We start from the raw sequence: 57,671 nt of genomic DNA, 5'->3' as shown, positions 1-57,671 counted from the left end.
AAGTCTGATCCCCTTTACAAGATGATTCCGTTCTATATTGATTTCGATAGCGAAATGGATATTGCTTCGGGTCTCTACTACAATAATTCCAATGACTCGACGTTCGATATGGACAGTGAGCACAGTAATTATTGGCACCGTTACAGTTACTTTGAATGTGATGGTGGCGACTTGGATGTCTTCTTTATCGCCGGTCCAACCATTAAAGACGTGGTGAAGCACTACACGGATTTGACGGGGAAGACGGCGATGATGCCCAAGTCTTCGTTGGGTTACATGGGTTCAACCATGTACTACACGGAGCTGGACAAGGATGCCGACCAAGCCATTTTAGACTTTGTCGACACCTGCAAGAAGAACGATATTCCTTGCGACGGCTTCTTCATGTCTTCCGGTTATACGACCGGGGAAGACGGCAAGCGGTACGTCTTCAATTGGAATAAGGATCGGTTCCCAGATCCCCAAGATTTCGTCAATAAATTAAAGGAAAAGGGTGTTTTACTGGCACCAAACATCAAGCCAGGGATGCTGGTAACCCACCCATTAGCCAAGGACTTTGCCGATGCTGACGCCTATATCAAGACGCCGGATGGCAAGGACGACCAGGAAGACCAGTACTGGGGTGGCGCAGCGCACTTCGTTGACTTCACCAGTGAAAAGGGTCGGGCCACTTGGTCTAAATTTATGACCAAGCAGTTATTGTCATTAGGGATCACGAGTATCTGGAATGATAACAACGAATACGAAATTAATGAAACCAATGCCAAGGTGGATGCCGATGGTGTTCACGCAACGATTGGTGAGGTTAAGCCTATCATGCCAACCATGATGGCGAAGACCGCACAGCAGGCCATTGCGGACTATGATCCTAACGTACGGCCTTATCTGATCAATCGGGCCGGGTTTGCCGGGATTCAACGGTATGCCCAGACTTGGGCGGGTGACAACCGGACCAGTTGGACGAACGTGAAATATAACATTCCAACGATCTTAGGCATGGGCCTTTCCGGGGTTGCCAACCAAGGGTGTGACATTGGCGGATTCGATGGTCCAGCGCCAGAACCAGAACTATTCGTCCGGTGGGTCCAAAACGGGATCTTCCAGCCACGGTTCTCGATTCACTCTTCTAACGATGACAATACGGTCACGGAACCGTGGATGTACCCTAGCTACACCAAGTACATTCGCGATGCCATTCAGCTGCGTTACCAGTTGATTCCGTACTTCTACTCACTGTTGCATGAAGCATCGGTTACCGGTGCGCCAATCATGCGGCCACTCGTTTACGAATTCCAGAATGATCCGAAGACTTTCGAAGAAAGCTTTGAATTCATGCTAGGTTCATCATTACTCGTGGCTAACGTGGTTGATAAGGGCCAAACGACCAAGGAAGTTTACCTGCCAAAGGGTGCCGATTGGTATGATTTAACCACTTATCACTACTACAATGGGGGTCAAACCGTTGAGGTGCCGGTCGACTTGGGGAGCATTCCGATGTTCTTACGGACGGGGAGTATCATTCCTGAAAGTAAGGGCTTGATGAATATCCACAATGATACAGTTGAGAACTTGGACGTTTTAGTTGAACCGACAACGGCAAGTGACTTCCAGTTGTATGAAGATGATGGCAAGACCATGAGCTACAAGCAAGGGGACTTCTTGACCACGGACATTTCCGTTAAGCCAAGCAAGAACCAAACGTTAATTAACTTGCATAAGCAAGGGACTTACGATTCTAAGCTGAAGCGTTACACGTTCCGTGTTTGCTGCCCAGACATTGCGCCATTGACGATTGAACTGCAAGGTCAACCGTTGGCTCAATTCTTGAAGTTTGATAAGTTTAACGCCGCCACTGAAGGCTGGTTCTTCGATGGTGAAAAGCGTCAAGTGATCATTAAATTTAATAATGTAAGCGATTCAGACATTGCGTTGAGCATTGAATCCAGTGTGAAGGATTTAATCTCAATCTAAGCTAAGTATTTGCTATATTTGCGGCATCTCACTTTTTAAAATTATCTTGGCAAAAATTGCCGGAGGTTGGAAAAATGGATACACAAAAAACAAGTATTGATCGTTCAAAGCCGTTTGGTTGGGCTGACCGTTTTGGTTACGCCTTAGGAGATGTTGGGAACAACTTCTCATTCGCTGTTGTGAATACCTTCTTGATGATCTTCTACACCAATGTGTTGGGATTGTCAGGGGTGACCGTGGGACTCTTGTTCCTGATTGCCCGGTTTATTGATGCCATTGCTGATGTCACTGTTGGTCGGTTGGTCGACAGTAGTAAATTACACAAGAGTGGACGGTTCATTCCGTGGATTGCCCGCTTCAAGTATCCGCTACTGATCGCGACAATCTTGGTTTTTGTGCCATTCGTTAAAGACTTGGCCTTTCCTATCAAGATAACGTATGTCTTCATCACTTACTTACTCTGGGGGATCTTTTACTCCACGGTTAACATTCCTTACGGTTCCATGGCTTCTGCGTTGAGTGACTCGCCTAATGATAAGACGTCCTTATCCACTTGGCGGAGCCTGGGTTCGGCAACGGGGAGTGCCATCGTTAGTTTCGTTGTCCCTATCTTCATGTACGTGGGCGCGTCACAAAGAATCGATGGTATTCGTTTCTGGTTGGTTGCCTCAGTCATGGCCATTCTCGGCTTTGGTTGCTACATCCTGACCTGCAAGTTGCCGACTGAACGGGTTCGAACCCAACGAAGTGAGTCCGTGCCTTTGGGAACGGTTCTAAAGGATATGTTCACGGATCGGGCCTTAGTCATCCTGGTCGTCTTGGATATCATCTTGGTGATTAACCAAAACCTATCTGGGACTAACATTTCCTACCTATTTAATGACTATTTCAAAAACAGTAGTGCCATGTCCATTGCCTTGATCTTTAACTTTGCCACGGTATTATTGCTAGCGCCATTCGCCCAGTACTTCACCAAGAAGTTTGGTCGAAAGGAAGTTACGACAGTTTCACTGTTCTTTGCAAGTATTGTTTACGGTATCTTGGTATTTATCCACACCAGCAGTGCCATGGTTTACCTGGTCTTTCTCTTCTTTGGGAGTCTGGGGGCCGCCATGTTTAACCTGATGGTCTGGGCATTTATCACCGACGTGATTGATAACCAACAAGTCATGACGGGAATTCGTGAAGATGGGACGATCTACGGGGTGAACTCATTTGCCCGTAAGGTTGCCCAAGCCTTAGGTGGAAGCTTTGGGGCCTTCATGCTGACCATGATTGGCTACGTTTCCTCCACTTCCGGTGGGGCGGAACAATCTCAACAGGTTATCGACCGGATCTATTACTTGGCTTCTGGCATTCCAGCGGTCTGCTGTGGACTAGCTGCCTTGGTCATGCTGTTCTTCTACCCACTAAACAAGAAGCGAGTTGAATCTAACGCCGCCATCTTACGTGAAAAGAACGCGAAGAACTAATTTGGCCACTGTCATGGGGAATCTATCGATTAGGATGGATTCCGATGGCGATCAGTCGAAGTAATTTAAAAGTAATCACCAATAATTTTTAAAAAATTAAAGGAGACCTTTGAAATGGCTTTATTGAACGAAGACTTTTTACTCACTAATGAACCAGCTAAGAAATTGTTCCACGAACACGCAGAAAAGATGCCAATCATTGACTACCATTGTCACTTGGACCCTAAGGATATCTACGAAAACAAGAACTATCCTAACATCACTCGGATCTGGTTGAACGATGGTAACGCCGGTGACCACTACAAGTGGCGTCTGGAACGGGCTAACGGTGTTCCTGAAGAATTAATCACTGGTGACGGTGACGAATACCAAAAGTTCCTGGCATGGGCTAAGACCATCAACCGGGCAATCGGGAACCCACTCTACGAATGGACCCACCTGGAACTGAAGCGCTTCTTCGGTATCGACGAAGTCTTTAATGAAAAGAGTGCGCCAGCTATCTGGAAGAAAGCCAACGCCTTACTTCAAACTGACGACTTCAAGCCACGTAACTTAATCAAGAATGCGAACGTTAAGGTGGTCTGCACCACTGATGACCCAGCTTCTGACTTGCATTACCACAAGCTGTTGAAGGCTGAAGAAAAGGAAAATGGTTTCAAAGTCTTGCCTGCAATGCGTCCTGACAACTTGGTTCGGATCAACCAAGGAAATTACGGCGAATACATGGACAAGCTTAGCGACGTTTCTGGTGTTAAGATCACTGACTTGAAGTCATTGACCAAGGCCCTCGAACAACGTTTTACCTTCTTCGCTTCAATGGGTGGTAGCCTGTCTGACCACGGGTTGAACACGTTCCACTATGCCGAAGCCACCGACGACGAATTCAACGCCATCATGGCCAAGGCTCGTCAAGATAACCAAAGTTTGACTGACGATGAAATCAACAAGTATCAAACGACGCTGTTGAAGGTCTTAATGCGGTTGAACCAAAAGTTTGGTTGGACAATGCAATACCACATCAACGTGTTGCGTAACGCTAACGGCCCAATGTTCCGTAAGCTGGGTGCTGATACGGGTTGGGACTCCATGGGTTCACAACCAGGTATTGCCGGTGAAATGATGAAGCTGTTGAGTGCCATGTCCGAAGAAGACAGTATTCCTAAGACGATTCTTTACTCCACGAACCCTAATGACTGGATGGAATTGGCTACTGGGATGCAAAGCTTCCAAGGCGACGGTGTTCAGAAGTTACAATTAGGTTGTGCATGGTGGTTCAACGATACCCGTGATGGGATGCATGATCAATTGAACATCTTGGCCCAACAAAGCTTATTGCCTAACTTCGTGGGGATGCTGACCGATTCTCGGAGCTTCTTATCCTACACGCGGCATGAATACTTCCGTCGGGTTCTTTGCAACCTGATCGGTGAATGGGTCACGACTGGTCAAGTACCAGAAGACTACGACTACCTGGGCAAGATTGTTGAAGATATTTCTTACAACAACGCTCATGATTACTTTGGTTTCTTCGACAAGAAGGACTAAGGTCGCCTAAAAAATTAAGCCTGTCAGTGTGACTGGCCTCTAAAAAGCGACGGTTACTTTCCATTACGGAAGGTGACCGTCGCTTTTTGATTTTAAATAGGAAATACGGTGAAGGTACGTTCCCAAAGGTTAGATTGGCTGGCCTCGGCGGAAGGCCTGGTGGGAGCACCAGCCGAATTATTAATGAAAAAATGAAAACGTTATACTCCCATCAGTGAAAACAAGATGCAAGGTCAAGCTTCAAAAATATTGATTCGAAATGTAAATATTTCTGCCGGTAGCCAATATTTCTCGCTATACTGTTCTCGTTACCTCGAAAGGCGTTGATTACTCGGCGTATGGGGGATGAAAATTAATTCTGGGGAGAAAATAAATGACTAATAAAATGGCGAGAAAAATGCGTTACAAAATGTATAAGAAAGGCAAAAGTTGGGTAATTGCCGGTATCGTTAGCGGGTCACTTCTGTTTACTCTGGGTGTGACGGCCCAAGCGGCTGTGGAACCGGTAGATGCTGCGGCCGCAACGTCGGCAGTAGCAACGGAGCCAACGCCGGCGGAGGAGACGCCTGCAACACCGGCGACGACCAAACCAGCTACTGGGGAAACGACGGTACCAACAACGACTACCTCAGCGGCAACGGGCGTCACGCCTGATGCTGGCGATGTGACGGATACGGTGGCCATGACCAAGCCGACTGAGGGGGCAACGCCGGTGGTGACGGCTGAACCGACTGAACCGACGCCTAACACACCATCCGTCACGACAAGTGGTGATCGTGATGTTGCTGCTACAACCAAGCCAATGGCGGATGCCACGACGGTACCAACGACTGATCCAACGACTGACACAGCAGTGACAACGGCGGTGACTGCGCCGGACGATTTGCCGGCGGAAGTAATGGCGCCTGACCTGACTGTACCAACCACGAAGCCTGCTACGGCAGTTACGCCAGTTGATCCAGTCGTCTTGCCTGATGTTGCTGCCGTTGCGACCACGCGTCCGGCCGAAATCGCGACGAGCGTGGTTGAATTACCGACTGTGACTTTGGGCGCGGACGTTGCGACGGCGGCTACAGCGTTGGTTCAAAAGGAACTGACCCGGCCAGCCACGATGAACTTAGCGCATACGAAGGAAACCGCGATGATTGACATGTGGATGCCCAATAAGCGCCTTCAACAGCTGGTCTTGTTGACGTTGCAGAAGCTACGGGGTACTGACAAGACCTGGAACAGTGTCGCCGATATCACGCAAGAGGACATGGCGTTGCTTAAAAGCTTAAGCACGTCAGGTCATAAGGGCTTGGATACTTACATTGATGGTCAGACGGCCTACTCATTGGTTGGTTTGGAATACGCGGTCAACCTGACCTCCATTTCAATGGGGGGATCATTGAACTACGCACCAGGCGCCTTTTACGGTGATATTGAAGACTTAACGCCGATTGCCAATCTCCAACAGTTGACTGAAGTTGACTTCCAACACAACCGGATTAAGGATGTTACGCCATTAGCGAACTTGCAGAATCTTAAATCAGTTTACTTGGCGTACAATGCCATTCGCGACTTTTCACCACTGAATGGTAAATTTTCTTATACCAGTAATAGCAATTTCTCCTACACGGGGCAATTTATTATCCTGGATCCCGTAATGATCAGTGACAAGGATCGGGAAGGCCATCTCCAAGTGGCTTGTACCACGATTACAGGAGAAGTGGTGCAATTGACAGCGACGGCCGCGGTTGCCCAACCGATTTTCTTTGTTAACGGGGCCCACACCTACCACATCTACTTCACGGGGGGCAATCCTAAGCCGGATGGTCAAGGGGGGATCTACTACACCAATATTCAGGATCAGAAGCCAGGCGCGACTGCATGGCCAGGAGATGCGAGTGTAAATGTTGATCCGATGAAGGACTATTACTATCTGACAGGATCATATAAGCCAAGCGGGACCGTTGACTTTGCGGTTGTCCAACCTTATGCGATTGCGCAGAGTGCGGCCAGCGTAACGGTTCATCACGTGAATGAAAATGGTGAGACTATCGCACCGGATCAGACGTTGAAGCCGGGACTGGTGGGAGAAGCGTACACGACAGAACCCGCTAAGATCCCGAATTATGTCGTACAGGTCACACCGGAAAATGCAACGGGAACTTATGGTGAGACGGCTATCGACGTGACCTACGTTTACGCGGAGGAGGATGCTGATACGCAGGAACCAGGGAACCCAACGCCACCAACTGAGCCGGGCAACCCGACACCACCAACGAGTCCAGAAAATCCAGGCTCAGGTGATGGTGGTAGCACGACGACACCGGGACCGGACAATCCGGCACCTGAAGGTCCATCGACCGGGGATGATGGCTCGGGCACGCAACCGGGTGGTCAGAATCCAGGCACTGGCGATGACGGTGTCACGGAGGGGGATGAAGCCGATACCGTCACACCAGGAACGCCTGGTGATAACACCGGAGCAGGGACGACTGGCACTGGTACTGGTAGTAATGGTGGCACGAGTACGGGACAGGCAGCGGACGTTGTCACGACGCCGGGAGAAAGCCAGGAACACCACGCGGCGACGACCGTTACTGAAAGTGAGCCTGCGGGCGACCAAGTGCTCTCTGCAGGGATTGGCGCAGCGCTGTTGCCACAGACCAATGAAGAACGCCGCAGTCCGGTGGCGTGGGGCATGGCCTTACTGGCTAGCTTATTGGGCTTAACGAGTCTGAAGCGGCGGTCAAAGAATAAGGAATAAACAATACTGGCGCAGAGAAGCTGCCAGCACAGTCTCAAAATAAGTTATGGGGAAAAAGGTCAGACCAAAAACCACAGCCGTGTCCGGGGGGACATGCTGTGGTTTTTTGGTGTTTGTGGGTCTGAAAAAAGAAAATCCGATTGGTGGGGGGGTTACCATGGCTTGAAAAAAGATGAAAATTTGACTTGGTGAGGTCCATTTTCAGTGAGTGGACCATCGTATGAGCTAATTTTGGAATAATTTTCAGGTTATGGCTGGATTTTGTGAAAATAATGCTGAAAGCAGTCGGCGATAGGGGTATGATATTAATGCTGCTGTTTTTTGAGGGTTGACCTGATGAGGATTAACGTGAACATTTTCGGCAGGATAAAAAAGAAAATATTATGAGTGGGGTATGAGTTTATGCATTATTCTTTATTCGTTCGGTGCATTGCCGAATTGATTGGGACAGCCGTGATGGTTGCCCTAGGTAACGGTTCGGTTGCCAACGTTGAGTTAAAAGGGACCAAGGGCTACCACGGTGGCTGGATCCTGATTGGTTTTGGGTATGGGATCGGTGTGATGATTCCAGCCTTGATGTTTGCCACCATTTCTGGTGCGCAGATTAATCCGGCCATGACGGTCGCTATGGCCGTCACGGGGAATTTTCCTTGGCAAGAAGTGATTCCTTACATATTTGCCCAGACCGTGGGTGCGATCATTGGGCAGCTCGTCATTGTGCTGGCTTATAAGCCATACTATGATCGGACAACGGATACGGAGGCCATTTTGGGGACGTTCTCAACGATTGACGCTGCCAATAGCCAATTGAATGGGTTTATCAACGAATTTGTTGGAACCTTCCTGTTGGTGTTGGGCGCGGTCAGCATGACCGTGGATAAGATCGATCCCCGTGCTGATTTCATCGGTTTAGGCTTCTTGGTCATGTGTTTAGTGATTTCCTTTGGTGGCCCGACTGGACCTGCTCTGAACCCCGCCAGAGATATTGGACCTCGGTTGCTACATGCTATTTGGCCATTTCCTCATAAAGGCAGATCACAGTTCGCCTACAGTTGGGTGCCCATTGTTGCGCCAACGGCTGGGGCAATTGCGGCAGCCGTGCTCTATCAACAAGTATTTTAGAAAAAGCGTCAGCAACCAGACTGCGAAAAAACCAGCAGTCTGGTTTTTATTAGGGTCAATGAAGGGTTATTTTTCGTAAAATGGAAAAGTTATAGAGACTACGAAAATATGCTATCAGGAAAACGCTGTCAAAATTGAAAACAGATGAAAACGTTAACGATTACTCTATATAGGTTAAAATAGTTGGTGTTTTATCAAAATTGGTCTTGACCGATCATCCAATTCTTGGAAGAATCAATTGATTTTTAATTAACAAAATGTTATTCAATGTCTATAAGACGAAATAAAACTGTGTCATTAGTATGTTAGTAAAATGATAAGATATCAATTAAATTTACTAAAATTGAATGCCGCGGAAAGTCTGGTAATAAATGAGGTTTATCGTTTTACCTAAATGGTAGTAGTTTAGGTCTTCACAAAAAATCAAGGGAAAACCCGGAGGACCTGTGTTAAACTAATATACAAGTAAATTGACGGCGAAATAAGGAGGTGTAGTTGAGATGCAACAAATGACGAAGAATATGCGAAATGAGGCGTACTCTGAGCTTCGCTACCGGATTATGCATAATAAGTTTATCCCGGGACAGAAAATCTCTGAGAAGACGATTTCTGAAGAATTAGGGATAGGACGGACACCGGTTCGTGAGGCCATTATCCGGATTGAGCGGGATGGGCTGATCGATGTGATTCCCCAGAGTGGGACGTATATTTCACAGATTGATATGGAAAAAGCAAAGGATGCACGCTTTGTGCGGCAAAATGTTGAAGTTGAGATTATGCTGGAAGCTACAGCTAAGATGACGGATGCGGCGTATCGTGAGCAAAAGGTGAATTTACGGGAACAAGCAGTTGCGATTCAAAAGGGCGATCCGGATACCTTTTTTGATCTCGATGAGGCCTTCCATCACAGATTTTATACGATTGCGGGTCGGGACAATATTTGGGATTGGTTGCAGACGGTTAATATGCAATTGAACCGGTTCCGGTGGATTCGGCTAAAGGTCAATGCGCTTAATTGGCAGACCATCTTGCAACAGCACGAAAGCTTGCTGGACGTGGTTTACCGTCGCGACCTGGAAGACGTGCGGTTCCAAACAACGGCTCACTTGCGACTCATGTTACAGGAGCGCAAGTACTTGCTGGATAAGTTTCCGGGATACTTTATGAACGTCAGTCCAAGTGATCAAACGGATTTGGATATTTAAGTCGTTTCTATCGCTGTTGATGGTATTGACCATTGATGGCGATTTTTTTGTGGCGAGAGTGGGGCACTAGTGACTAGCAATCGCGGTGGGAAATCACTATAATGAACACGTTAACATTTTTAAATGAATGCGTTTACACGCCAAGCACGACGGGCAAGCGTCTAACGTTGTCGCGTCGCCTACTAGGCCCTTTTTCAAGAGGCCTCACAGACTGTAATGAACGTGAAACTTGTTACAAGAAGGTCAGTCACTCATTGTAAAGCGCTTTTAAGCCTGTGATATATGAGGGGGAATTTCCGCTAGCATGTGCTAAACTGGTATGTGAGATGCATAGAGGAGAAAGAGCATTCATTAGTTGGTTAAAAACTACTATATGGAGGTAATATCATGGCATTCAATATGACCACGCAATACGCACACAGTCCCGAAGACATTGACCATTACAATACGGATCAGATGCGTGAACAATTCTTGATGGAGAAGATTTTTAGTCCTGACGATATTTTACTCACGTATACTTATAACGACCGGATGATTTTTGGTGGGGTGACCCCAGTTAACGGTCCGCTTGAAATTAAGCTGGACAAGGAACTGGGCGTTCACTACTTCCTGGAACGCCGCGAATTAGGGTTCATTAACATTGGTGGTGCCGGGACCGTGACGATTGATGGTGAAGAGAGTGCTATCGCGCCACATGACGGGTTCTACATTGGCATGGGGACGAAGCACGTGGTCTTCAATTCCATTGACCCTACCACGCCAGCTAAGTTCTACGTGGTTTCTACGCCGGCTCACAAGACGTATCCCAACAAGAAGTTAGTCTACAAGGATGCGATTGCGATGCCTAAGGGTGACCAAGAACACATGAACAAGCGGGTTATCCACAAGTACATTGATGCTTCAACGATGCAGACGTGTCAGTTACAAATGGGCTACACGGTGCTGGAACCCGGTAACTCTTGGAACACGATGCCTGCCCACACGCACGCGCGGCGGATGGAAACTTACCTCTACTGTGAATTTGGCGCAGCGGACACGCGGGTTTCTCATTTCATGGGGACCCCCGAAAACACGAAGCACATCTGGATGAAACAGGATCAGGCGGTTGTTAACCCTAGTTACTCCATTCACTGTGGGGTTGGGACAACCAACTACGCCTTCATCTGGGCGATGTGTGGTGAAAACCAGACTTATGATGACATGGATCAAGTAGCCATGAACGACTTGCGTTAATTCGGGGGCATCTTGCCCGTCCGGCGTAACGTGACTGATTGTGACTAGAAGGAGAGAACAAGAGATGGAAATGGGATTTCGCTGGTACGGCCCTGACGAAGATGCCGTTAAACTACGGGATATTCGTCAGATTCCGGGAGCCAAACAGGTTGTTGGCGCACTATTTGATGTGCCCGTCGGCGAGGTATGGCCGTTAGCCAAGATCAAGGCCTTGAAGGCGCAGATCGAAGCGGCGGGGCTGAAGTTTACGATTGTTGAATCCGTTAATATCCACGATGATATTAAGATTGGGTTGCCAACACGGGACCACTATATTGAAAATTACCAACAGACCATTCGCAACCTTGCACAAGTTGGGGTTAAAACGATTTGCTATAATTTCATGCCGATCTTTGATTGGATTCGGACCGATTTACACTTTGAATTGGCGGATGGCTCTAAGGCGTTGGCGTTTCAGGAACGCTACACGGCAGAGGATCCGCAAGCGTTGATCCAACAGATCCAAAGCGGTGACAATGGCTTTAGCCTTCCCGGTTGGGAACCAGAGCGCTTGGCCAAGGTGCAACAACTTTTCAAGGCCTATGCCGACGTTGACGCAACGCGTTTGGCAGCTAATCTCAAATACTTTTTGGATGCGATTCTCCCCGTTTGCGAGGAGTGCCACATCCAGATGGCCCTCCATCCCGATGATCCACCGATGCCGCTGTTTGGTCTACCACGGATTTTCAAAAATGCCGCTGACATGCGGGCTATCGTGGCTATGAATGCTTCTTTAGCTAATGGTTTTACCATCTGTACCGGTAGTCTGGGTGAAAATCCAGATAACGATATTCCCGCCATTATTCGAGAATTCGTGGTCCAAGGACGGGTGCCGTTTGTTCATGCCCGGAACATCAAGTTCACGGGGAACGGACGAGACTTCCGTGAGGCGGCGCATCTGTCTAGTGAAGGTTCACTAGATATGTTTGCGATTATGAAAGCTCTTCACGATACCGGATTTGATGGGGTCATCCGACCCGATCATGGTCGCGATATCTGGGGCGAGGCCGGGCGTCCAGGCTACGGTCTTTACGATCGGGCGCTGGGTCTGACGTACCTGAATGGACTGTGGGAAGCGATTGCCAAGTCCTAAGTAGGAGGTGTGAGAGATGGGTGAACTACTGACGATTGGGGAACCGATGGTGGTCTTCGAAGCTCAGGAGAGTGACGTTGATCTGGCAACGGCCCAACAATTTCAGAAATTTTCTGCTGGCGCGGAATTAAACGTGGCCATCGGGATGGCCCGTCTCGGGCACCCCGTGGACTACGTGTCGGCGGTCGGTGACGATCCCTTTGGGGTGTATCTGCGGCGAGTCTTACGGACCGATGGGGTGGCCGATGCGGCCATGCTGACGAAACCGGGGTTGCCGACGGGATTCTACCTGAAACAGCGGGTCACACAGGGTGATCCGGCCGTGGCTTACTTTCGCCAAGGCTCGGCGGCGGCGAACTATCAACCCGAGGATTTACAGACCGTGAATCTAGCGGACGTGCGGTTCGCCCATCTGTCGGGGATCTTCGCTGCGCTTTCGCCGAATTGCCTGGCGGCTTATCGCCAGCTTAACGCGGATCTGGTGTATAACCGGATTCCCGTGACGTTTGATCCCAACCTGCGGCCCACGCTCTGGCGCTCACAGGCGGAGATGATCCGGGTGACTAATGATTTGGCTCGCTATGGGACCATTGTCATGCCGGGGCTGAGCGAAGGGCGGACCTTAACGGGGTTGCAAGACCCCGCCGCCATTGCGGACTTCTACCTGCAACAAGGGGTGACGACGAAGGCCGTAATCATCAAGATGGGCGCGGCCGGGGCCTTCGCGAAGTTGGCGGATGGCCGGCAGTTTACCGTGCCTGGTTTTACCGTACCACGGGTCATTGATACTGTGGGTGCGGGGGATGGGTTCGCTGTGGGATTGATTTCCGGTTTGTTGGAAAATCAGTCGTTACCCGTTGCTTTGAAACGCGCTAATGCCATTGGTGCATTGGCTGTTCAGAGTCCGGGTGACAACGATGGTTATCCCACAAGACCACAACTAGACCAATTCTTACGAGACCATTCATAAATAGAAAATGATAAAAATCGTCGGCCGAAAACAATGTATTTGGTCGGCGGTTTTGTTATAGTAGGTTTATCAGCTGTTCAACAGATAACGTCGACACCTTAGAAAGTCCAAGGCGTGCTTAAGTTAGCCGGCACAGCTGCCAAAAAAGAGAATCGAGCAATTGATGATCGTAACAAGGAGGCAATACATTGGAAGAGGTAACGATTTTAACAATTGCTAAGCGCGCTAACGTCTCACATACCACGGTTTCACGTGCATTGAACGATAGTCCCTTAGTCAAAGAAGAAACAAAGCGGAAGATCCGTAAGATTGCGGACGATCTGGGCTATGTCCCCAACATTAATGCTAAGGGATTAGTCGAGAAACGGTCATTCATTATTGGGATCTTCTTCTCCGAGCTAGATACGGGGACGTCACCAAGTTTCTTGGTGGACGTGATCAACCGCTCGAAGGAAGCTTTGCCAGCCGGCTACTCCATCTCTATTGATAGCATTGAAGCTCTGGATGGCAGCAGTGCCGTTAGCCGGCATCAGTATGATGGGGCTATTGTGGTTAGTCAGAGTACCAATGATGACGCCTTTATTAACATGATGATTGAACGCGGTTTGCCTGTCGTGATTCTGAACCGGAAGATCGGTCGTGAGGATGTCTCGAACTTTACGACGGATGATTATTTGGGTGCGCGTAAATTAATGGAATATGCCGTGCGGATGGGTCATGAAAAATTTGGCTTGATCAAGGGGGCCACTGACTTTGTATCCACGCATGACCGGCAAAGGGCCTTTATGGACGTCACTGCGGCCAGCGACGCGACGGTTAGACCGGAATGGGTCCAACAGGGGACCTACCTGCCAGACAGCGGCTATGAGGCCATGCGGAACATTCTCGGGGCCGTTGAGACGCCGACCTGTGTCTTCGCCTCTAATGACGATATGGCAGCCGGGGCCGTGCGGGCGTGCCAGGACTTGGGCTACGCCGTTCCGGATGACATCTCAATCATTGGCTATGATGACATGAGCTATGCTAAATACTTGGTGCCACGTTTAACGACCGTTCGTAAACCAACCGATGATATCGTCCAAGAGGGAATCGATGCCTTGACGAAATTATTGGATGGTTCAATGACCGATCCTATAAAAAAAGTAATCGTCCCAACGTTGATAGTCCGGGATTCTGTAAAGGATTTACGAAAATAATCCTTTTTTTATCAAAAAAATTGTTAACGTGTGCATGACTTTGTGATAGTATAGACATTGTTAAAGGAAAGCGCTTACTAATGTGTTGTTAAAGCTCTGACGTTTAACATCTATTGTGGAAACCGACGAGCAATAACGGTGCCGCGTTGCGATTTGTGTTAACGTGTGTATCAAAATTGTAAGCGATTTCGTTTGACGGTGTGATGTAGATTCAAGGAGGTGCTCAAATGAGCGAAGAAGCAGCAACAAGTCCAAAACCTGCTGTTAAAGAGGGAGAAATGATGAATGACTCCTCCAAACGGATTCCTACACGTGAGAAGATTGCGTATGGGTTTGGGGACTTTGGTAACGGCTTCATGTTTGACCTTGGGCAGGCATACCTGACCAAGTTCTGGATCGATGCGTGTGGTATCGGTGCCGGAGCGGTCGCTGGGATTTTCGCCTTCACCAAGATTTTCGATGCGTTTATGGATCCAATTGCCGGTTCAGTAATTGATAACCGGAAGAATATCGGTAAACGTGGGAAGTTCCGTCCGGTCATGATGATTTCAGCCATCATTTTAGGGATTATGACCGTCGTAACATTTACGATGCCATCTGGTCTTACCGGCGTCCAAAAGATCATCTATGCATATGCTGCCTACATGATCTGGGGCCTGGTTTATTCATTTACCAATGACCCGTACGGATCTTTAGCTTCCGTTATGTCCCGGAATTCGCAAGACCGGAGCTTCATGGCGACTTCTCGTCAGGTTGGTTCTGTCGGTGCCCAATTCATCGCCGGGGTTGCCTTCATTCCTTTGATGGGTTTGATCGCTAACGGGAACACTGGTGTTAAAGAAGAACACGGTTACTTCTGGGCAGCCGCAGTCTTTGCACTCATTGGTGTTGCGATGTTCGCCGTATGTTACTTTGGAACCAAGGAAAATGTTAAGGTTCACCGGGCAACTGGTGAGGCCGCTAAAAAGGAAGGCTTTAAAGACTACATCAAAGTTATCTTTAAGAACGGTCCTTTAGGTGCCTTGATTCTGATGACGTTGTTTACCATTTCTGCTATGAACACGAACAACCAAATGATGGTGTTCTACGCACAGTACAACTTGGGTAACATCGGCCTTCAGCCAATCATCAACGCTATTATGATGGGTTGCTCAATCGTTGGGGTCTTCATGATTCCTACATTGACTAAGCACTTTGGTCAGAAGCGTACCGCAATGTGGAGTTTCGTTGTTGGTGCCGTGGCTAACCTGTTGAACTACTTCTTACCTTCGAACGTGATTACGTTCATCGTCTTAGTTACCATTGGTTACACGGCTTTAGCTATTCCAAACGGGATTACTTGGGCCATGGTTTCCAACGCGATTGACTTTGGTGAATGGCGTTCAGGTGTCCGTAAAGAAGCTATTACATACGCTGCATTTAACTTCTCACGGAAGATTGCACAATCACTGGCTGCTTTAGTTAGTGCCGGTGTCTTGGCCTTAACGGGTTACGTTGCCAACGCAACGCAAACTCCTCGTGCCTTAAATGGTATCAAGGCCGCTATGACGTTGTATCCTGGCCTTTGCTTAATCATTGCCGCAGTTGTAATCGGTTTCTTATACAAACTGGATGACAAGCGCTTTGGTGAAATTGCCGATGACCTTGACCATGGTCGTTGGGAAGGCGGCAAGATCGGTGAAAGCAAAGCTACCGACAAGGATAAGAACTAGTCATACTAATTAATTTGGGATCACGGTTTTTAAAAACTTTATCAGACTACATTTATGGAGGGTTATATCAATGGACTTACAAAAGTTAGTTTCAGATGTCTATGAGATTATTGCTGCCCAAGGAAACTACGACAGCTTATCAGATAAAGAAGTATACGCACCTTCAATTCAAGTGGACCGCCGCAACGTCTACTTCATCTTACATGAAACCGTTAACAAGCAAACGGCCAAGACTTTGGTTGTTTACGAAGATCGCGATGACGTCAAGGACTTTGACGCCAAGGAAAGCATCGTTGACCACAACAAGACTTTAATCACTGGTGATTTAAACGAAACCAACTGGCGTGCACTTGCTAAGCGCTTTGCTTGGATCAAGCCAACTTCTCGTCATGGTTACAAGTACACCTTTGGTTTAGGTGACCGGTTAGGCAACGCTTCTAACGCTCACTTACGTTTGTTCAAGGGCCGGGGCATTGTACCTGTCTTAGCACAACAATCCATTCGTGAATTACTATTGATGAACCGTACCGAAACCGATGTCTTATTGGATGCCGGCTGGGCTGTCTTTGAAGAAGGTTACACTGATGGCTGGGTTGACGATGGTGACCACGTTAAGAACCCTCACGAAGTTGACTACGCCGTTAAGGCCGGCTGCACCATGATTACTTTGGATGCAACTGAAAAGATTCATAACGAAGTTGCTAAGTTCTCTGACGAAGAATTGGACACGAAGTTCAACGCTTTGGATGATGATTTAGTAGAACGCTTCAACAAGACTTACTTAGACAAGACGTTCCAAATCAGTGACGATGCTTCCGTTCACTTCACGAAGCGTGACGTTGAAGAATCAGTTCTGATCTTCTATGGAGCTGTTAAGTACGCTATCTTCATCTACCACAAGTTCATCGTACCTTACAACTTGGACTTCGAAATTTCTATGGATGAAACGATTGTTCCTACGACGCCTGCAAACCACTACTTCTTTGCTAACGAATTACATCGTGAAGGCATCACACCTGAAACCATCGCACCTAAGTTCTACGGTGAATTCCAGAAGGCTATTGACTACATCGGTGATGTTAAGCGCTTCGAACGTGAATACGTGGTTCACGAAGCTATTGCTGAAAAGTTCGGCTACAAGTTGAGTATTCACTCTGGTTCCGACAAGCTTTCCGTTTACGAAATCATTGGCCGGATCTCCAAGCAACACGGCTGGCACGTTAAGACCGCTGGGACTAACTGGTTGGAAGCTCTCCGTGTTATTGCCCATGTCGATCCTAAGTTTATGGTTGAACTTTACAAGTTTGCTTACGATAACTTGGATGATGTTGCTTCATTCTACGTCTTCAACGCCCAAACCGATGGTACTGCGCCAAAGCCAGAAACCATCAACGAATCCAACGTTATGAGCTTGCTTGACGGCGATGACTCACGTCAAGTTCTCCACACGATGTACGGTTCACTCTTGAACGCTCAAAAGAGCTACAAGTACGTTTACCGTGACAAGTTCTTCAAGATCTTGAAGGAACACCAAGACCTGTACGACAAGTACTTGAACATTCACATCGCAGAACACCTCGACTTACTCCAAGGTTTGGCAAAGTCCAAGGCTGAAGTTCAAGCTAAGTACGAACCAAAAATCAACGAAGACTAATCTTAGTTAACGGCTAATTAGTTCAACTCTATAAGGAGGAATATCCTGATGGCTTTATTGGACGACAATTTCTTACTCGGCAACGACATGGCCAAGAAACTTTTCAACGACTATGCCAAGGGTATGCCAATCATTGACTTCCATTGTCACTTGAACCCAAAGGAAATCTATGAAAACAAGAACTACCCTAACATTACGCGGATTTGGTTAAACGAAGGCGTTTACGGTGACCACTACAAGTGGCGTCAAGAACGGACCAATGGGGTGCCTGAAGAATTAATCACCGGTGACGGCGACGAATATCAGAAATTCTTGGCCTGGGCTGAAACGATCGAAAGTGCCTTGGGGAACCCACTCTACGAATGGACCCACTTGGAACTCAAGCGTTTCTTCCACATTGATGAAGTATTGAGCCGCAAGACCGCACCAGACATTTGGAAGAAAGCAAATGCTGAACTCCAAACGGATGCCTTCAAGCCTCGTAACTTGATCAAGAACTCTAATGTTAAGGCGGTCTGCACGACTGACGACCCTGCTTCTGACTTGCACTACCACAAACTGTTGAAGGAAACTGAAGCTGAAAACGGCTTCCGGACCTTACCAGCTATGCGTCCTGACAAGTTGATCCAAGTTGATCGTGATGGTTTCGCTGACTACCTGAAGGAATTGAGCGACATCTCTGGTGTCAAGATCACTTCATTCAAGACGATGATCGATGCGGTTAAGCAACGGTTTGAATTCTTTAATGAAATGGGCGGCCGTCTATCTGACCATTCTCTGTTAACTTATCACTTCATCGAAGCTTCAGACAGCGAGCTGAACGCGATCTTTGATAAGGGTGTCAACAACGAAGAATTGTCAGCTAAGGAAGTTGACCAATACTTAACTGCCTTACTGGAGAACTTAATGAAGTTGAACAAGGAATTTGATTGGACGATGCAATTCCATATCAACTCTATCCGTGACCTTAATCGGCCAATGTTCGACAAATTAGGGCCTGATACCGGTTATGATGCCGTTGGGACACAACCTGATATTGCTGACCAAATTGCCAAATTATACACTAAGATGCAGATCACTCATGACATTCCAAAGACGATCTTCTACTCTTTGAATGACAATGACTGGATGCAATTAGCAACGATGATGGGTGCCTTCCAAGAAGGCGGCAAGCAACGCTTACAACTCGGTGCCGGCTGGTGGTTCAATGATACTGCCGAAGGGATGAACGAACAGTTGCGGGTCTTCGCCGAAGAAAGTCTGTTGCCTAACTTCGTTGGGATGCTGACTGACTCACGGAGCTTCCTGTCATACCCACGTCATGAATACTTCCGTCGTGTACTTTGCAACTTCTACGGTAACTTAGCAGAACAAGGCCGAGTACCTGACGATGAAGAAATGTTGGGGAAGGTTGTTCAAAACATTTGCTACAACAATGCTTACAACTTCTTCAAGTTCTTCCCAGACAAGACGCCTGACGAAATTTTCGGCAAGCTGACGGTTAAGAACTAGGACGAACGAGAAAAGCCGCGCATGAACTTCCGTATGGGAGTCCTGCGCGGCTTTTTGTTTACCATGAGAATTTTAGGTGGGATGGCTTAAGGTGCTGGTCAGCAATCATGAGGCTGTCACTTGATGAGGGCCACTCGAGGTTGGAGAAATCACTTGTCGTCCGCGTCAGGAATGCCTAAAATTAAACTGTGAATCCGTTTTCGTGAAAGGGGAATAAGATACTTATGAATGAAAATCCGTTGAATATTTTGCATACCATTGGGTTTGACCAACTCTATCCCGTTATCCGTTGTCAGCTGACCTTTAGCGATCCGCTGGACCAGGACCGATTAGTGAAGGCCATTAATTTAACGGCGAAGGTAGTTCCCGAACTCTTCTGTCGCTACGAGATGAGTGACAATAGCTGGCAACCAGCGGTTAAGGATGGCCGAGAGGTGGTAACAGTTGTGCCCGTCGATGCGCAGCTAGATGCCACGCCGGACTGGGAAAAGGATGCCCAGGTCCGGTTCGTGTTGCAACCGGCCGGTAACGGGAGTCGGTTGACCATCACCATGAGTCATATTCTGACTGACGGCAGTGGGTTTAAGCAATATCTCTACCTGTTAAGTAAATGCTACAGTCAGGGGGCCGCTGCTATTGCAGGGGTGACAAATGTGGTCAATCTGGACTGGCTGAAAGCATTACTGAAGCAGCATCCAGCCTCTGCCAAGCGCGGGGACGTGGATCATCCAGCGAAGCCGTTGGCATTGCCACAGTTGACGAACGCAACGGCGGATACGGCCCGTCCTACGGTTAGTGGGTGGCGGTTGACGCCGGATCTCACGCGTAGCCTGATTAATGCGACACATGCCCAGGGCGTGACGGTTAATGATGTCTTGCTGACCACCTTTGGTAAGGCGGTCCAGGCTTTTGATCGGGGTGGCGATGAATTGGCGATTCCGTGCCCGACGGATATGCGGCAAAAGATTGATGAAGAGCCCGCGGCATTGCGGATTGCTAATCACACGGCCCGGTTTAATCCGGCCATTCATTCACCCCAGGATGAAGCCGTTTCCGTTTCCGTGCAGAAGATGCACGTTGAAATGCAACGTTTAAAGGACAGCGACCAGTTCTTGGATTCAGTTCGTTCTTTGATGGCACAGTACCAAACGGAACCCATTAAAAAACTTCAAGAAATCGTGGAAGCCAACTACCACGTCCGGGCCATTGCCTTCACTAACTTTGGTATCATTGACGATACGCGGCTGACCTTTGCCGAAAACACGGTGACGAATTGCTTAATGACGGGGTCTTTCCGTTACGCACCGATGTTCCAGGTGGCTTGCAGCACGTTTAAGGGTCAGCTGAGCCTGGGCTTTAACATGATTGGTACGACCGAAGAAGTTCAAGTGGGTCGGGTGGTCATTCATGATATGATTTCACGGATGAAGGAGTTTATGACGCAGTCTGAGGTTGGGGCCGCGGTTATCGACTAACTTTGAAGGACGAAAAAAAGCTCTCCCAGATTTGGGAGAGCTTTCGTCTTGTCTGACCTACTTAAGAGGTTCAGTTTGCTTTTGAACTAGTTGGGCGTAAGCCTGTGATAATGATTGTTGGGTCGCTGCATTGTCGTTAGTCGTAGATGCGACGGCTTGGGTAGCAAAGACACCAGAACCTAAAACAGCAACAGCAGCAACAACAACTAAAACTCGATTAAATACACGCATTATATAAATACCCCTTTTTTCTTTCTTCTCTTCTCATTTGTTCACGTGAACATCGTATGATTTTCTGAAAACAAAGTCAAGGGTCAAAACTTGATGTAATGGCTTTCATCATAAATTATTTCATATTTTTGAAAAAAGCCCGGAATAAAAGGCTTTCTGCAACCGATTTAATGGCAACTTTCCCATGAAAATTTTTGTAAAGGTGCGTATGATAGAAGGTAACGAGTTATCGTAAGAAAGTGAGATGTTCAAATGACGCAAGTGCAAAATGACCCAGACAAAATTTCAAAACAGAACTTAATTGCGATTTTTGCCGTCGCAATTATGGCCTTCCTGGGGATTTTGGTAGAAACTTCCATGAACGTAACCTTCCCAACCTTAATGCGAACGATGCATGTTTCGTTGAGTACCGTTCAGTGGATTACAACAGGCTACCTGTTAATGGTGGCCTTATTGATGATTACGTCAGCCTTTTTAAAGCAGCGATTTAAGAATCGGCAATTATTTATAGCAGGGGCTACCCTCTTCATTTTAGGCGATCTAATTTGTGCGCTCGCACCCAATTTTCCGATCCTATTGCTGGGACGCTTAATTCAGGCGGGGTGTGCGGGAATTGCTATTCCCCTGATGTTCAATGTGGTTTTGGAAAGTGTTCCCCGTTCTCGTCTCGGCTTTTATATGGGATTATCCGGGCTGATCCTGATGATTGCCCCAGCTAGTGGGCCTACCTTTGGGGGGATCATGGCTTCGCTAGGAAACTGGCGGTTGATCTTCTGGTCAACACTACCAGTGGAGGCACTGATTCTACTACTGGGTGTGGGAGCCATTAAACAGTTCTCGCCGGTAAAAAAGGTCCATTTCGTTTGGCTGCAGTTTAGTCTGTTAGCGGTGGCTTTTGTCAGTTTCACCATGGGGCTTAACAGTCTGACCGCAGCGGGGTGGCTGAGCTGGCAATTCCTCGGTGGTCTGTTATTAGCGATCGTCATGATGACGGGGTACATTCTGGTAGCTAAGCACAGTGACCGTCAATTATTAAAATTGGAAATTTTCCGTAATCCCGTCTTTACCTTTAGTTTTATCGCTTATGTGATTCTGCAATTTTGTAATATTGGGATTAACTTTGCCTTGCCCAACTATGCGCAGATCGTAGTTGGCGCGAGCTCCCTATTCGGGGGACTGATGTTGCTGCCAGGAAGCCTGGTAACGGCAATCTTACAACCGTGGTTCGGCCATTTGTTGGATGAACACGGTGCGCGGCTCCCCATCTTACTGGGAAGCAGCCTGTTCCTGGTCGCGGCGGCCGGCTTTACGCTGATGGGACAACGACTCAGTGTGGTGATTATCGCGGTGCTCTACGTTATCTTCAGTATTGGTCGTTCGATGGCCTTTGGAAATACCATGACCAATGGGCTGAAGGAAGTTGATTTTAGTCAACGTGCGGATGCCAATGCCATCTACAATACGGGGCAACAGTTCGCCGGTTCGGTGGGAACGACGATCCTGGCGGCATTGATGTCTTCAGTTAAAGTGAGCGGGATGTCCTATGCACGAGAAACGGCTCTGGGAAGTCAGTTAGCGTTTGGCTTGATTTTAACGTTAAGCATTCTAAACTTTGGGTTGTATGCGATTGTGTTCCATTATCAAAAAACAGATAAATAAAGAGATCACGGGGTGTTGGCTGATGGGCGAACGCCCCGTTTTTAGGTGGTGATCCGGTGGGTTATCATGATGGGGATCAGACAACGGTGGTTTCTCGCGGGGGTTACTGGTATGCTGAATTAAAAGAGGGTGCCTGGGGTATAGAGAGTGGACAAGCTAACCGGTGGTATCCTAAAAAAACGTTCAGGGGACTTACATGATGTGGAAAAGATTGTGCTGGATTTTAACAGGGGTTGTTTTACTAACTTTAGCGGGGTGTTCTTTACGATCAGTGGCGCCAGGTTACCGTTCACAACAGACGATTAAGACGGGACAGTTGCGAGCGACAACCTTTTCATTAGTGGCGAGTGCTGAGAATTCGACCACAAATTATCGCCAACAATACGGCTATATTCAAGATATTGGGGATGGTCGTGGCTATACCGCCGGCATTATTGGTTTTACTTCGGGTAATGGTGATCTACGGCAAGTTATCCAACACTACGTGCGCTTGAAACCCCATCACAATGGGTTGAGACGCTATTTACCCGCCCTAAAGCGGGTTGAAGGCACAGCCTCTCATCGGGGATTAGGTCCACAATTTGTTAGGGCTTGGCGCCGTGCTGCTAAGACGCGCCAGCTGGTTCGAGCGGAAGATCAAATTTTGAATGACCAGTACATGCAGCCAGTTCTGAAAGCGGCCAAGAAGGATGGTCTCAGTCCTTTGGGACAGTACATTTACTATGATGCCATCGTGGTACATGGCCCGGGAAATGATGCCAGCAGCTTTGGGGGCATTCGGCGGCACGCGCTAAAATTGGCGCGTGCGCCGCGTCAGGGTGGTAACCAAGCAGAGTACCTGAAGGCCTTTTTAAAGGCGCGAACGCCCGTTATGAAGGCGGAGGCTGCCCATAAAGATCTCTCACGGCTAGAGACACAGCGAGCACTGATTAAGGCAGGGAATTATCAACTAAAACGGCCGTTGCGCTGGCAGATGTATGGGGATCACTATCATTTGAACTAAGTTTGTGGCGTGTTGGAAGCCGTCAGTTGGGCCTGCTGAAGGGCCTGCGGCAAGGAACCAGCCGCCCACAGATAGTTTAATTCGAGTAGTTGTTCATAACGTTGCTTACTCAGAACCACAACACTTTGCTGATCAGAGATAGCGACTTCCAAGGGATGATTGGTCTGGATAACACGCTTAAGCAAGAATTCTGGATGGGCGTGAAGGTGAGTGAATGGGGTCATTTTCATGGCATTCCTCCGGCAAGGTTGGCTAAGTAACGGTGACAGTAATCGTAGTATAGCAGGTCGATCGTCAGAAATACAGAACAAATGTTCGTATCAATATTTCGATAGTGCGAGTTGGCTTGACACACTGAGTGGTGGCGGCTTTAAAATAAATATTTTGATTAACACAAAGGCGTCGTGAGCCTGATTGGGCTCACGACGCCTTTAATTAATGGACTTTAATTTGAAAAGCCAAGCGAACGACGAGATTGGTTAGTAGTGAAACCAGTAAGGCATAGCCTAAAATTAAGGCTAAGAGGATGACGGCGGTTGTAATCACGCGGAGATAGCCCGTCGCGATATTTCCCATTGTTAGAAAAACCGTCACCACGACGATGACAGTGACGAAACCAATCAGCCCAATTCTGGAATTGGCAAAATCAGCTGCACTCAGGTCAAAGCCCCCAATGCTAATGTTTAGCGACAGTAGGATCATGATTAGCCAACGTACGAACGGGTGATTATCGCCGCCCAGGGCCGCAACAAAACCGTTCCAGTCGAGGTTGAAGGGATCCGCCACTAACGTGAGCATACCGCTGAACAGACTGGGAATCAGCAGTGCTGTTAGTCCCAACAGGACTAAGGCACACCCGAAGATGGGGGCAATCCCAATAAATAAATTCCCCGTCGTTTGGTACCAGTTACGCCGATTCCACGTGTGGTTGACGTAACCTAAGGCTAAGTCGGGATTGCCATCCGCGCCCAATTGGTGGGGATGGGGTCGTTTTAACAACCGAACCTGATCAATACGGTGGCCGAAAAGAACGGCCATTAGAAGATGGCTGAGCTCGTGAAGAAAGATGCCAATGAATCCTAAGTAAAGTTCACTGTTGACGCCGAGACCATTTGCTAGAAATTTCTTAGTATCCCGATTGAGATAGGTCAGCAACGCGACAAAAATAAACGGAATAACTAGGAGATCTAAGCCCACGAGGCCAAGATTTTTGAGGATCAGGCCAAGGTTAGTATTCATTCGTTACTCCAACAGATCGGTGAAGGTACCGTGGACGAGATTTGCCAACTCTGTTGCGTCCAACGACACGGAACGGCCGATTTGCCCGGAAGAAACTAAAATGGTGCCCTGTTCCTTGGCCGTATTGTCAAAATAAATGGGGAAGTGATTCTTTTCCCAAATACCGACCGGTGTGTTCGCACCGTGTTCATAGCCGGTTGTTTTGACCAGGTCCTTTAAGGGAACCATGTCCACCTTTTTATTGCCGGAAGCCTTGGCCAGTTTCTTTTCGTTAAGATGTTCATCAATTGGCAGAACACCCACAACGGGACCAGTCGTGGGACCGCTCAACACCAGCGTTTTGTAGATGTGGTGTTCATCGACATCCGCGTGGTCAACGTCCATTTGCGCAACGTCACCCTGGAGATGAGTTGCGAATTCAAACTGCTTATAAGCAACTTTATTTTTATCGAGAATCTGTTCGACAAGCGTTTTGTGCAGCCGCTTGCCTTTCTTTTTCTTAGCCATTTAACTCACCTTTCATCACAAAAAATAGTAAATTGGACCGCACTTTAAAAATAAATGGAACGGTTGTTTCCTGATAAAAGCAGACACCGCCGCCAAAACCTGTTATACTCTATCACAGTAGAAGTCTAGTTGAAGAGTTATGAGGAGATATCATGGCAGATTTAGTCTATCGACAGGTGATGCGGGACTTAAAGCAACGCATCCATCAAAATGAATTTCCCAATAAGCGGCTGCCAGATGAACGAAGCCTGAGCGAAGCGTACGGGGTTAGCCGCAGCTCAGTCAAGCGGGCCCTTAGTGTGCTCGCGAACCAGGGGATTATTTTTAAAAAGCGCGGATCAGGAACCTTCATTAATCCATTATATATGAAAAACCAATCAATTTTTCAATATGAAGGCTCAAATTTAGGAATTACTGACAGTATGAAGTCGGCGGGAACCACACCGGGCATTCGATTGCTCAAATTTGATGTGATTCCAGCCAGCAAGGAAATTCAGCAGGATTTGTTCCTGGCTGAGGGTGATTTCGTTTACGAGATCAAACGCTTGCGACTATTCGAGGATAAACCCTTCATGATTGAAACGGGGTATATTCCCATTAAGATTGCACCGAACCTGTCCCAAAAGACGGTCGCGGACTCAATCTTTAATTATTTGGAATCACAGGGGAAGGTCGTCACGAAGTCCTTCATGTCCATCCGAACCCAGCCCTCAACCGCTGATGATCAGAAACTGTTGCATCTAAAGCCAGTGGAACCCGTGGGCATCATGGAAGGGGTCTTCTTCCTGGACGATGGGACGCCGTTTGAAGTTTCCAACATGCGGTTACACTATCAGTATTTGAACTATAACACCTTTGTTTCGTTAGATGAAGAATAAGCTATTTGAAGTGACGCCTGAAAAGGGAGTCACTTTTTATTTTGGTCTAGTTTTAGTGTAAGCATAACACGAACATTGATGCAGTGTTTTCTTATACTGGTATACCTTAAATAAGCAAAAACTAATGGAAACAAGTGCGGCTAATTGGCGAAATATAAGCGATTAACCGCGTCAAACCAACGTTTATGAGTGAGGTTCGACTTTTTAATTAATTGATACGGTCCAATCTTCAAAAAGGTTGACTTTTATTTAAAAAGCGTTATTATAAGACTTGTAAAAAGCATCCCGGTAGTCACTACGAGATAAATTTTACGTTAAGTTCTATCAACTAGATTGTGCAGTTACAAATTCAAAGAAGGAGTGTTAATTACATGGCAAATGCAGACTTCGACTCCAAGACTTACTTGGAAGGCGTTGACAAGTACTGGCGTGCAGCAAACTACTTATCAGTAGGTCAGTTATTCTTGCGTGACAACCCATTATTGAAGCGTGAGTTAACCTCTGATGACGTGAAGATCAAACCAATTGGACACTGGGGGACGATTGTTTCTCAAAACTTTATCTATGCTCACTTAAACCGGGCAATCTTAAAGTACGATTTGAACATGTTCTACATTGAAGGTTCAGGTCACGGTGGCCAAGTCATGGTTTCTAACTCATATCTTGATGGTAGCTACAGTGAAATTTATCCAAACATTTCTCAAGATGAAGAAGGCTTGAAGCGTTTATTCAAGCAATTCTCCTTCCCAGGTGGGGTTGCTTCTCATGCCGCACCTGAAACACCAGGTTCTATCCATGAAGGTGGGGAACTTGGTTACAGCCTGTCACACGGTACTGGTGCTATCTTAGATAACCCAGACGTGATCGCCGCTGTTGAAATTGGTGATGGGGAATCTGAAACTGGTCCTTTGGCCGCTTCATGGTTCTCAGACAAATTCATTAACCCAATCAAAGATGGTGCTGTTTTACCAATCATCAATATGAACGGGTTCAAGATTTCTAACCCAACGATCCTGTCACGGATGTCTGACGAAGACTTAACCAAGTACTTCGAAGGTATGGGTTGGGAACCACACTTCGTTGAAATCGAAGCGGGTGACACTGACTTTATGCGGGTTCACGAAGATATGGCTAAGACCATGGATGAAGTTATCTCCAAGATCAAGTCTATCCAAAAGAACGCCCGTGAAAACAACGACGAAACGTTGCCTAAGTGGCCAATGATCATCTTCCGTTCACCTAAGGGCTGGACTGGTCCAAAGGCTGACTTAGATGGTAACCCAATTGAAGGCTCATTCCGTGCTCACCAAGTGCCAATTCCTGTTGCTGCTGGTGATATGGAACACGCTGACATGCTGGTTAACTGGTTGAAGTCTTACAAGCCAGAAGAACTCTTTAATGAAGACGGTTCTGTTAAGCAAGAAGTTCGCGACATGGCACCTAAGGGTGAACAACGGATGGCAATGAACCCTATCACAAATGGTGGGATCAAGCCACAACCATTGAAGTTACCTGACTACAAGAAGTATGCCGTTGACACGACTGAACATGGTAAGACGATTGCCCAAGATATGTTGGTTTGGTCTAACTACTTGGCTGACGTCATGAAGTTAAACCCAGATACTTTCCGTGGCTTTGGTCCTGACGAAACGAAGTCTAACCGGCTCTATGCTGCGTTGGATTATGGTAAGCGTCAATGGATGGAAGGCATCAAAGAACCTAATGATGAAAACATGGCTCACGAAGGCCGGATCATTGATTCTCAACTTTCAGAACACCAAGCTGAAGGTTGGTTGGAAGGTTACGTTCTGACTGGTCGTCATGGTTACTTCGCAACTTACGAATCATTCGGTCGGGTTGTGGACTCTATGTTAACGCAACACTTCAAGTGGTTACGTAAGGCCGCTGAACAAGAATGGCGTCACGATTACCCATCCTTGAACTTCGTTGACACGTCAACTGTCTTCCAGCAAGACCATAACGGGTACACCCACCAAGATCCTGGGATGTTAACCCACTTAGCTGAAAAGAAGCCAGCCTTTATCCGTGAATACTTGCCAGCCGATGCTAACACCTTGTTAGCTGTCGGTGACGTAGCATTCCGGAGTCGCGAAAAGATCAACTTGATTGTGACCTCTAAGCACCCACGTCCACAATGGTTCTCCATTGATGAAGCCACTAACCTGGTTCACAATGGTTTGGGCTACATCGACTGGGCATCTACTGATCAAGGTCAAGACCCTGATATCGTCTTCGCTGCTGCTGGTACTGAACCAACTTGGGAATCATTGGCCGCAATTTCATTGTTGCATGACGAATTCCCAGAAATGAAGATTCGCTTCATCAACGTGGTTGACCTGTTGAAGTTGCGTTCTCCTAAGTTGGACCCTCGTGGGATCTCTGATGACGAATTTGACCGTCTGTTCACGACGGACAAGCCTGTTATCTTTGCCTTCCACGGTTTCGAAGGCTTGATCAAGGATCTCTTCTTCGATCGTCACAACCACAACGTCCACGTTCATGGCTACCGTGAAAATGGTGACATTACCACGCCATTTGACATGCGTGTCTTGAACCACTTGGACCGTTACCACTTGGCTAAGGAAGCCGTTGATGATATCGATGAATACGCCGTTAAGGGCGCCTACTTCGCACAACGGATGGACGACATGGTTGCTAAGCACAATGCTTACATCCGTGAAGTCGGAACTGACTTGCCAGAAGTTAACGCTTGGCAATGGAAGCCATTGAAGTAATCTGTGATTGCTTTAAGTGGTGGTAAATTCTGATTAAAATAAGAGCACCTGCGTGTCCTGAAAGGGACATGCGGGTGCTCTTTTGTCTTGGAGAAAAGCTTACCGGTGCTCGGACTTGCCGGGAACTGATAAGGCTTTGGGGTAAAACCGAACGGATTATTAAAATACTAGTTCAAGTTCAGGACTAATTGGTGACTAGATACGATAGTTACTGCTTTTGAACTAAAATTCAAGCAAAATCCGAATTGTTCCTGTAGTATTGGGGGAAGTCAGACCAGGAGGTTAAATCAGTTCGAAGCCGGCGTCGACTAAGACTTGATTAACAGCGGTGGCTTGATCGCTGGCAATGTGAAGTTCAATCACGCGTTCCTGATGTTCACGGACGACCATTAAGGTTTGGATGCTGAGGTTGTGTTCGGCTAAGGCCTTTCCGATAGCGAAGATAACACCGGGATGGTCGTGGGTTACCCGCACACGGCTAATGACACCGGGCTCACCATAACCGGAAATATTAAGAAAGGCATCCAAAATGTCGTTATTTGTAATGATACCAACGACTTGCGCCGATTGCATGACGGGCAGGACCCCGATTTTATGTTGCCGCATTTGGAAAATTGCTTCTTCTAATTGTGCGCTGGCCGAGACGGTGCGAACGGTTTTCTCCATAATATCAGCCACCGTGGTCTTGGTTAAGAGGTAGTTGGTTTCGTACACGGAGAGGCTAGTCGCTTGTGAAGGGAGTGCGCGGGCAATGATGCCTTGGGTGACAATGCCGACCAGGACGTTGCCTTCCAGCACGGGTAACCGGTGAATCTGATTTTCTTTCATCAGTACAATTGCCGTACTGACGGTCGTTTGGGGATTGACGATAATTAACTTAGTTGTCATATAATCTGCTACACTCATGATTAACCTCCTAAGTAGGCGCGTTGAACGGCCTGGTTGGCCAGGAGTTCCTGACCGGTACCACTGAGTTTGACTTCGCCGGATGCGAGGACATAGCCACGATCGGCAATCGCCAGGGCTTTGTTGGCGTTCTGCTCGATTAACAGGACGGTGGTTCCAGCGGCGTTGATGGCTTGAATGATATCGAAAATTTCATTAATGAAGATGGGGGCCAGTCCCATTGAGGGTTCATCCAGCAACATGAGCTTGGGTTTGGCCATCAGGGCACGGCCCATGGCGAGCATCTGTTGTTCCCCACCAGACAACGTGGCCGCATCTTGGTGACGGCGCTGCTTGAGAACGGGGAAATATTGGTAAACGTCCGCATAGGTCTGGTTGATGTTTTGATGATCCTTGCGAAGAAAGGCCCCCATCTGAAGGTTTTCTTGGACGGATAGGCCAGGGAAAATATGCCGCCCTTCTGGGACTTGAGAAATACCGGCACGAACAATCTTGGGGACAGCCTTGGTCTGAATGGGCTGATCCAAATAGATCACTTGACCACTTACCGGGCGCATAATCCCGGAAATGGTTTTGAGGATGGTCGACTTTCCCGCACCATTAGCCCCAATTAGTGTGACAATTTCACCGGTGTTAATCGTGAAATTTACTTTTTTGATGGCCTGAATGGCGCCATAATTGACGACGAGATCTTTAACTTCTAGCATTAAGCTTCATCTCCTAGGTAGGCCTTAATAACGGCTGGATTCTGCTGAATCTCGGTGGGGGTTCCCTCAGCAAGCAAGGCCCCATGTTCCAGGACATACAGGCGTTCAACGACGTTCATCACCAGCGACATGTCGTGTTCAATGAGTACAATCGTGATGTGAAAATCGTGTTGGATCTGACGGATTAACCGGGTTAAGTCGGCCGTCTCTTCAGGATTCATACCGGCAGCCGGTTCATCCAAGAACAGAATCTTGGGTTTGGTTGCCAGTGCGCGCACGATTTCCAACCGGCGTTGAATCCCATAAGGCAGGTTCTTAGCCGGTTGATCGGCCACCTCGGTGAGGTCAAATATCGCCAGTAGCTTTTGGGCCGCTGCTGTCATCGCTGCTTCGGTTCGATAGAACTTGGGCGTTCGAAAGATGCTGGTGAGGAGACCTTCTCGATAGTGATTGGTCATGGCGATGCGAACGTTGTCTAGGACACTGAGTTCCTTGAATAAGCGAATGTTTTGAAAGGTCCGTGAGAGGCCAGCTTGTGCGATCTCCGCGGGACGTTTGCCATTTAGCGTCTGCACGCCGTTGTCGGTGTACAGGCTAATGGCACCGGAAGTGACGGGGGTTACGCCGGTGAGCAGGTTGAATAGGGTCGTTTTGCCGGCACCATTGGGACCAATCAGACCGACCAATTCATTCTGATCGAAGTGTACGGAAACGTTGGAAACGGCGGTTAGACCACCAAAACTTTTGACCAATTGTTGGGCGGTTAACAGAGGACTACTCATGAATGGCGGACTCCTTTCTTAGACGTCGACTGAGACGCTTAAATGAAAATTCCCAATTGCCTAATAAACCGGCGGGCTTGAAAATCATAATGAGAATCAAAGCCAGTGCGTAAATGATCATGCGTAGTGTCCCGAAGTTTTGCAAGATAGTATCCAGGGCCCCTAAGACCATGGCGGCGACGAAGGTTCCCGTGATGCTGCCAACGCCTCCCAGCACAACGATAATCAGAATGGCGATCGATGCCATAATGTTGAAGTCACCGGGGGCGATCGTTTGAATGTAGGCGGCATGGAGGGACCCGCCAATGGCGGCGGTTCCGGCGCCAAAGACGAAGGCGGCGAGTTTCCAACGAGTGGTGTTGATGCCCATGGCTTCAGCGGCAATCTCGTCTTCGCGGACTGACATAATGGCGCGTCCGTTGCGACTATGAATAAAGTTGACGGTAATGATGGTCGTGAGACACATCAGGACGTAGACCGTTACCCAGGTCACCAGGGGCGGGATGTTGAAGAGCCCGGCGGCACCGTTGGTGATTTTAAAGTTATTAATCAAAATCCGAATGATTTCAGCAGCCCCCATGGTGGCAATCGCCAGGTAATCACCGCGTAGACGCAGGGTCGGAATCCCGACAATTAATGCGGCGATCATGGCGATAATAATGCCAACGCCCATGGAGAGATAAAACCCAAGCGGGGTCGCGATGTTTTGGGTAATGATCCCAGTCGCGTAGGCGCCGATGGCCATAAAGCCGGCGTGACCCAGTGAAAACTGACCAGAAAAACCGATGATTAAGTTTAAACCGGTCGCCAGAATAATGTTGATTCCCATGGTAACCAGCATGTTTTCGATAAAGGTATTAATGATGCCTAGAAATTCACAGGCGTCAATGATCACAAAACCGAGAACCATCACGCCTAACCAAGCGAGGTTGTACTTGAAGTTTGCTTTCATACTGATGGCCTCCTAAACCTTTTCTTTTGTCTTTTTGCCAAAGATTCCGGCTGGAAGGACCAGTAGAATCACGATCAGGACAAAGTAAACCACAGCGTCCTTGTATGCCGAAAGACCGACTGCCTGAACGCCAGTCTCCAACAAGCCAATGAGGAAGCCCCCCAGCGAGGCACCAGGAACCGAGCCAATTCCACCAATAACGGCGGCCACGAAGGCCTTAATGCCGGGCGTCATTCCCATCAAGGGGTCAATCGAGTTGTAGTATAAGCCGATCAGGACGCCAGCAGCACCAGCCATAGCGGAACCGAGAGCAAAGGTGAACGAGATGGTATGGTTGAGATTGATGCCGACCAATTGGGCCGCTTGGGGATCGACGGAAACGGCGCGCATGGCCTTACCCATCTTGGTACGCTTGATGATTAACTCCAGGAGCAGCATCAGGAAGCAGGCCGTTCCGAGAATTAACAGTTGAATGTTAGAGATACGTAGGCCGGCAACGTGATAGGTGACGGTCCGAATCACCTGAGGAAAACTACGCGCGTTAGCCGAAAAGAGATAAGTCATGCCATTTTCGAGTAAGAAGGACACCCCAATTGCCGTAATCAACGCGGTGATTCTCGGGGAGTTACGGAGAGGGCGGTAGGCGAAGTATTCAATCAAGACGCCGACCAGGGCGCAGAAAACCATTGCCGAGAGCATGGCCAGGATGAAGTTGAAGTGTAGGCCGTTGATGGCGTAGTAACCCCAGAAAGCGCCGAGCATGTAGATGTCGCCGTGCGCGAAGTTAATGAGCTTGATGATGCCATAAACCATGGTGTAGCCCAACGCTAGCAGGGCATAGATGCTGCCCAACGAGAGACCATTGATTAATTGTTGTCCGATTGTCTGCATGTAATCACTCCAAATCTAGACGGTTTATTTGATGGTATATGCCTGCGAGATAGTGCCATTAGTCATTTTTTCGATTACCATGGATTTTTCGGGATTGTGATTCTGATTCATCGTGATCGTGCCGGTGACGCCCTTGAAATCCTTGAGTTTGGCCAGACCGGTGGTTATTTTGACGGAGTTGGCGGATTGTTCACTTTCAATGGCTGATTTAATCATGTAGATGGAATCGTAAGCCAACGCAGAGAAAGTCGGTGCTGTGGCGTGATACTTCGCCTGGTAAGCCTTTAAGAAGCTAGCGGCTTTGGGATTCGTTTCCCCGGCCTTGGTCGAGAACGGGGTCGTGTAGTAGACCTTGTTGGTATTGGACTTGCCAGCGATCTTAGTCAGCTTGGCATCGGCCATACCGTCGCTACCAACAACGGGAACGTCAATGCCGGCTTGCCGAGCTTGCTTGATGATCAGGCCTAATTCGGAGTAGTAACCCGGCGCGTAAATAGCATCGATTTTCTTGTGCTTAAGCGCGGTCAGGATGGCATTGAAATCTTTATCGCCTTCCTGGAAGGTCTGGTTACTGGCAATTTTGCCGGTATAGGTTTTCTTAAAGGCCTTGGCCAAGCCGGTGCCGTAATCACTGGAGTTATCAGTTAGGATGGCAACGTTTTTGGCCTTCAAGGTGTTGGTCATGAACTTAGCCGCGGATGAGCCCTGGTAATTGTTTTGGAAGCAGGCGCGGAAGATGTATTTTTGGACGTCACCATTTTTCTGAAGGGTATAACCGGGATCGGTAGCGGATGGACTGACAGAAGGGACGGCTGCTTTGGTCATATTAGGAATCGAAGCCGTTCCGGCATTGGTGGCGGCGGGACCAACCACGGCGACCACCTTGTCATTGTTGACCAGCTGCGCAGCAACGGAAGCGGCGGTGGTGTTTGAGGTCTTATTGTCCCGAATGACCAGCTGAATCTTCTTATGGGTCTTACCGACCGCGATGCCACCAGCCTGATTGATTTTATTGACCGCTAATTGAATCCCTTGCTTCTGTTGCTGACCGTAACCGGCAGCGGCGCCGGAGAGTTCCATGTTAACCCCGATTTTGATTGTCTGGCCGGGGTTGTTCCCCTGACTGCTGCCGTTGTTCTTGGCGGTGCTACAGCCGGCGAGGGCTAAGACGATGGTTGCCAGTGCGCTAATTTTGATGATGTGTTTGTGCCATTTGATCATATGTAAAACCTGCCTTCTTCGTTTAATTTGGTGAAGCGAAATGTTCCCCAATCCTCCTTTGGACTAACAAAAAGACCTCATCCACTGGGTGAATGAGGTCTTACACGGATACCGAGCCCTCATTACCACACGGGAAAGAAGGGCTCAGTACTTGAATTTTGAGTTGTTAACTCAAGGTCAAGTGACCGGGTCCTTCTTCGTTAATAATAAGGCTGCGTTTTGAATAGCAAGGGACGCTACAATGGTGGTGTTCTTTTTCGTATTCATCATGGTGGGTCCCTCACTTTCAAAAGTTTTGTTTTCGGTTAGTTGATGTGTCCTACGATAATTAAAATTAAATGAGATGTCAAGATGAAATTTAATAATTCTGTTTTTGAAAGGGCATTAGTTGTTGTCAGACGTGTGCCGACGGACGTTTTATTTTTTTAGTTTGGCAAGAGTAGTCGCTAGCGGTCTGATTAGGAGCGAAATGGCTGACACGTCAGCGATATAAAATGACAAATACCGCGTTGGATCGGCCTAAGCGGGTCCTGAGCGGTATTTTTGGCGTGGTATAATATGGCTAATATTACGCGGGTTGCTGGAGGCTGACCGCAATGAGCTTGACCTGATAGCTCGTATTGGGGGCCTTAATGGTCACCGTGTCACCAGGTTGGTGGCCGAGTAGGGCCTTGCCCAGGGGCGATACACGGGTAATCTTGCCCGCCTCAAGGTCGGCTTCCTGGGTGCCCACCAGTTGGTAGCTCACTTGGTCATCATCGTCCATGAACTGAACGGTCACCCATTTTCCGAGTTCTACTTTATCATCCTTGCTGGGGGCGACCACCTGGGCGTATTGCAGCTGCTTGTTGAAGAACCGCAGCTGACTCTCCAGGTGCCGCAGATCCCGCTTAGCCGCGGAATACTCGGCATTTTCGGAGAGGTCACCGTGAGCCCGTGCCTCCGCCAAGATGGCGATCTTTTCTGGGCGATCAGCCTCAAGTGCCGCAATCTTATTCTGCAAGTCACGGTAGCCCGCAGCGGTGATGGGATTAAAATCTCCTGCCATAAGCTTCACCTCGTTAACTTAGAATTTACCCCAATTTTACCAATTTTTGTGAAAAAGAAAAGGAGTTCTCCCCATGAAATTATCTGCTTCATACTGGCTACGTCAGGCCGGAATTGGTTTCGCCTTTATCCTGGTGATAGCCTTACTCGGCCATTTAAATTATAACCAATGGCGCTTACTGCCAGGGATGACGGGGGCCGATTGGTATTTCTTAATCAGCTGGCTGTGTTTCCCGTTTGCAAAATGGGTCGTTCTAGAAGATAAGCGGGAGGTTAAGGCACCCACGATTCGGCGCAAAAAGAAACAGCGCGCCGCCGAACAAACCGCTTCCGTCTACGAAAAAATGAATCGCCCCCAGCGTGAGCCACGATTGGAGGCCGCTCCCAAGGCCCACTTAAAGTGGTATTGGCGTGGTCTAGTGGACCTCGTCCTCACCTTCTTTGGTCCCCTTATTTTGGGTGGATTCCTCACTTATTCACTGCGACACAATTAAATTGTGCTTATTTTTGCTGCTTTAACGTGCAAATATTGACGTTTTTGCGGCTTAACGCTTGATAAGCCGAAACCATGTTAAAGTAATGACAGTTGGAAGGGGTCAGTTTTCACAGGACTGATGTTGCGAATCAACTAGTTAAAGTATAAGTGATTAAGGCCACAATTTGGGGGAGTCCTTAATCAGATTCGCACCCTGAGATTATCTAATCAAGAGGTCGGTTGGCAGAGTAGAAAATTAGTCTGAAACTTAGGTGACTAGTAGCAGGATTTTCAGCGATGGGCTGAAGAGTAAGTGACTGAATCGGGTTATTCGTAATGCCTAAGGTTTCTGTGACTTTGTTAGAACTTGGGGGAGTGCTAATTAAGCCAGCGCCGGTAATTAAATAATCCAATTAGAAGAGGATCATCTGAGGGGATGATTCTTTTTTTATGGGGTAAAACGATTGCAACCACGGGAAAATCAAGGTACATTAGTGAGTAATAGGGTTACGGTATAATTGAGTTGTGGCATTGGTTAACTGGCTGCTTCGCTAGTTGAATCATTTAGAATTAAAAGGACGTGATAGGGTGTTAGCCGTATATCTTTGTGAAGATAATCAAGAACAATTGGCGCACTATACGGATGTTGTGAAGCGCTATATTATGATTAACGATTATGATATGCAGGTTAAGTTGGCTACGCCTAGTCCGCAGGCGTTATTGACGGATCTCGCGGAGACACCACCGGAATATGCGCTGTTCTTTCTCGACATTGAATTTCCAGCCGAAAAGACAACGGGATTAGAAACGGCCATTTCGATTCGTCAACAGCTAGGATTTGCCGAGATTGTTTTTGTGACGACCCATTCGGAGATGGCGTTACTGACGTTTGAGCGTAAGGTCGAGCCCATGGACTTTGTGGTCAAAGACCTTGGTCGGGCACAGATTGATCAGAAACTCCGGGAGAATGTCGATTACGGCTATCAACGGTACACCAATTATCTGGGAAATACGGAAAACCTCTTTAGCTATAATATTGGGGGGCGGTCCTTTAGCCTACCAATGGGGGATGTTTACTTTGTGGCAACGTCCTCGACGCCCCATAAGGTGACGGTTCATGCCGCTAATCAATTGGTGGAGTTTCCGGGTTTTTTGAAAGACATTGCGGATCAATACCCGGAACTCTACCGGACGGATAAAAGTTTTTTGGTCAATTTGGATAATGTGAGTGGAATTGATACCACGACTCGGCGGTTGATTTTTCCCAATGGGGATCAGACTGACGTGGCTACCCGGCGATTCCATGAGGTTAAAACACTGGTTCAAAAACATTTAAAGTCCTAAGAGGGTGCAGAGAATGGTGGACTTATTTCAAATATTTGACCGCCAATTCTGGACAAATTTGGTGTTGGCGGTAACCATGCAATGGTTCATCACGTTGTGGATCGGGGTGATTCGGCCCCAAAACTGGAAATTGCCGCTGAAGTGGATCGGGTGGGGGCTAATCCCTGCCTTTATTGGGCAGTCGTGGAGCCTACTCATTCCGCCCATTAGTGCCTTGATGTATTTGGTTCATCATCGCCGCGCCTCAACGTTGATTTTCGTCAACGCCACGATTGTTATTTATTTAGTTGTGGTCTTAGTTAACGATGTCTGTCGCCAGGTTTTCATTGAATTATGGGGATTGGGCTTTGCCAATGGCGTATCCGGTGTCGCGGCCCGCCTGATTTTTCAGTTTTTCATTTACATGTTAATTTCGATCGGTGTGTCTGGCATGCGGTTACAGCCCGGTAACCTGGATGCGCTTGAGTTTAGCCGTAAGGAACAGTGGACGGTGATGGCACTCTTGGGGAGTCTGGCAATGCTTGCCGAAATGTCGTCGTTGATTATTCACCATTTGGAAATTACCCATGCCATGCTGACGTTTGCGCTGAGCATTGAGCTGGTCATGATCTTGTTGATTGCGGCCAGCCTGTTTGCCTTTCTTCAAAGCTTCTTTCATCGGCAGCGGGTGCGCGCGGATTATCAAGAAAGTCTATTGAAGAATCGTTACGATCGGCGGATGTCCAACCAGGTCCGCGCCATTCGTCAGTTTACCCACAATTACCAGCAACAGATGCTGCGTCTAGGCGATTACTTGGATGCCGGCGATTACGATGGGTTAGCGGCTTACTATCAGACGCTGAGTACGCGCTGGTCGACCACCCATCACTTGGTTGGTTTGGAAGCGGCCGGGCTGAATCAACTCAACGATCCGCCCCTGAAGAGCCTGTTATTTCAGAAATTGCTGGCCGCGCAGAATCATGACCGCGAAATTCGTTTGGAAATTCCCGATCCCATAAAGGCGATTCCGATGGATAGCATGCAGCTCCTTCGAATCATGGGGATTTTATTGGATAATGCGATTGAGGCGCCCGCAGTGGGCAACAATCCCACAATCTATTGTGCTATTTTGAACTATCCCGAAGCCATTGAGTTGGCCGTTGCCAATCCCGTCTCGCAGACGAATCCACCCAAGATTAATCAATTTATGCAAGCGGATTATTCAACTAAGGGGGGCAACCACGGACTGGGCTTAAGTACGGTTCACGATATCATTGATCATACGGACAATGCGGCCTTACAGATTGCGATTAAGCGCGGTCGCTTGTACTTTACAGTGATTCTGACGAAGCCGGGGAGGTGAGCACGTGATTACGGTAAATGCAGTGAGCATTGGACTGGCAGATTTTTCGCTGGTCTTTTGGTTCGTTTATTTTCAGTATTATTGGTTTCCACACCTGCATGTGAAAAATAACTTTCTGCTATTCTGTGCGGTGATGGCGCTAGGATTTACGACGATAGATCTGCTCAATCCCTTTACGGCCACAAGTACGTTGTTGGGCATGCTGCCAATCATCGTCCTGTTAATCAGTGAAATCGGGTTCTTGGCGGTGCAAAATAACTGGCAGTATTTGCCCGCGTTCATTGACGTGTCAATTTTGGCTTACTTACTGACCGAGTTTGTGGATATGTCGGTCATTGCGGGGACGATTCGTCTGACCAGTGTGACCTTTGCCGCTAGTGTCTGGGGAACCCTCACAGAGCTCACCATTGATTCTGTGATTTTTGCGATGGTGGCAATGGGAATCTTGCTGACACGTGCGCCTATGGAAAATTTAATTCATGCCATGCAGGGGCGGTCCTCAGAGTACCTCTTCTTGATCTTTATGACGGTACTGGGATTGGTCTATATTTTATTCGAATACTCTCTACAGAGTCTAGCAGATTCCGATCATTACTTGATCTTTTTGGCAGGGATCTCAGGAACACTGGTGATTGGCCTGACCCTAAGCACTTATATGCTGATGCAGACCCATTTACAAGAAGAACATACGCAACTGCAAACCCAACAACAAGAATTTCGCGAACAGTATACAACAGAACTGAACCGTCAGCTGGCGACCGTGCGAAAGTTCAGTCATGACTATCAAAATATGCTGTTGGGGCTGGGGGGCTATTTGGAAGATAAGGATTACGAGGGTTTTCGACAGTTATACATCGATATTCGGTCGGGGTGGGCGACTAGTAATGCCGCCGAGCTGACGATTGATGACTTGTCGACCATTCCTAGTCCGGGCCTGCGTTATGGCCTTTATCATAACTACCTCATGGCGCGTGAACAGGGGGTGCAGCTCTTTGTTAAAGTGCCCGCGCCGCTGACGTCAACGGTTGCCGTGCTCAAAGAGATGGCGGTGCTGGTAGATAAAACGTTGCCACCTATTCTCCCGGAAATTAGTCGGGTAAAGCCGCCGATGATTACGTTGGAATTAACCGAGACGCCGCAATTGTTACGATTGTCGCTAACTTTTCCGGTGCCACCAGATGCCCAGGTGGATAGTAAACACCGGATCATGACCAGTCAGGGACAGCTAGACTTCTCAAAGCTACAACGCTCACTGCCACAGATGGCCACGAGTACGCTGAAGGTCAAATTGCACTGGGGTCAACTCATTGTGGCCTTACCGAAGGGGTAGTTCAACCATTGGAAGTTTCACAAAGTTTGTTTGATGAAACAATTAACTAAAAAGTAATCTAATGAATAAGCGTCATTCTGAAAACGCTTGCAATTCTACAGCCATCTGATATACTGGGACATGTAATACCAATCAATCTTTCAGAGAAGCCCGAATAATTCGGCAGTTTGACGGGTTCTCGACTTTGTGAAAGTGGCTCTTATAGTAAATATTAGAGTTACCTTTACAAGCTGAGCTGATTCCTAGAATTGGCGCGGTGAGGTTGCTCAATACTACATATTGAGATTATGGCTAAGCTGAGTGAACGGCGTTTTCCTGACTACAAACTCGAGGATGTTGTGTATACTCAATGATGCTAGTGGGACCGGAGTTGGTTGCTCCGGTTTTTTTGTGTAGAGCGTGAGTCAAGACGGTTAGGTTCTGAGCATTAGGGAGTTAAGGGGCCTCTGTTCGGCTATGCCGGGCAGGGGTCACTTAACTTTCTAAGCGCAGGAACCTGTCTTGGCGAACGCGTTTCGGAGGCCGCCAATTCCGCAAGTTCAGCTGCGAGGCAAATCAAGATTTTTGCGTCAATATAGTTTTTCTCAGCGAGTTCCCTATTTTGCTAAGCGGAAGAATCTGGCTTGCGTAACGCGTTTCAGTAGCCGCAAGTTTCGACTGCCTAGCGGTGAAGAACCGATCCAATCACTGAGCAATCAGAACTGGAACGAGCCAGTGTTTGTTGGAATTAAGCGCAGGAACCTGTCTTGGCGAACGCGTTTCGGAGGCTGCCAGTTTCGCAAGCTCAGCCGCGAGGGCAAATCAAAATTCTTACGTCAATATAGTTTTTCTCAGTGAGTTTCTTATTTTACTAAGCGGAAGAATCTGGCTTGTGTAACGCGTTTTAGCAGCCACACGCGCAAAGGAAAACAAACAAAAACGTAGCGTAACACCGGCCGCACCCGGTACTACGCTACGTTTTTGCTTTATCAAACTAATTTAAGTTGACTACTCCCCAAATCAATAAGATGGCTAACATCCCCGCGAGAATGATTAGGGCTAGTTTTTGTTGCCAGCGCATCAAATCCCCCCTAGTCATATCAACTGACCACAGTATAACCGAATTGAATGGTTAACAACCACAATCGTCCTTATCGTAGAAAAATTGACGATTAGGAGACTTTATGGTCGTACAAGAGCTAATTCCCAGAGAAATGGTCAAAATCGTCCGGTACAGGGGCCGTTACGGTGGTTAGAGCATCATTTAGGGTAAATGGTTGAGGAAAGACTAAACGCCAGCAGTGAAGCCGTAAGCGGTCATGGCTGGCTGGGCCGTACAGGGGATCGCCGATTAAGGGATGTCCAGCGGCAGCAAGATGCACGCGCAGCTGATGGGTACGCCCGGTTTCCAGCCACAGTTTAACCAAAGTTGCCCCAGGTCGGTGATCAATGGCTTCATAATGGGTTACAGCGGATTGGGGATGAAGGCCATCCACGCGCCGTTTTCGCCGATCATCGGGATCACGACCAATGGGGGCGGTGAAGGTGCCACTACCGTGAAGCGTCCCGTGGACCCAAGCGAGGTAGGTTCGCTGGACGCGCTTATCCGCAATGTGGCGCACCATGATCGGCACCACAGCGGGGGTCTTGGTCATCATCAGCGCGCCGGTCGTTTCCTGGTCCAACCGGCTTAAAATATAAGGACCGGGCTGGTCATCACCAAGGTAGGCAGCGACGTGATTCAAGGTGGTACCGCGCTCACCAGGTTGATTGGGATGGGTCTTACTGCCACGGGTCTTGTTAATGATCAGGAGATCGGCCGTTTCATAGAGAACCGCCACGGTTGCGGCACTGTCCGGGTCGACATTGGGGAAGGGTTCCACGAAGTCGGCGGGTAAAAAGGTCAGCTGGACAGTTTCTCCAGCCATAACCAACTGGTTCATTGCGCGATAGCTGCCGTTGACCAGGACGCGCTGACTGATTCGCAGGTCGTGAATGAGATGCTTGGGAATGAGCCAGGCAGACAGCAATTGTCGCAGGGGGGTGGCTGGTGTATCGGCTGGTAGGGTCATGGTATAACGCCAGTGCATGGGTGAACTCCTTTCCGCAAGTTAAGGATCAGTGAAAAATGAAGCCAGATAAAATGACCCACCGCAATAACGGCAGGCCATCTTAAAAATGAACTTATTTCGTAATTTCGGGTTTAACGATCAACACGTCACAGATAGCGGAACGGCTGACGTAGTTGGTTACGGAGCCGACCATTAAGCGTTCAACGGCAGTCAACCCAGTGGAACCAATCACGATTAACTCGGAGCCGTGGTCTGCGGGGAACTCCCGTGCAATAACAGGCTTAGGATTCCCAAAACGCACGTGAATGCTGACATCGGGAACACCGGCGTTGATTGCTTGTTGTTTCAAGCTTTCCAACCGATCCTGGACGTCTTGAGAGAGCTTGTAGATCACGTCACCGCTCACAGCGCCACCATAAGTATCGCTGAATTGGTTAACTTCGAGGACGTTTAAGATATCAAGATGTGTTTGGTTACGTTTAGCGACTTCAATTGCTTTTTCTAAAACTGGTTGGGTTGCCTTAGAACCGTCAACGGGAACCAGAATGTTCTTGTATTGTTGTAACATATAGAATGCCACCCCTTCACGAGACATGTTGATACTTTACCTATACTATATCATTTATTGGCGAATGTGTAAGCACTTAATTGCACGCCCCGCGGTGAAAGGACGTGAAAAAGCCGTAATTAAGGGGGTTGCTGGATTGCAAAAAAATCTGCCGCTCACAAGTGAAAATACGTGGTATTGACTCGCTGTGAGGCTGATTGTGGTAAGGGCACGTTAGTCAGGAGGAATTTGCGTGCTGGGAATCACCATCAAGGCAGTCGCAGTCACGTTAAATCGCTGATTCATGAGGGTGTCAATCTGGCGGGTCAGGTCGTAAATGGTGGCAGCGGTCATCAGAGGATCGACGGCCACCGTGACGCTGACCATGATCAGGTTGCCGTCGTAATAGGCTTTGAGAAAAACAACGGACCGGACATCGGGAAAGGCGGCCACTTGCTGGCGGTACTGGGACTCCAGTTGTGGATCAAAGTAGTCAACGAGATTGAGACTGCTGGTGCGAAAGATTTTCACGCCGGTATACAGGATATAACTGCCCAGGATGAGACTGGCGAGGCCATCGAGCCAAGTGGCGCGCAGCCAGGCAATACTTAGGATCGTTAAAATGGTGACAGCGCTGGTCAGGGCATCCGTCAGGGAGTCACGCGCAGCCGCGTCCAAGGCCGTGTTGGTGAGAACCTTGGCCCAGTGGCGATTAGAGAGCCACAGGTACGTTAACAACAGGCTAGAAATCAGGGCACCTAGTGTGGCCGTGCCTTGTTGGAGGTGGTAGGTTGGCTGTTGCATGAGGATACGAATCGCTTTGTAGATGATATCCGCAGCAATGATGACCATTACCAAGCCGGCAATCAACGTGTAGATGGTCTCGAAGCGAAAGCGGGATTGCTGAATTCTGGGCCCCAAGTGTGTCTGCTCCTCTTTAGAAATGGGGGCGCCCCAGAGATCATCATCCTTGGTTTTGGCCGCGATATACAGGCCGGTCATGAGCAAGCCAGTTGAGAAGACGCCCGAAAAGTTGTTAAAGGCATCGGCCTGGAGGAGTTGTGAATGAGCGAGTTGGGCACAGATGAACTCGATGAGAAAAAGGATCAGGTAGACCGTTATGTTTTCCCATAAATGTTGGTGTGCACGGCGCAAGTTAACGACCGTTTTCTGCTGAATCTGATCCCAGGGGGAATGGATGGTTGGCATGGCTGGTCATCTCCGTAAATTATGCTGAAATTGGCCTTAGTATCGGTCACGAGCAGAAGAAAGGCCACCAGAAGTGCCTAGTTACGCTGATGACATAATAAAATAAATATGAGGACATAAGATTACGGGCTGAGTTTACCGTTTTTTCTGAAGACGACCGGGCCCTGCGGCAATATTAAAACCTTTATAAACGCTGTTATGACAGTGTTTAGCCGGTTGGCAGCCAGGACAGTTCAGTGTATAGTGACGAGTAATAACGCAACAGAAAGTGGGGACTTGACCATTATGGACAGAGACACAGGAACATTGAAAGAACGTTACAGTCTACTGGGGTTGTTTTTGGCTGCGGTTGTGGGGTTAGGCCTCTTACGGTTGCAGGGGCCGACAGCAACACTGGCCTTCCATCGCTATCTTGTGGGGGACTTTCGGCTTGCTAACTTGTCGGCCGTGGGACTGCTATTGATTCTCTTGCCAGGTGTGCTGCTGTGGCCGCTGATCGGATCACTCGCCGCACGCGGTACGGGTGCCGTACGCGCTTGGAAAAATGTCGTGGTAGTCAGTGGATGGCACATCTTGTATGGTGTCGTTATTTTACAAGGGTTGGGGTGGTTGGCACCGTTACCGACCCCTTCTGCACAGACGGTTTACACCGCGTTAGCGGCATCATTGGCGGGCGCTTTTCTGAACGCGGGTTGGGGACTTTGTTTTTGGCTTGTCACCATTGGACTCGTGCAGCTACGCCTGGCAATCACACATCCGAAGTGGGCCTGTTGGTGTCCCTTGAGCATCGTGCCACTGTTACCCGTCGTGGTCGGGTTATCAACCGTCTCACCAGTGCGATTAACCCCCGCAATCCTGGCAGTGATTGCAGTAGCGCCGGTGGTCATTGTTCTGGCCGTGGGCGGTGTCTTTGGCATCATAGTCAGCTACGTGGATCACATGAGTCGCCGGAAAAATGAGCAGCAAAAAACCGCCACATCGGTGTGATGTGACGGTTCGTTTTTGACAACTTAACGGTTAAGCTTACTTCAGGCTTGAAGAAGTTAACGTCAAGTTCGTCCAGAAGTTACCGTTAGCAGCGCTCACATTGTAACCCTTGACCCGCTTGTTAACTGGACTCCAGTTGTAACTGAATGAACCGGGTGCGACGGCAGCCTGTTCGTTCATGTATTCTTGCCATTGCTTGAAGGCCTTAGTCCGGTACTTGTCGTTCCAGGCCTTGTTGTTGTTCAAGTTAGCCATTAATTGCGTGTTCTTCTTGGAAACGAAGTGACCCATGTTGTAGGTGGCATCTTCACCGTAGAGTTGCGTAGGGGTAGGTTCACTAGATAAGCCCCAGGCAGCGGCGTAGACGTCGATCTTGTTTTGCTTAGGTGCTTGCAACGTGGAGTAGAAGCTGTTCATTTCCATGGTCTTACCACCAGTGAATTGCACGTTTAAGCCGATCTTGTGCCATTGTTGCAGGTAATCTTGGTATTCAGCAGCTTGGGCAGAAGTCCCCGTCATGGTACCGAAGTGGATGGTTAACTTCTTGCCATTAGGATCGGAACGCCACTTGCTACCGTCACGCTTCTTGTAACCGGCGTCGTCCAGTAACTTGTTGGCTTTCTTGATATTCAGGGGGTAACCCTTGGCTGAAGCATCCCAGTACTTGTTAAAGATTGGTGGAATCAAGGTGTTGGCACGCCAAGTAATCCCGTTCCCGAACTTCTTGTTGATAGCATCGAGGTTCAAGGCGTACATCATGGCTTGACGCAAGCTCTTGTTGGCCATCTTGCTGTTCTTGTCCATGACGTTCTTTTGGGTCTTCGTGTCGTAGTGACCGACGTTAAAGCCAAAGTAGTCGTAAGACAGGGCTGGTTGACCCACAATCTGGTAGTTCTTGACGTTCTTCAACTGTTTGTAGTCGGTACCATGCATAACACTGTTAGGAACCGTGAAGTCGTACTTGTTCGATTGGATAGCCTTATCAATGTTGTTGGAAGAAACCACGTTGATCGTGATGTGCTTGATCTGTGGTGTCTTGCCGTAGTAGTACTTGTTAGGGGACCAAGTCGTAGATTCACCTTCGACCACCTTATCCAGCTTGTAAGGACCCGTGAAGAGAGGGTTCTTCCGAACTTGCGTGGAGGAAGCTAACTTAGCGATTGGCACGTTCTTGATGTACTCGTAAGGTTCAACGGATGCCCAGATGAATGAGTTCCCCAAGTATTGCATGGCAGGGGTGACTTTAGTTAAATGAATCACAGCAGTCCGGCCTTTTTGCCCATCGGGGAAGGTGATCCCGGAGATGGTCTTGGCACTACCCGTATGGTAGGCAGCCATCCCCTTGATGTTGTTGAAGTCGGCAGAGTATTGTTGTGAAGTCGTCTTCTTGTTGGCAATCACTTCGTAAGGATATTCGATATCCTTGGCGGTAACGGCGCTACCGTTTGACCACTTAGCGTCTTTCCGCAGGGTGATTGTGACGGTCTTGGCCTTCCGGTTGATCGTTTGGTTAGCCAAGCCACCCTTGACGATCTTGAAGTTCTTATCCGTGTGGAACAGGCCGTTGGTGTTACCAGGTTGGTCAGCACCAGGTGAGAAGACGTCGGCGTCTTCCTGATTAGTGGATAATACGGGATCAGCAATCCCTTGGAATGGCGAGTCGTTTGGTTCGGCAAGCTTTAATGTACTGTTCTTCGTTGCGGTCTTATCAGTGGCCTTCGTGTTGTTGTATGACGCCTTCAACTGAACGGAAGCACCACTGGTTCCGCTCTTGGAACTGGATGAACTTTTGCTGGAACATGCCGCAAGGCTAACGGTTGCGAGAACCGCCATTGCGGACAAGGCGAGCTTTTTCTTATCCATACTATGTTTCCCCCTTGATTTTTAAATCCTCTGTGAGACAGGCGGGCAATTCTCCTCAGGATCACTCGTCATTACGCTGGGTTGAAAGGTACTGCTTGAGTGGGCACCATCTCCTCAAATGACTGACGGTTTTAATGACTAGTTGATAGAACCTTGTCGTTGCGAAGCATCCGCGGCACGACGCAGGACTTGACCAACGTAGCTGATTGATAAACACAAAACGATGATTTCTAGCGCCGCTGGCAACCACGTCCACCAGTATTGGGTGATGTTGTTGGGGTCGTTGGCGTTGGCAATCATGGTCCCTAGGGAAGGCGTCTGGCTTGGCAGCCCGAAGCCCAGGTAGGAGAGCCCCGTTTCAACCCCGATGTTTTCGGCGAAGGAAAGGGTACAGTCAACGATGATTAACGACGAAATGTTGGGCATGATTTCTCTAAAAATAATCTTCCAATGACTGGTTCCGGAAGCTTTAGAGGCGGCAACATAGTCCTTTTCCGACTCGGCCAAGGTTCGTGACCGAATCAACCGTGACGTTCCTTCCCAGTAGAAGATGGAGAAGATGAACGTCAGCGTGACGGAGTTGTAATGGGGAATGATGGTGACCAGAACGATGATCATCATGGTCATGGGTAACATCATCATGAAGTCATAGATCCGTTGCATTCCCCAGTCGATGTAACCGTTGAAGTATCCAGAAATGAGTCCCCAACAGATCCCAAACGTGGATGAAATGACGGTCAAACCAATGGCAATCCCAATAGAATTCCGGGACCCGACAATTAACTGCTTGGCGACCGAGCGTCCCGCAGAATCGGCCCCTAGCCAATAATCCGCGGTGAACGGCTGGTTGAAGTACCCCATGATGTTAGTCTCCATCATCTTAGGGGTATTGATGAATAGGGCCCCAATCATGACGAAGAGAATGAAACTGACAATGATAATGAGCGCTGCCATGGCGGGCTTATCCGCCTTGAATTCACTCCAGATAATCTTGGCCGTGGAAGGTGTGGCTTCCGCCTGTGCTTCCTGAGTCAGCCGGGCTAAATCAGCCGCGGAAATGTCTGAGTGTTGTTCGAAATTTTCTGCCATTCTGTTTTAGCCTCCTTTACTGGATTCGAATTCGTGGATCGACAATGCTGAGAATAATATCCGATAATAATGTCCCAATCAGGTTTAAGATCCCATAAATCAGGACCAAAGCGGTGATGACGGTGTAGTCCCGGTAGCTGATGGAGTTCACGAAGAGCAAACCCATCCCGGGGTAAGAGAAGACCGTTTCGGTAAAGATTGAACCGTTTAACAGACCGGTAATGGAGTAACCGGCGAAAGCGGCGATGGGGAGTAAGGAGTTCCGGAAGATGTGATGCCGGTAGATGTCCTTACTTGGCACCCCTTTGGACCGTGCCGTCCGAACGTAGTCGGAATGCTTGGAATCGATGACTTCGGAACGCAGGTATTGCACGATGTTCACAGTTCCGAATAAGGCACCGAGCAGACCGGGTAACAGAATATGGTAGAAACGCGACCCGAGGGTATGTAGCCATCCTGTAGCGTCCGAGGATATTGACCCGGTTGTGGGGAACCACCCCAAGACGTAACCGAAGATCCAAATCCCGATCACTAAGATCACGAAGAAGGGGATGCAGTAGGTGACGTAGGTGTAGACCCGAATGACGGTGTCGGGAAGCTTGCCTTCATGGCGACCGGCGTAGACACCCATGGGTAAGGCGAAGACGTAGGTCAGGATCATGGTAAACAAGGCCAGCCATAAGGTATTGGCGGCCCGACCACCAATCAACCGTGTAACGGGTTCCTGGTATTGATAACTGTTTCCGAGGTTACCGTGGAACAAGTGAACGACCCAGTTCCAATACTGTTGGTACCAAGGGTCATATAAACCATTGATTTTCATTAAATGATGAATCTGTGCGGGGTCCGCCTTTGGGTTGATGGAGCCGGTAAATGGGTCACCGGGCATCGCCTTTGCCAAGAGGAAGACCAGGATACTTAGGATAATGACTTCGGGAATCATGATTAGGAAACGCCGTAGAATCGTTTTCCACATTAGGCCTGCACCTCTCCTTCCTGACGAGCGAGCTGTTGTGCAACGTTTTGGGGTAAGGCAACGGCGTGCGTGGGGGTGACTTGAACCAGTGGGTAGGCTTCACCCTGTTCGTCGTAGTACTTACTCTGTTGTTCGCGATAGACTTCCTCAACGGCCAGACGTGAGGCACGGTGCGCTTCACGAGAGTTCACGTTAGTTTCGGGAATGGCGGCGAGCAACCGCTTGGTGTAGATGTGTAGGGGATGATTGTAAATATCGTCCCGGGTCCCGATCTCGACTAAGCGTCCCCGGTTCATGATGGCAATGTTGTTGCACATGTGCCGGACAACCCCCAAGTCATGGGAAATGAATAGGTAGGAAATGCCGAATTCACGTTGAATTTTCTTCATGAAGTTCAGTACTTGTGCTTGAACGGAAAGATCCAAAGCGGAGACGGGTTCATCAGCGATAATCAATTTGGGATTCGTCGCTACCGCTCTGGCAACGCCAATCCGTTGTCGCTGCCCACCGGAGAATTGGTGAGGGTATTTGTACAGCGCATCAGCATCTAGTCCAACGATATTTAAGAGCTGCAAAACCCGCAATTTTTCATCGTCTTTGCTGAGGTTTTCAAAGTTGCGGAGGGGTTCAGCGATGATATCTTCAATCCGCTTTCTGGGGTTTAGACTAGAGAGGGAATCTTGGAAGATCATTTGAACATCGTGGTTATAGTCCAACTTGCGCCGATTTTCCGCCTTGGTAATATCGAGACCCTTGTACATAATGGAACCACTTGTGACCTTTTCCAGGCCGACCACAGATTTACCAGTGGTCGACTTACCGGATCCCGATTCGCCCACGAGTCCGTAAGTTTCACCGGCTTCAATATCGAAGCTGACGCCATCCACGGCACGGACAGAATCGGTTACGCGGTTCCAGAAGCCGGAACGAATCGGGTAGTGAACTTTGAGATCTTTGATTTCGATTAGACTCATACCGTCACGCTCCCTTGTTCATCTGGAAATTTGAAATGCTTGTAGCAGGTGCAGCGGACTTCATGGCCCGGTGCCACCTCATGCATGGTGGGGTGTTCTTCGTGAGCCTCGGCTGGCACCCAGGGAATCCGGGGCGCAAACCGATCACCCGTGGCCGGCATCTTCTGTAAGGAAGGCACGTTCCCCTGAATGACGTAAAGATCATCATTTTCGTTGTCTCGTTGTGGCATGGACCGTAACAAGGAACGCGTGTAGGGATGCTCGGGGGTGTTGAAGACCTGTTCAACGGAGCCTTGTTCCACAATTTGGCCGGCATACATTACCGCGACTCGGTCGGCTGTTTCGGCCACAACCCCTAAATCATGAGTAATCAGGATGATGCCAGCGTGATTTTCCTTCTGGATATCACGGAGGACGTCTAGAATCTGTGCTTGAATGGTGACATCTAGCGCCGTGGTGGGCTCATCGGCAATGATGAGGTCGGGTTTGCAGGCAATCGCGATGGCGATGATGACCCGTTGGCGCATCCCTCCGGAAAGCTCATGTGGAAATTGCCGAGCGGTTCGTTGGGGATTGACGATCCCAACCTGGTCGAGTAGCTCAAGCACGTGTTTGTGTTTATCCTCGGCCGATAAATCCGTATGGTAATCCATGACTTCACTAATCTGATCCTCAATCCGCTTTAAGGGATTCAGGGCGGACAGGGGATCCTGGAAGATCATGCCAATTTTGGCCCCGCGGAACTGATTGTAGCCATTTTCATCTAATTTAAGGAGGTCGGTGCCTTCGAAATCTACTTCGCCGGAAATTTTAGTCTCTGCCGGATCATGAAGTCCCATGATGGTCGTAGCTAGGGTACTTTTACCACAGCCTGATTCACCAACGATGGCGAGAATTTCGTCGTGTTGGACCTGGAGGTTAATGTGGGAGATGGCGTCATAGTATTGGCCGTCGATCTTGAAAGCCGTGCTGACGTCCTTGATGTTTAGAAAGTTTGATGCGGTTTCCACGGAAATCCCTCCCAATGTTCTCATCTACCTCTCATTTGTAGATGAAGCCTTATGAATAAACGGATTTGTATATTCAATCTGCTTGCGAACAATAATTGTTTTTGATTATAGTTAATCAAATTCTCATTTACAACCCCTTGATTCTTAAAACTAATCATAATTTCTTCATAAAATCCTCATAAACTTTGTTATATCAATCTTCGCAGATATTGAATAAAATGATAAAAAATTTAACTTGAAAGTATTAAGTTGGTCAATTTGCTTGCTAAACCAATAATTAACAGACGCAATGTATACAAACATCTGGAAAGTTATGCATGTATATTCCAGATGAGAATATTCTAAGGGCTTCCATTAGATTCGCCTGTTTCTTCCTAAATTGTGGTATGATACCAGTATTGATTACAGACTTTTTGAAAGCGATGGCTAGACGATGAGATTAGACTTTTCCGTTGCCGTTCACAGCTTGCTCTACCTGGACGAGAATCGTCCTCGTAAAATAGCGAGCCGGGAACTGGCAACGTCACTACAACTAAATGCGGTGATGATCCGCAACATACTCTCCGTGCTGCACAAGCAGGGCTACATTGAGGGTTCCGTTGGGAAAAATGGCGGGTACCAATTAATTCGGAGCCTGGATGAGATCAACGTGGGGGAACTCTACGACCTGACAATTCCCCCAACCATTAGCTACGCACGGTTCATCACCGGTGACTCCAAGGGCACCAAGGATACGGATGCGACCGATATTTCGGCTAATATTTCGCAGACGTTGACGGATCTTTTTACGTTGGCTGATGAAGATTATCGTAAGTTTTATCATCAATTTACGATGACCGATCTGAAGCAAGATCTGCATGGTCACGGTTATTTTCGGCGCTTAATCAGCGACTAGATTAGTGAGCTAAATGCTACTAAACTTTAGTTAGTGGCGTTATAATAAAGGTATAAAATCGAATGGTGACTAAGGCCATCATTAATAACAGTCATAACCGCCAGGGGTGAACTCTGACGGGGGCTGGATCCACGCTATTGCAGCGTGGATCTTTTTTTGCCTGAGTTTTGTCACTCTGAGGACGGCTATTGGGCAGAGCGTCATAGTGTTGAGGAAAATAGGGGATGGCGTTTAGTTGAAAGTGAAGTCAATAACCGAATGGTGATTTTTCAATGGCGTTTTCACGGGACTCACGCGTACGGTCTGTAGCTACGCCGTTTAGCGTGGCATCACCGTTTGGCGGCCCTGATTGTGGGGCAATTTGCACACTCTTTTCCATTATATTGGTGCTAAATTGTAATCGGTTCCAATGCGTGCTATGATTTACCGTAACCGGGGTCGTTACCCGGCGATTGGTTAATTCGAAAGGGGTTTTTGAGTTATGTATTGGTATGCCATGAAGTCACATGATATTCGTCACAACTTAGCAACCGAACAGTACTTAATGAACAATAAGAAGTTCGATGAACCACTCGTTTTGTTCTACTACGAAGGGCCTTGCATCATCGTGGGTCGGAACCAAAACACGTTGGAAGAGATTAATCAAAAATACGTGGAAGAAAATGACATCACGGTCACCCGTCGGTTATCGGGTGGTGGCGCTGTCTATCAAGATCTCGGCAACCTTTGCTTTAGCTTCGTGGTTGATAGCGACAGCGAAGAGTTTGGCGATTTCAAGTCTTTCGTTCAACCCATAGTCGATGCTTTGCATGCCATGGGGGCTAAATCCGTCGAAGTTTCTGGGCGGAACGACATCTTAGTTGACGGTAAGAAGTTCTCCGGCAACGCGATGTATTCTCACAGTGGCAAGACGTTCTCCCACGGGACGTTGATGCTGGATGTGGATCAAGACGTGATTGCACATGCGTTAAACGTGCCAGAAGACAAGATGAAGTCCAAGGGCATTAAGTCGGTTCGTTCCCGGGTGACGAATCTGAAACCTTACTTGGCACCAGAGTATCAAAACTTGACGGTTCCCGAATTTAGAGACACCTTGTTAAAGGAATTGTTCCACGTGGATAATTTGGACGCCATTGCCGACAAGGAAGTTCAGATTGCCGATAGCGAACAAGCAGCCATTGATCAGATCTTTAATGACTACTACGCTAACTGGGACTGGGTTTACGGAAATTCTCCAGAATTCACGGTCAAGAAGCGGCAACACTTCACGGCTGGGACGATCGACGCCCGGTTATTAGTTGATGGCGGGAAGATCGAAAACATTAAGTTCTATGGCGACTTCTTCGGGCCGAGCGATGCGACCGAATTGGCGGATAAATTGAAGGGCGTCCGGTACGATCGGGAGCACGTTGGCGCTGTTTTGAATAGTGTTAACACCCAGTTATACTTCAATGGCATTGAGACGCAGGACGTCTTGGATCTATTGGTCGATTAATTCTCGCCTAAGAATTGGTGGAATTGCTGATTTTATAGGCCAGATACGTTAAAATAGAAATTGAAATTGACGAAAACGTGGTCGATTGGGGCCACGTTTTTAATTACTTTGAAATTATTGAGGAGTTTAATTCTAAATGAAAGATCGTAACGTGATTGCCTGGGCCATCATTTCGCTGTTTGGCTTCCTGGTTATTAATTTCCTGATGTCGCGCTCGTTTGTGGGTTTAGCAACGTCCATGAGTGAATTCTGGCGGTCCTCCGCTTTGGCAGTTGGCCTCTATGTCATTACCATCGTCTTGGCGGCGCTAGATTGGCGGCCATCGTTTTACTTGATGGGTCTAGTCATTGCGATGTATTCATTGTCGCTCATTAGCGTGTTGATTACGATGTGGGGCTACAACCACGCATCCTTGATGGTACGCGTATTGATGTCAGTCGGCAGTATCGCGGTCATGGTGGCCAATGCATATTGGCTCGTGCTCGCGTTACGATTGCGGAAGGACGAACGAGACAAGCGTGACCGGAAAAGATTCGGGCATTAAAACGAGGTGGGTAAATGAAGCGAGAAGTACAGACATTTATTGACGCAGTAGCGGATGATCAATTGGAACATTTCACGGCGGAGACCACGCAGGCCAAGTTTTTTGCTGACCCGGATGGGACCATGGCGCCATTGGCAGCTTTTATTCGTCAGCAGATCGGCGCGGATAAGTTGGCCCAAGCTGAGTTGAAGCTAACTGACACGGAAGCTTCCGTGCGGTTGGAAATGAGTGTGATCAACTTACCTTTACAGGATACGAAGACGATTGGTAAGATCATGGAGACCAACGAAGAACGCGACCTAAACGTCTACGCGGTGATTGAAACGCCGGATATCAACGCTTCCGGGCTGCGGATTGATGCGTTGGCACCGGCCACGACCTATGTGGATCAGGCTGAGATAGCCGATCAAAGTCTTCACGATTGGTTAGGTCTGCAGATTGAGAAGCTTCAAGCTGCCGAGACGAATAAAGAAGAAACCGATGTTAAAAAGAAATAACCTTGCGCTCGGACAATCGCTGTGGTAGTATTATTCCTATGCGATGAGTCGAGAAATCACGCGTTCCTTGCTTGCAAGGGGCGTCCGCGCAAGCGGCTAGGTGAATTTGTCAGCAGGGCACATATGTCACCGTATTGTGACGTGTCTGATTTTGAGGGAATGTGGATTCCGAGATAAATCCATTCGTTTCGGCGAATGCTGTGGTAAAAACGTCTGTTTCGTCCCTTTGGGATGAAGCGGGCGTTTTTTGTTTTTTAACTAATTGCGGATAGTTTAAACAGTAAAATAATAATTAGAAGCATAAAAGGCAATTTCACTGAATGTAAACGCATACTATTAACCATATTAACGAAAGTGTGGCATCTTTTTGCATTATTTTAATGTTATAGTTTATATATACTAAAAACTAATGGAAAAGAAGGAGAAAATCATTTATGGGATGGCTCAAATGCCTGTTGATCGTTGCGATAACGTTAGGAATTGGTGTGCTGGGGGACACGCGTCAATCAAATTATAGCGCCCATCAGTGGCTGGGGACGACGGTCGTAGCCCAAGCCAGTCAGACTGCTGATTGCGGCCAGGACCTTGAGACGGCAGTGTTACCCACCAAGCACGCTGTTCGCAAGCCCGTTCGGGGCAAGACATCTATCCGCCGGTATGAGGCCGTCAACTTAACGAAAGTCGTGGTCGCTTATCAACAGGGCATCGTCATCTCGACAACGGGGCGGGTTCACGCCCATGGTCATGTACATGCGGTTCCCGCAAGGTAAGTTGGGAGATTGCCGACAGCAAGACCGGCCGTTAGTGGTCAAGGGTCATTGAATTTAGCAAGTGCCAAGCTGTTACTGTCGACAGCTTTTTTTGCGTTAAAGCCCCGTTGTTCCCAATAGCGAATCATTATATACTAGCCTCAGAGGGGCGATGACCTATGGGAAAGAATACCAAGCAACAGCTTTCGGATGCACTCGTGACCCAGCTTCAGCGGACGCCGGTTGATAAGATTACAATTAAATCGATCGTCGATGCCTGCGACCTTACGCGGCAAACCTTTTACAATCATTTCAGTGATATTTACGAGTTGGTCGAGTGGACGGCCCGTGAAGCAACGGCGGAATCGCTTAAAAATGTTGCGGATTATGACAATTGGCAGCATGGCTTTTATAATGTGATGATGACCATTAAGGCCAATCGTTATTTGGTGGAGAATACCTACCAGTCAGCGTACCGTGACCTGCTGGAAAAGTATATCTATACCGTCCTGTATCAATACATATTGGCCGTCGTGGAGCGGCAAGCGGTGGGGATGCACGTGGCCCAAAACCACAAGGATTTCATCGCGCACTTTTATAGTTTGGCCTTCATTGCCCTGATCTTTGAGTGGGTGAAGGATGGCCTTAAGGACGACCCGGCGGACATCGTGGAACAGACGGGGGTCCTGGTGCAAGGGGACTTTCAAAAGGCCCTGCATAAGTATGCCGAATAAATTAGGCCCCCAAACTTTACAGAAATGGCGAGCTGTCAAAACTTTGACAACCCGCTTTTTTTGTCAATTGTATCCCCGATAGACCGGTCGTATCGTTAGAGATGAGCAAGAAATCCAAAACGAAGAAGGTCATCTCCATGAATATCTATCAGACGATGTACCATCCCTTAAAGCCGGCCGGAATTGACGATCGGCGCGCCAGTATTGTTGGTGGCGGGATTGCAGGTTTGGCAACAGCTGTATTTTTGATTGACGATGCCCAGATGCCGGCGCGCAACATCACAATCTATGAGAAGAAACCCGTGATGGGCGGTTCGATGGATGGAACTAAGAGTAGCCAAGGTTACCTGTGTCGGGCCGAACGGGAATTGGAACCCTACATGGAATGTCTGTGGTACCTCTGCAGCAAGATTCCGTCATTGGAAAATCCGGGGCGGACGGTCTTGGACGATGTGGTTGACTTTAATCGTGATGAACCGATCCATAGTGAGGCGCGGGTGATTGTCAACCAGGGCGAAATCGACAGCCACTATCATGACTACAAGATGAAGCCGGAGTATGCGGCAACCATGCAGAAGATCATCAATTCTACGGAAGAAGAGCTGGCCGATAAACGATTGGATGAGTTCTTTGATCCGGATTTCTTTAAGACGAACTTTTGGACGTGTTTTCACAGTCAATTGGCGTTCAAACACTACCACAGTGCCATTGAATGCCGGCGTTACTGGCAACGGTTTACCTTCATTGCCCGTCACGAATACTTAGAGGGCTTTGTTCATACTAAATACAACGAATATGATGCCATTATCTTGCCGATTGAACGCTGGCTGATTGATCAGGGCGTTCATTTCGAGAATAACTTTACCGTGACCGATCTTGGTTTTTCGGATGCCAACAATACAGTTAATGAGATTGTGGCGACGCGGGCGGGCGTGCCGGCGAACGTGCACGTGAACCGCCAAGATTTAGTCTTCGTCACGACCGGATCTATCAGTGAAAACAGTACTTTTGGCGATAATCAGACGGTGGCACCAACGAATCGCGATACCGAAGACATGGGAACCTTTACGATTTGGCAAAATCTTGCGAAAAAGGATGCCAAGTTCGGCCATCCCGAGAAGTTCTTGGGCCAGATCGACAAGACCAAGTGGATTTCATTCTTCCCAACGGTTAAGGGCTATCCCGAGTTCTTCAAACGCATTGAGGAGCTGTCAGGGAGTCCGGCCGGCACCGGTGGTCTGATGACCTTCAGGGATTCTAACTGGGACCTGTCGTTCGAAATTCACCACAAGCCATTCTTCCCGTATCAGGCGGATGATGAAGAAGTCGGCTGGGGCTATGGCCTGTATGGTGAAAACGAAGGGAACTACATTAAGAAACGGATGTGGGACTGTACCGGTGATGAGATCTTGACGGAACTCCTCTATCACTTGGGTATGTTGGATATTAAGGATGAGGTCTTAGCCCACACCTACATGTCCACGGCGATGATGCCTTACTGTACCAGTCAATTCATGCCGCGGCGGGCCGGTGACCGGCCGCTGGGTGTACCGGCTGGTTGCACAAACCTGGGTCTGTTGGGACAGTTTGTGGAGATTGATGATGACGTTGTCTTCACGGTAGAAACTTCCGTCCGGACTGGGCTGGAAGCCGTCTACAAACTGCTTGATTTCGACAAGAAGCCACTGGAAGTCAACCCCTCGCGTTACGACATCCGGTACCTCTTAGAACGGATCAAACGGTTCCAAGGCATCCACGGTGATGTGACGGTGGCGGATCTGCCGCAGATCGACCCGGCGGCATTACCCGCATTGACAACCAAGCTGT

The 57,671-nt window shown here is 48.3% G+C and carries 49 protein-coding genes (2 of these 49 cut by a window edge); 30 read left to right on the top strand and 19 right to left on the bottom strand.

Annotated elements, in window-relative coordinates; genetic code table 11:
- From FD28_RS07620 to FD28_RS07555, 14 genes are all read left to right on the top strand, one after another.
- Window positions 1-1,971: the 3' portion of a glycoside hydrolase family 31 protein gene (locus FD28_RS07620; protein ID WP_057734226.1), read on the top strand. It extends 525 nt beyond the left edge of the window; only the last 1,971 of its 2,496 coding nucleotides appear in the window; its start codon lies off the left edge, out of view; its stop codon occupies window positions 1,969-1,971.
- Between the two features lie 74 nt (window positions 1,972-2,045).
- On the top strand, window positions 2,046-3,443 hold the full coding sequence (locus FD28_RS07615) for an MFS transporter (RefSeq protein WP_057734224.1): 1,398 nt from the start codon (window positions 2,046-2,048) through the stop codon (window positions 3,441-3,443).
- A 114-nt stretch (window positions 3,444-3,557) separates the two neighbouring features.
- Window positions 3,558-4,988 (top strand): glucuronate isomerase, encoded by a 1,431-nt coding sequence (uxaC, locus tag FD28_RS07610; protein ID WP_057734221.1) that lies wholly within the window; start codon window positions 3,558-3,560, stop codon window positions 4,986-4,988.
- Between the two features lie 373 nt (window positions 4,989-5,361).
- The gene (locus tag FD28_RS13545) at window positions 5,362-7,743 is read left to right on the top strand and encodes a MucBP domain-containing protein (RefSeq protein WP_057734219.1); all 2,382 of its coding nucleotides are present in this window, start codon (window positions 5,362-5,364) and stop codon (window positions 7,741-7,743) included.
- A gap of 402 nt (window positions 7,744-8,145) precedes the next feature.
- Complete coding sequence (locus FD28_RS07600; protein ID WP_057734217.1) at window positions 8,146-8,865, top strand: MIP/aquaporin family protein; 720 nt, start codon at window positions 8,146-8,148, stop codon at window positions 8,863-8,865.
- A gap of 500 nt (window positions 8,866-9,365) precedes the next feature.
- Window positions 9,366-10,070 (top strand): GntR family transcriptional regulator, encoded by a 705-nt coding sequence (locus tag FD28_RS07595; protein ID WP_083478146.1) that lies wholly within the window; start codon window positions 9,366-9,368, stop codon window positions 10,068-10,070.
- A 387-nt stretch (window positions 10,071-10,457) separates the two neighbouring features.
- Complete coding sequence (gene kduI / locus FD28_RS07590; protein WP_057734214.1) at window positions 10,458-11,303, top strand: 5-dehydro-4-deoxy-D-glucuronate isomerase; 846 nt, start codon at window positions 10,458-10,460, stop codon at window positions 11,301-11,303.
- 64 nt (window positions 11,304-11,367) lie between these two features.
- Complete coding sequence (gene uxuA, locus FD28_RS07585) at window positions 11,368-12,435, top strand: mannonate dehydratase (protein WP_057734212.1); 1,068 nt, start codon at window positions 11,368-11,370, stop codon at window positions 12,433-12,435.
- 16 nt (window positions 12,436-12,451) lie between these two features.
- Window positions 12,452-13,405 carry a sugar kinase gene (locus FD28_RS07580; RefSeq protein WP_057734210.1) on the top strand — a complete coding sequence of 318 codons (954 nt, stop codon included), beginning with the start codon at window positions 12,452-12,454 and terminating at the stop codon, window positions 13,403-13,405.
- 188 nt (window positions 13,406-13,593) lie between these two features.
- The gene (locus FD28_RS07575; protein ID WP_057734209.1) at window positions 13,594-14,601 is read left to right on the top strand and encodes a LacI family DNA-binding transcriptional regulator; all 1,008 of its coding nucleotides are present in this window, start codon (window positions 13,594-13,596) and stop codon (window positions 14,599-14,601) included.
- Between the two features lie 227 nt (window positions 14,602-14,828).
- Complete coding sequence (locus FD28_RS07570) at window positions 14,829-16,313, top strand: glycoside-pentoside-hexuronide (GPH):cation symporter (RefSeq protein ID WP_057734207.1); 1,485 nt, start codon at window positions 14,829-14,831, stop codon at window positions 16,311-16,313.
- A 70-nt stretch (window positions 16,314-16,383) separates the two neighbouring features.
- Complete coding sequence (locus FD28_RS07565) at window positions 16,384-17,967, top strand: tagaturonate epimerase family protein (RefSeq protein WP_057734205.1); 1,584 nt, start codon at window positions 16,384-16,386, stop codon at window positions 17,965-17,967.
- A 48-nt stretch (window positions 17,968-18,015) separates the two neighbouring features.
- A complete protein-coding gene (uxaC, locus tag FD28_RS07560) occupies window positions 18,016-19,479 on the top strand; it encodes a glucuronate isomerase (protein WP_057734203.1) in 1,464 nt (487 codons plus the stop codon).
- 224 nt (window positions 19,480-19,703) lie between these two features.
- The gene (locus FD28_RS07555; RefSeq protein WP_057734201.1) at window positions 19,704-20,954 is read left to right on the top strand and encodes a hypothetical protein; all 1,251 of its coding nucleotides are present in this window, start codon (window positions 19,704-19,706) and stop codon (window positions 20,952-20,954) included.
- Window positions 20,955-21,011: 57 nt separating this feature from the next.
- On the opposite strand, the gene FD28_RS13345 is transcribed toward FD28_RS07555, so the two are convergent.
- Complete coding sequence (locus FD28_RS13345) at window positions 21,012-21,185, bottom strand: hypothetical protein (protein WP_169788496.1); 174 nt, start codon at window positions 21,183-21,185, stop codon at window positions 21,012-21,014.
- 252 nt (window positions 21,186-21,437) lie between these two features.
- On the opposite strand from FD28_RS13345, the gene FD28_RS07550 reads away from it, so the two are divergent.
- Together FD28_RS07550 and FD28_RS07545 are read left to right on the top strand one after the other, a co-directional pair.
- Window positions 21,438-22,844 carry an MFS transporter gene (locus tag FD28_RS07550; RefSeq protein WP_057734200.1) on the top strand — a complete coding sequence of 469 codons (1,407 nt, stop codon included), beginning with the start codon at window positions 21,438-21,440 and terminating at the stop codon, window positions 22,842-22,844.
- Window positions 22,845-23,043: 199 nt separating this feature from the next.
- On the top strand, window positions 23,044-23,847 hold the full coding sequence (locus FD28_RS07545) for a chitosanase (protein WP_057734198.1): 804 nt from the start codon (window positions 23,044-23,046) through the stop codon (window positions 23,845-23,847).
- Here FD28_RS07545 and FD28_RS07540 read toward each other — a convergent pair.
- The 3 genes from FD28_RS07540 to FD28_RS07525 form a co-directional block, all read right to left on the bottom strand.
- Window positions 23,844-24,077 carry a hypothetical protein gene (locus FD28_RS07540; RefSeq protein ID WP_057734195.1) on the bottom strand — a complete coding sequence of 78 codons (234 nt, stop codon included), beginning with the start codon at window positions 24,075-24,077 and terminating at the stop codon, window positions 23,844-23,846. The two genes, FD28_RS07545 and FD28_RS07540, sit on opposite strands and share 4 nt — an antisense overlap.
- A gap of 205 nt (window positions 24,078-24,282) precedes the next feature.
- On the bottom strand, window positions 24,283-25,086 hold the full coding sequence (locus tag FD28_RS07530) for a hypothetical protein (RefSeq protein WP_057734191.1): 804 nt from the start codon (window positions 25,084-25,086) through the stop codon (window positions 24,283-24,285).
- A gap of 3 nt (window positions 25,087-25,089) precedes the next feature.
- Complete coding sequence (locus FD28_RS07525) at window positions 25,090-25,593, bottom strand: aminoacyl-tRNA deacylase (protein WP_057734188.1); 504 nt, start codon at window positions 25,591-25,593, stop codon at window positions 25,090-25,092.
- A gap of 152 nt (window positions 25,594-25,745) precedes the next feature.
- Here FD28_RS07525 and FD28_RS07520 point away from each other — a divergent pair, with 152 nt between their 5' ends.
- Window positions 25,746-26,471: a GntR family transcriptional regulator gene (locus FD28_RS07520; RefSeq protein ID WP_020089496.1), complete on the top strand. Its 726-nt coding sequence runs from the start codon at window positions 25,746-25,748 to the stop codon at window positions 26,469-26,471.
- 371 nt (window positions 26,472-26,842) lie between these two features.
- Window positions 26,843-29,227 carry a phosphoketolase family protein gene (locus tag FD28_RS07515; protein ID WP_057734185.1) on the top strand — a complete coding sequence of 795 codons (2,385 nt, stop codon included), beginning with the start codon at window positions 26,843-26,845 and terminating at the stop codon, window positions 29,225-29,227.
- Between the two features lie 282 nt (window positions 29,228-29,509).
- Here the strand turns inward: FD28_RS07515 and FD28_RS07510 are convergent, their stop codons facing one another.
- The 7 genes from FD28_RS07510 to greA all read right to left on the bottom strand — a co-directional run bounded on the left by FD28_RS07510 (window position 29,510) and on the right by greA (window position 35,734).
- The gene (locus tag FD28_RS07510) at window positions 29,510-30,133 is read right to left on the bottom strand and encodes a CBS domain-containing protein (RefSeq protein ID WP_057734183.1); all 624 of its coding nucleotides are present in this window, start codon (window positions 30,131-30,133) and stop codon (window positions 29,510-29,512) included.
- A 2-nt stretch (window positions 30,134-30,135) separates the two neighbouring features.
- Window positions 30,136-30,840, bottom strand: coding sequence for an ABC transporter ATP-binding protein (locus tag FD28_RS07505; protein ID WP_057734181.1), 705 nt, complete (start codon window positions 30,838-30,840; stop codon window positions 30,136-30,138).
- Window positions 30,840-31,622, bottom strand: a complete 783-nt coding sequence (locus tag FD28_RS07500; RefSeq protein WP_057734179.1) for an ABC transporter ATP-binding protein — start codon at window positions 31,620-31,622, stop codon at window positions 30,840-30,842. The genes FD28_RS07505 and FD28_RS07500 overlap by 1 nt, the downstream gene beginning before the upstream one ends.
- A complete protein-coding gene (locus tag FD28_RS07495; RefSeq protein WP_057734177.1) occupies window positions 31,615-32,574 on the bottom strand; it encodes a branched-chain amino acid ABC transporter permease in 960 nt (319 codons plus the stop codon). The genes FD28_RS07500 and FD28_RS07495 overlap by 8 nt, the downstream gene beginning before the upstream one ends.
- Before the next feature lie 12 nt (window positions 32,575-32,586).
- On the bottom strand, window positions 32,587-33,465 hold the full coding sequence (locus FD28_RS07490; protein WP_057734175.1) for a branched-chain amino acid ABC transporter permease: 879 nt from the start codon (window positions 33,463-33,465) through the stop codon (window positions 32,587-32,589).
- Window positions 33,466-33,489: 24 nt separating this feature from the next.
- Window positions 33,490-34,686: an ABC transporter substrate-binding protein gene (locus FD28_RS07485; protein ID WP_057734174.1), complete on the bottom strand. Its 1,197-nt coding sequence runs from the start codon at window positions 34,684-34,686 to the stop codon at window positions 33,490-33,492.
- A 568-nt stretch (window positions 34,687-35,254) separates the two neighbouring features.
- On the bottom strand, window positions 35,255-35,734 hold the full coding sequence (gene greA / locus FD28_RS07480) for a transcription elongation factor GreA (protein WP_057734172.1): 480 nt from the start codon (window positions 35,732-35,734) through the stop codon (window positions 35,255-35,257).
- A gap of 73 nt (window positions 35,735-35,807) precedes the next feature.
- On the opposite strand from greA, the gene FD28_RS07475 reads away from it, so the two are divergent.
- From FD28_RS07475 to FD28_RS07460, 4 genes are all read left to right on the top strand, one after another.
- Window positions 35,808-36,227: a hypothetical protein gene (locus FD28_RS07475; protein ID WP_057734170.1), complete on the top strand. Its 420-nt coding sequence runs from the start codon at window positions 35,808-35,810 to the stop codon at window positions 36,225-36,227.
- Window positions 36,228-36,796: 569 nt separating this feature from the next.
- Window positions 36,797-37,552 (top strand): response regulator transcription factor, encoded by a 756-nt coding sequence (locus FD28_RS07470; protein ID WP_057734168.1) that lies wholly within the window; start codon window positions 36,797-36,799, stop codon window positions 37,550-37,552.
- 13 nt (window positions 37,553-37,565) lie between these two features.
- Window positions 37,566-38,894: a sensor histidine kinase gene (locus tag FD28_RS07465; RefSeq protein WP_057734166.1), complete on the top strand. Its 1,329-nt coding sequence runs from the start codon at window positions 37,566-37,568 to the stop codon at window positions 38,892-38,894.
- A 4-nt stretch (window positions 38,895-38,898) separates the two neighbouring features.
- Window positions 38,899-40,224, top strand: coding sequence for a hypothetical protein (locus tag FD28_RS07460; RefSeq protein WP_057734164.1), 1,326 nt, complete (start codon window positions 38,899-38,901; stop codon window positions 40,222-40,224).
- A gap of 1,178 nt (window positions 40,225-41,402) precedes the next feature.
- On the opposite strand, the gene FD28_RS07455 is transcribed toward FD28_RS07460, so the two are convergent.
- From FD28_RS07455 to FD28_RS07445, 3 genes are all read right to left on the bottom strand, one after another.
- Window positions 41,403-42,293 (bottom strand): RluA family pseudouridine synthase, encoded by an 891-nt coding sequence (locus tag FD28_RS07455; RefSeq protein ID WP_057734162.1) that lies wholly within the window; start codon window positions 42,291-42,293, stop codon window positions 41,403-41,405.
- A gap of 94 nt (window positions 42,294-42,387) precedes the next feature.
- Window positions 42,388-42,843 (bottom strand): universal stress protein, encoded by a 456-nt coding sequence (locus tag FD28_RS07450; RefSeq protein ID WP_057734160.1) that lies wholly within the window; start codon window positions 42,841-42,843, stop codon window positions 42,388-42,390.
- A 213-nt stretch (window positions 42,844-43,056) separates the two neighbouring features.
- Entirely contained in the window at window positions 43,057-44,031 is a 975-nt protein-coding gene (locus FD28_RS07445) for a cation diffusion facilitator family transporter (protein WP_057734158.1), read from the bottom strand.
- Between the two features lie 285 nt (window positions 44,032-44,316).
- Here FD28_RS07445 and FD28_RS07440 point away from each other — a divergent pair, with 285 nt between their 5' ends.
- On the top strand, window positions 44,317-45,018 hold the full coding sequence (locus FD28_RS07440; protein WP_157059868.1) for a hypothetical protein: 702 nt from the start codon (window positions 44,317-44,319) through the stop codon (window positions 45,016-45,018).
- A 36-nt stretch (window positions 45,019-45,054) separates the two neighbouring features.
- Here the strand turns inward: FD28_RS07440 and FD28_RS07435 are convergent, their stop codons facing one another.
- From FD28_RS07435 to FD28_RS07415, 5 genes are all read right to left on the bottom strand, one after another.
- Window positions 45,055-46,881 (bottom strand): oligopeptide ABC transporter substrate-binding protein, encoded by a 1,827-nt coding sequence (locus tag FD28_RS07435; protein WP_057734154.1) that lies wholly within the window; start codon window positions 46,879-46,881, stop codon window positions 45,055-45,057.
- Window positions 46,882-47,019: 138 nt separating this feature from the next.
- Window positions 47,020-47,970, bottom strand: coding sequence for an ABC transporter permease (locus FD28_RS07430; RefSeq protein WP_057734152.1), 951 nt, complete (start codon window positions 47,968-47,970; stop codon window positions 47,020-47,022).
- Window positions 47,971-47,986: 16 nt separating this feature from the next.
- Window positions 47,987-48,946: an ABC transporter permease gene (locus FD28_RS07425; RefSeq protein ID WP_057734151.1), complete on the bottom strand. Its 960-nt coding sequence runs from the start codon at window positions 48,944-48,946 to the stop codon at window positions 47,987-47,989.
- Window positions 48,946-49,920, bottom strand: coding sequence for an ATP-binding cassette domain-containing protein (locus FD28_RS07420; protein ID WP_057734148.1), 975 nt, complete (start codon window positions 49,918-49,920; stop codon window positions 48,946-48,948). The genes FD28_RS07425 and FD28_RS07420 overlap by 1 nt, the downstream gene beginning before the upstream one ends.
- Window positions 49,917-50,954: an ABC transporter ATP-binding protein gene (locus FD28_RS07415; protein WP_057734147.1), complete on the bottom strand. Its 1,038-nt coding sequence runs from the start codon at window positions 50,952-50,954 to the stop codon at window positions 49,917-49,919. Before FD28_RS07415 ends, FD28_RS07420 begins: the two co-directional genes overlap by 4 nt.
- 409 nt (window positions 50,955-51,363) lie before the next feature.
- Between FD28_RS07415 and FD28_RS07410 the strand changes: the two genes are divergently transcribed.
- The 7 genes from FD28_RS07410 to FD28_RS07380 form a co-directional block, all read left to right on the top strand.
- Window positions 51,364-51,825, top strand: coding sequence for an RrF2 family transcriptional regulator (locus FD28_RS07410; protein WP_057734145.1), 462 nt, complete (start codon window positions 51,364-51,366; stop codon window positions 51,823-51,825).
- A 481-nt stretch (window positions 51,826-52,306) separates the two neighbouring features.
- Window positions 52,307-53,320, top strand: coding sequence for a lipoate--protein ligase (locus FD28_RS07405; RefSeq protein ID WP_057734142.1), 1,014 nt, complete (start codon window positions 52,307-52,309; stop codon window positions 53,318-53,320).
- Between the two features lie 136 nt (window positions 53,321-53,456).
- Window positions 53,457-53,864 (top strand): hypothetical protein, encoded by a 408-nt coding sequence (locus FD28_RS07400; protein WP_057734139.1) that lies wholly within the window; start codon window positions 53,457-53,459, stop codon window positions 53,862-53,864.
- 14 nt (window positions 53,865-53,878) lie between these two features.
- Window positions 53,879-54,361: a hypothetical protein gene (locus FD28_RS07395; protein ID WP_057734137.1), complete on the top strand. Its 483-nt coding sequence runs from the start codon at window positions 53,879-53,881 to the stop codon at window positions 54,359-54,361.
- A gap of 434 nt (window positions 54,362-54,795) precedes the next feature.
- A complete protein-coding gene (locus FD28_RS07390; protein WP_057734136.1) occupies window positions 54,796-55,131 on the top strand; it encodes a hypothetical protein in 336 nt (111 codons plus the stop codon).
- 158 nt (window positions 55,132-55,289) lie between these two features.
- Window positions 55,290-55,844 carry a TetR/AcrR family transcriptional regulator gene (locus tag FD28_RS07385; protein ID WP_057734134.1) on the top strand — a complete coding sequence of 185 codons (555 nt, stop codon included), beginning with the start codon at window positions 55,290-55,292 and terminating at the stop codon, window positions 55,842-55,844.
- 101 nt (window positions 55,845-55,945) lie between these two features.
- Window positions 55,946-57,671, top strand: partial view of an oleate hydratase gene (locus FD28_RS07380; protein ID WP_235806870.1) — the 5' portion only. The gene runs 110 nt beyond the window's last position; the window shows 1,726 of its 1,836 coding nt (coding positions 1-1,726); the start codon lies at window positions 55,946-55,948; the stop codon falls past the right edge of the window.

Origin of the sequence: Levilactobacillus hammesii DSM 16381 (genome assembly GCF_001434395.1) — a bacterium.
GTDB lineage: Bacteria > Bacillota > Bacilli > Lactobacillales > Lactobacillaceae > Levilactobacillus > Levilactobacillus hammesii.
The sequence above is the reverse complement of the archived record's forward strand: the minus strand, read 5'-3'. Positions and strand labels throughout refer to the sequence as shown.

Bases quoted from the DNA above. Each gene is read 5' to 3' on its own strand.
- FD28_RS07615 (WP_057734224.1), top strand. From the start codon at position 2,046: ATGGATACACAAAAAACAAGTATTGATCGTTCAAAGCCGTTTGGTTGG.
- uxaC (WP_057734221.1), top strand. From the start codon at position 3,558: ATGGCTTTATTGAACGAAGACTTTTTACTCACTAATGAACCAGCTAAG.
- FD28_RS13545 (WP_057734219.1), top strand. From the start codon at position 5,362: ATGACTAATAAAATGGCGAGAAAAATGCGTTACAAAATGTATAAGAAA.
- FD28_RS07600 (WP_057734217.1), top strand. From the start codon at position 8,146: ATGCATTATTCTTTATTCGTTCGGTGCATTGCCGAATTGATTGGGACA.
- FD28_RS07595 (WP_083478146.1), top strand. From the start codon at position 9,366: ATGCAACAAATGACGAAGAATATGCGAAATGAGGCGTACTCTGAGCTT.
- kduI (WP_057734214.1), top strand. From the start codon at position 10,458: ATGGCATTCAATATGACCACGCAATACGCACACAGTCCCGAAGACATT.
- uxuA (WP_057734212.1), top strand. From the start codon at position 11,368: ATGGAAATGGGATTTCGCTGGTACGGCCCTGACGAAGATGCCGTTAAA.
- FD28_RS07580 (WP_057734210.1), top strand. From the start codon at position 12,452: ATGGGTGAACTACTGACGATTGGGGAACCGATGGTGGTCTTCGAAGCT.
- FD28_RS07570 (WP_057734207.1), top strand. From the start codon at position 14,829: ATGAGCGAAGAAGCAGCAACAAGTCCAAAACCTGCTGTTAAAGAGGGA.
- FD28_RS07565 (WP_057734205.1), top strand. From the start codon at position 16,384: ATGGACTTACAAAAGTTAGTTTCAGATGTCTATGAGATTATTGCTGCC.
- uxaC (WP_057734203.1), top strand. From the start codon at position 18,016: ATGGCTTTATTGGACGACAATTTCTTACTCGGCAACGACATGGCCAAG.
- FD28_RS07555 (WP_057734201.1), top strand. From the start codon at position 19,704: ATGAATGAAAATCCGTTGAATATTTTGCATACCATTGGGTTTGACCAA.
- FD28_RS13345 (WP_169788496.1), bottom strand. From the start codon at position 21,185: ATGCGTGTATTTAATCGAGTTTTAGTTGTTGTTGCTGCTGTTGCTGTT.
- FD28_RS07550 (WP_057734200.1), top strand. From the start codon at position 21,438: ATGACGCAAGTGCAAAATGACCCAGACAAAATTTCAAAACAGAACTTA.
- FD28_RS07545 (WP_057734198.1), top strand. From the start codon at position 23,044: ATGTGGAAAAGATTGTGCTGGATTTTAACAGGGGTTGTTTTACTAACT.
- FD28_RS07540 (WP_057734195.1), bottom strand. From the start codon at position 24,077: ATGAAAATGACCCCATTCACTCACCTTCACGCCCATCCAGAATTCTTG.
- FD28_RS07530 (WP_057734191.1), bottom strand. From the start codon at position 25,086: ATGAATACTAACCTTGGCCTGATCCTCAAAAATCTTGGCCTCGTGGGC.
- FD28_RS07525 (WP_057734188.1), bottom strand. From the start codon at position 25,593: ATGGCTAAGAAAAAGAAAGGCAAGCGGCTGCACAAAACGCTTGTCGAA.
- FD28_RS07520 (WP_020089496.1), top strand. From the start codon at position 25,746: ATGGCAGATTTAGTCTATCGACAGGTGATGCGGGACTTAAAGCAACGC.
- FD28_RS07515 (WP_057734185.1), top strand. From the start codon at position 26,843: ATGGCAAATGCAGACTTCGACTCCAAGACTTACTTGGAAGGCGTTGAC.
- FD28_RS07510 (WP_057734183.1), bottom strand. From the start codon at position 30,133: ATGAGTGTAGCAGATTATATGACAACTAAGTTAATTATCGTCAATCCC.
- FD28_RS07505 (WP_057734181.1), bottom strand. From the start codon at position 30,840: ATGCTAGAAGTTAAAGATCTCGTCGTCAATTATGGCGCCATTCAGGCC.
- FD28_RS07500 (WP_057734179.1), bottom strand. From the start codon at position 31,622: ATGAGTAGTCCTCTGTTAACCGCCCAACAATTGGTCAAAAGTTTTGGT.
- FD28_RS07495 (WP_057734177.1), bottom strand. From the start codon at position 32,574: ATGAAAGCAAACTTCAAGTACAACCTCGCTTGGTTAGGCGTGATGGTT.
- FD28_RS07490 (WP_057734175.1), bottom strand. From the start codon at position 33,465: ATGCAGACAATCGGACAACAATTAATCAATGGTCTCTCGTTGGGCAGC.
- FD28_RS07485 (WP_057734174.1), bottom strand. From the start codon at position 34,686: ATGATCAAATGGCACAAACACATCATCAAAATTAGCGCACTGGCAACC.
- greA (WP_057734172.1), bottom strand. From the start codon at position 35,734: ATGGCAGGAGATTTTAATCCCATCACCGCTGCGGGCTACCGTGACTTG.
- FD28_RS07475 (WP_057734170.1), top strand. From the start codon at position 35,808: ATGAAATTATCTGCTTCATACTGGCTACGTCAGGCCGGAATTGGTTTC.
- FD28_RS07465 (WP_057734166.1), top strand. From the start codon at position 37,566: ATGGTGGACTTATTTCAAATATTTGACCGCCAATTCTGGACAAATTTG.
- FD28_RS07455 (WP_057734162.1), bottom strand. From the start codon at position 42,293: ATGCACTGGCGTTATACCATGACCCTACCAGCCGATACACCAGCCACC.
- FD28_RS07450 (WP_057734160.1), bottom strand. From the start codon at position 42,843: ATGTTACAACAATACAAGAACATTCTGGTTCCCGTTGACGGTTCTAAG.
- FD28_RS07445 (WP_057734158.1), bottom strand. From the start codon at position 44,031: ATGCCAACCATCCATTCCCCCTGGGATCAGATTCAGCAGAAAACGGTC.
- FD28_RS07440 (WP_157059868.1), top strand. From the start codon at position 44,317: ATGGACAGAGACACAGGAACATTGAAAGAACGTTACAGTCTACTGGGG.
- FD28_RS07435 (WP_057734154.1), bottom strand. From the start codon at position 46,881: ATGGATAAGAAAAAGCTCGCCTTGTCCGCAATGGCGGTTCTCGCAACC.
- FD28_RS07430 (WP_057734152.1), bottom strand. From the start codon at position 47,970: ATGGCAGAAAATTTCGAACAACACTCAGACATTTCCGCGGCTGATTTA.
- FD28_RS07425 (WP_057734151.1), bottom strand. From the start codon at position 48,946: ATGTGGAAAACGATTCTACGGCGTTTCCTAATCATGATTCCCGAAGTC.
- FD28_RS07420 (WP_057734148.1), bottom strand. From the start codon at position 49,920: ATGAGTCTAATCGAAATCAAAGATCTCAAAGTTCACTACCCGATTCGT.
- FD28_RS07415 (WP_057734147.1), bottom strand. From the start codon at position 50,954: ATGAGAACATTGGGAGGGATTTCCGTGGAAACCGCATCAAACTTTCTA.
- FD28_RS07410 (WP_057734145.1), top strand. From the start codon at position 51,364: ATGAGATTAGACTTTTCCGTTGCCGTTCACAGCTTGCTCTACCTGGAC.
- FD28_RS07405 (WP_057734142.1), top strand. From the start codon at position 52,307: ATGTATTGGTATGCCATGAAGTCACATGATATTCGTCACAACTTAGCA.
- FD28_RS07400 (WP_057734139.1), top strand. From the start codon at position 53,457: ATGAAAGATCGTAACGTGATTGCCTGGGCCATCATTTCGCTGTTTGGC.
- FD28_RS07395 (WP_057734137.1), top strand. From the start codon at position 53,879: ATGAAGCGAGAAGTACAGACATTTATTGACGCAGTAGCGGATGATCAA.
- FD28_RS07390 (WP_057734136.1), top strand. From the start codon at position 54,796: ATGGGATGGCTCAAATGCCTGTTGATCGTTGCGATAACGTTAGGAATT.
- FD28_RS07385 (WP_057734134.1), top strand. From the start codon at position 55,290: ATGGGAAAGAATACCAAGCAACAGCTTTCGGATGCACTCGTGACCCAG.